The sequence below is a fragment of the Thermovirga sp. genome (assembly GCA_012523215.1).
In the GTDB taxonomy this organism is placed as follows: Bacteria; Synergistota; Synergistia; order Synergistales; family Thermovirgaceae; genus 58-81.
The window spans coordinates 1-57,671 of record JAAYIZ010000170.1; the positions used below are offsets into that span (position 1 = coordinate 1).

55 protein-coding genes and 1 other RNA gene (1 of these 56 running past the window's edge) are annotated in these 57,671 nt (G+C 55.2%); 39 read left to right on the forward strand and 17 right to left on the reverse strand.

The features are described from left to right. The 38 genes from GX108_04535 to GX108_04720 all read left to right on the forward strand — a co-directional run. Positions 1-1,116: V-type ATP synthase subunit I (locus tag GX108_04535; protein ID NLO56305.1), on the forward strand; the 1,116-nt coding region annotated here is incomplete at its 5' end. A 48-nt stretch (positions 1,117-1,164) separates the two neighbouring features. Beyond that, a complete protein-coding gene (locus GX108_04540; protein NLO56306.1) occupies positions 1,165-1,641 on the forward strand; it encodes a V-type ATP synthase subunit K in 477 nt (158 codons plus the stop codon). Between the two features lie 29 nt (positions 1,642-1,670). Next, on the forward strand, positions 1,671-2,255 hold the full coding sequence (locus GX108_04545; GenBank protein NLO56307.1) for a hypothetical protein: 585 nt from the start codon (positions 1,671-1,673) through the stop codon (positions 2,253-2,255). 13 nt (positions 2,256-2,268) lie between these two features. After that, positions 2,269-3,279 (forward strand): V-type ATPase subunit, encoded by a 1,011-nt coding sequence (locus tag GX108_04550; protein NLO56308.1) that lies wholly within the window; start codon positions 2,269-2,271, stop codon positions 3,277-3,279. Beyond that, complete coding sequence (locus tag GX108_04555; protein ID NLO56309.1) at positions 3,272-3,598, forward strand: V-type ATP synthase subunit F; 327 nt, start codon at positions 3,272-3,274, stop codon at positions 3,596-3,598. The genes GX108_04550 and GX108_04555 overlap by 8 nt, the downstream gene beginning before the upstream one ends. 39 nt (positions 3,599-3,637) lie before the next feature. Then, a complete protein-coding gene (locus GX108_04560; GenBank protein ID NLO56310.1) occupies positions 3,638-5,431 on the forward strand; it encodes a V-type ATP synthase subunit A in 1,794 nt (597 codons plus the stop codon). Beyond that, a complete protein-coding gene (locus tag GX108_04565) occupies positions 5,421-6,833 on the forward strand; it encodes a V-type ATP synthase subunit B (GenBank protein NLO56311.1) in 1,413 nt (470 codons plus the stop codon). The genes GX108_04560 and GX108_04565 overlap by 11 nt, the downstream gene beginning before the upstream one ends. Before the next feature lie 33 nt (positions 6,834-6,866). Further along, complete coding sequence (locus GX108_04570) at positions 6,867-7,493, forward strand: V-type ATP synthase subunit D (protein NLO56312.1); 627 nt, start codon at positions 6,867-6,869, stop codon at positions 7,491-7,493. Between the two features lie 157 nt (positions 7,494-7,650). Next, positions 7,651-8,072: RNase P RNA component class A (gene rnpB, locus GX108_04575), an RNA gene on the forward strand. 180 nt (positions 8,073-8,252) lie between these two features. Further along, positions 8,253-8,678, forward strand: coding sequence for a division/cell wall cluster transcriptional repressor MraZ (gene mraZ, locus GX108_04580; protein NLO56313.1), 426 nt, complete (start codon positions 8,253-8,255; stop codon positions 8,676-8,678). Continuing rightward, entirely contained in the window at positions 8,675-9,601 is a 927-nt protein-coding gene (rsmH, locus tag GX108_04585; GenBank protein NLO56314.1) for a 16S rRNA (cytosine(1402)-N(4))-methyltransferase RsmH, read from the forward strand. Before mraZ ends, rsmH begins: the two co-directional genes overlap by 4 nt. After that, positions 9,598-10,026 (forward strand): hypothetical protein, encoded by a 429-nt coding sequence (locus GX108_04590; GenBank protein NLO56315.1) that lies wholly within the window; start codon positions 9,598-9,600, stop codon positions 10,024-10,026. Before rsmH ends, GX108_04590 begins: the two co-directional genes overlap by 4 nt. 35 nt (positions 10,027-10,061) lie before the next feature. After that, entirely contained in the window at positions 10,062-11,705 is a 1,644-nt protein-coding gene (locus tag GX108_04595; protein ID NLO56316.1) for a penicillin-binding protein 2, read from the forward strand. 23 nt (positions 11,706-11,728) lie between these two features. Further along, positions 11,729-13,267, forward strand: coding sequence for a UDP-N-acetylmuramoyl-L-alanyl-D-glutamate--2,6-diaminopimelate ligase (locus tag GX108_04600; GenBank protein NLO56317.1), 1,539 nt, complete (start codon positions 11,729-11,731; stop codon positions 13,265-13,267). Next, positions 13,255-14,673, forward strand: coding sequence for a UDP-N-acetylmuramoyl-tripeptide--D-alanyl-D-alanine ligase (gene murF / locus GX108_04605; protein NLO56318.1), 1,419 nt, complete (start codon positions 13,255-13,257; stop codon positions 14,671-14,673). Before GX108_04600 ends, murF begins: the two co-directional genes overlap by 13 nt. Then, positions 14,673-15,626, forward strand: a complete 954-nt coding sequence (locus tag GX108_04610) for a phospho-N-acetylmuramoyl-pentapeptide-transferase (protein NLO56319.1) — start codon at positions 14,673-14,675, stop codon at positions 15,624-15,626. The genes murF and GX108_04610 overlap by 1 nt, the downstream gene beginning before the upstream one ends. Positions 15,627-15,673: 47 nt before the next feature. Next, positions 15,674-17,035 carry a UDP-N-acetylmuramoyl-L-alanine--D-glutamate ligase gene (murD, locus tag GX108_04615; protein ID NLO56320.1) on the forward strand — a complete coding sequence of 454 codons (1,362 nt, stop codon included), beginning with the start codon at positions 15,674-15,676 and terminating at the stop codon, positions 17,033-17,035. Further along, the gene (locus GX108_04620; GenBank protein NLO56321.1) at positions 17,035-18,183 is read left to right on the forward strand and encodes a cell division protein FtsW; all 1,149 of its coding nucleotides are present in this window, start codon (positions 17,035-17,037) and stop codon (positions 18,181-18,183) included. Before murD ends, GX108_04620 begins: the two co-directional genes overlap by 1 nt. Continuing rightward, on the forward strand, positions 18,180-19,256 hold the full coding sequence (locus GX108_04625) for a UDP-N-acetylglucosamine--N-acetylmuramyl-(pentapeptide) pyrophosphoryl-undecaprenol N-acetylglucosamine transferase (GenBank protein NLO56322.1): 1,077 nt from the start codon (positions 18,180-18,182) through the stop codon (positions 19,254-19,256). Before GX108_04620 ends, GX108_04625 begins: the two co-directional genes overlap by 4 nt. Positions 19,257-19,300: 44 nt before the next feature. Further along, positions 19,301-20,698 carry a UDP-N-acetylmuramate--L-alanine ligase gene (murC, locus tag GX108_04630; protein NLO56323.1) on the forward strand — a complete coding sequence of 466 codons (1,398 nt, stop codon included), beginning with the start codon at positions 19,301-19,303 and terminating at the stop codon, positions 20,696-20,698. Beyond that, the gene (gene murB / locus GX108_04635) at positions 20,676-21,605 is read left to right on the forward strand and encodes a UDP-N-acetylmuramate dehydrogenase (GenBank protein ID NLO56324.1); all 930 of its coding nucleotides are present in this window, start codon (positions 20,676-20,678) and stop codon (positions 21,603-21,605) included. Before murC ends, murB begins: the two co-directional genes overlap by 23 nt. After that, positions 21,586-22,368 (forward strand): hypothetical protein, encoded by a 783-nt coding sequence (locus tag GX108_04640; protein NLO56325.1) that lies wholly within the window; start codon positions 21,586-21,588, stop codon positions 22,366-22,368. Before murB ends, GX108_04640 begins: the two co-directional genes overlap by 20 nt. Positions 22,369-22,393: 25 nt before the next feature. Continuing rightward, positions 22,394-23,746 (forward strand): cell division protein FtsA, encoded by a 1,353-nt coding sequence (gene ftsA / locus GX108_04645; protein ID NLO56326.1) that lies wholly within the window; start codon positions 22,394-22,396, stop codon positions 23,744-23,746. Positions 23,747-23,771: 25 nt separating this feature from the next. Then, on the forward strand, positions 23,772-24,923 hold the full coding sequence (gene ftsZ / locus GX108_04650; protein ID NLO56327.1) for a cell division protein FtsZ: 1,152 nt from the start codon (positions 23,772-23,774) through the stop codon (positions 24,921-24,923). Positions 24,924-24,947: 24 nt separating this feature from the next. After that, a complete protein-coding gene (locus tag GX108_04655) occupies positions 24,948-26,474 on the forward strand; it encodes a radical SAM protein (protein ID NLO56328.1) in 1,527 nt (508 codons plus the stop codon). A gap of 41 nt (positions 26,475-26,515) precedes the next feature. Beyond that, the gene (locus GX108_04660) at positions 26,516-27,121 is read left to right on the forward strand and encodes an SPOR domain-containing protein (protein ID NLO56329.1); all 606 of its coding nucleotides are present in this window, start codon (positions 26,516-26,518) and stop codon (positions 27,119-27,121) included. 51 nt (positions 27,122-27,172) lie between these two features. Then, positions 27,173-28,399, forward strand: coding sequence for a molybdopterin molybdotransferase MoeA (locus GX108_04665; protein ID NLO56330.1), 1,227 nt, complete (start codon positions 27,173-27,175; stop codon positions 28,397-28,399). After that, a complete protein-coding gene (locus GX108_04670; GenBank protein ID NLO56331.1) occupies positions 28,387-30,303 on the forward strand; it encodes a molybdopterin biosynthesis protein MoeA in 1,917 nt (638 codons plus the stop codon). The genes GX108_04665 and GX108_04670 overlap by 13 nt, the downstream gene beginning before the upstream one ends. Then, complete coding sequence (gene moaA, locus GX108_04675) at positions 30,291-31,268, forward strand: GTP 3',8-cyclase MoaA (protein ID NLO56332.1); 978 nt, start codon at positions 30,291-30,293, stop codon at positions 31,266-31,268. The genes GX108_04670 and moaA overlap by 13 nt, the downstream gene beginning before the upstream one ends. A gap of 3 nt (positions 31,269-31,271) precedes the next feature. After that, positions 31,272-31,757: a cyclic pyranopterin monophosphate synthase MoaC gene (gene moaC, locus GX108_04680; GenBank protein NLO56333.1), complete on the forward strand. Its 486-nt coding sequence runs from the start codon at positions 31,272-31,274 to the stop codon at positions 31,755-31,757. After that, entirely contained in the window at positions 31,754-32,566 is an 813-nt protein-coding gene (locus tag GX108_04685) for a MogA/MoaB family molybdenum cofactor biosynthesis protein (protein ID NLO56334.1), read from the forward strand. The genes moaC and GX108_04685 overlap by 4 nt, the downstream gene beginning before the upstream one ends. 22 nt (positions 32,567-32,588) lie before the next feature. Continuing rightward, a complete protein-coding gene (gene rapZ / locus GX108_04690) occupies positions 32,589-33,473 on the forward strand; it encodes an RNase adapter RapZ (protein ID NLO56335.1) in 885 nt (294 codons plus the stop codon). Continuing rightward, positions 33,470-34,609 carry a uridine diphosphate-N-acetylglucosamine-binding protein YvcK gene (gene yvcK / locus GX108_04695; protein ID NLO56336.1) on the forward strand — a complete coding sequence of 380 codons (1,140 nt, stop codon included), beginning with the start codon at positions 33,470-33,472 and terminating at the stop codon, positions 34,607-34,609. The genes rapZ and yvcK overlap by 4 nt, the downstream gene beginning before the upstream one ends. Further along, complete coding sequence (gene whiA / locus GX108_04700) at positions 34,597-35,481, forward strand: DNA-binding protein WhiA (protein NLO56337.1); 885 nt, start codon at positions 34,597-34,599, stop codon at positions 35,479-35,481. The genes yvcK and whiA overlap by 13 nt, the downstream gene beginning before the upstream one ends. Positions 35,482-35,507: 26 nt before the next feature. Beyond that, positions 35,508-37,460, forward strand: a complete 1,953-nt coding sequence (locus tag GX108_04705; GenBank protein NLO56338.1) for an amylo-alpha-1,6-glucosidase — start codon at positions 35,508-35,510, stop codon at positions 37,458-37,460. Positions 37,461-37,541: 81 nt separating this feature from the next. Then, entirely contained in the window at positions 37,542-38,555 is a 1,014-nt protein-coding gene (gene gap / locus GX108_04710) for a type I glyceraldehyde-3-phosphate dehydrogenase (GenBank protein NLO56339.1), read from the forward strand. Between the two features lie 5 nt (positions 38,556-38,560). Next, entirely contained in the window at positions 38,561-39,751 is a 1,191-nt protein-coding gene (locus GX108_04715; protein ID NLO56340.1) for a phosphoglycerate kinase, read from the forward strand. Positions 39,752-39,780: 29 nt separating this feature from the next. Further along, positions 39,781-40,590 carry a triose-phosphate isomerase gene (locus tag GX108_04720; GenBank protein NLO56341.1) on the forward strand — a complete coding sequence of 270 codons (810 nt, stop codon included), beginning with the start codon at positions 39,781-39,783 and terminating at the stop codon, positions 40,588-40,590. Between the two features lie 125 nt (positions 40,591-40,715). Here GX108_04720 and rsfS read toward each other — a convergent pair whose 3' ends face one another. From rsfS to xseB, 13 genes are all read right to left on the reverse strand, one after another. Then, positions 40,716-41,063, reverse strand: a complete 348-nt coding sequence (rsfS, locus tag GX108_04725; GenBank protein NLO56342.1) for a ribosome silencing factor — start codon at positions 41,061-41,063, stop codon at positions 40,716-40,718. Positions 41,064-41,088: 25 nt separating this feature from the next. Further along, complete coding sequence (locus GX108_04730; GenBank protein NLO56343.1) at positions 41,089-42,366, reverse strand: LCP family protein; 1,278 nt, start codon at positions 42,364-42,366, stop codon at positions 41,089-41,091. 6 nt (positions 42,367-42,372) lie between these two features. After that, positions 42,373-43,011 carry a nicotinate-nucleotide adenylyltransferase gene (locus GX108_04735; protein ID NLO56344.1) on the reverse strand — a complete coding sequence of 213 codons (639 nt, stop codon included), beginning with the start codon at positions 43,009-43,011 and terminating at the stop codon, positions 42,373-42,375. Between the two features lie 6 nt (positions 43,012-43,017). Beyond that, a complete protein-coding gene (obgE, locus tag GX108_04740) occupies positions 43,018-44,361 on the reverse strand; it encodes a GTPase ObgE (GenBank protein ID NLO56345.1) in 1,344 nt (447 codons plus the stop codon). 76 nt (positions 44,362-44,437) lie between these two features. Next, positions 44,438-44,719 carry a 50S ribosomal protein L27 gene (rpmA, locus tag GX108_04745; GenBank protein ID NLO56346.1) on the reverse strand — a complete coding sequence of 94 codons (282 nt, stop codon included), beginning with the start codon at positions 44,717-44,719 and terminating at the stop codon, positions 44,438-44,440. Next, positions 44,685-45,044, reverse strand: coding sequence for a ribosomal-processing cysteine protease Prp (locus GX108_04750; GenBank protein NLO56347.1), 360 nt, complete (start codon positions 45,042-45,044; stop codon positions 44,685-44,687). The genes rpmA and GX108_04750 overlap by 35 nt, the downstream gene beginning before the upstream one ends. Before the next feature lie 7 nt (positions 45,045-45,051). After that, the gene (gene rplU / locus GX108_04755; GenBank protein ID NLO56348.1) at positions 45,052-45,366 is read right to left on the reverse strand and encodes a 50S ribosomal protein L21; all 315 of its coding nucleotides are present in this window, start codon (positions 45,364-45,366) and stop codon (positions 45,052-45,054) included. A gap of 164 nt (positions 45,367-45,530) precedes the next feature. Beyond that, complete coding sequence (locus GX108_04760; GenBank protein NLO56349.1) at positions 45,531-47,192, reverse strand: AAA family ATPase; 1,662 nt, start codon at positions 47,190-47,192, stop codon at positions 45,531-45,533. Between the two features lie 4 nt (positions 47,193-47,196). Further along, the gene (locus GX108_04765) at positions 47,197-48,075 is read right to left on the reverse strand and encodes an NAD(+)/NADH kinase (protein ID NLO56350.1); all 879 of its coding nucleotides are present in this window, start codon (positions 48,073-48,075) and stop codon (positions 47,197-47,199) included. Next, complete coding sequence (locus tag GX108_04770) at positions 48,075-48,932, reverse strand: TlyA family RNA methyltransferase (protein ID NLO56351.1); 858 nt, start codon at positions 48,930-48,932, stop codon at positions 48,075-48,077. Before GX108_04770 ends, GX108_04765 begins: the two co-directional genes overlap by 1 nt. Beyond that, positions 48,910-50,769, reverse strand: a complete 1,860-nt coding sequence (locus GX108_04775; protein NLO56352.1) for a 1-deoxy-D-xylulose-5-phosphate synthase — start codon at positions 50,767-50,769, stop codon at positions 48,910-48,912. Before GX108_04775 ends, GX108_04770 begins: the two co-directional genes overlap by 23 nt. 36 nt (positions 50,770-50,805) lie before the next feature. Next, positions 50,806-51,729, reverse strand: a complete 924-nt coding sequence (locus tag GX108_04780; protein ID NLO56353.1) for a polyprenyl synthetase family protein — start codon at positions 51,727-51,729, stop codon at positions 50,806-50,808. Next, on the reverse strand, positions 51,719-51,958 hold the full coding sequence (xseB, locus tag GX108_04785) for an exodeoxyribonuclease VII small subunit (protein ID NLO56354.1): 240 nt from the start codon (positions 51,956-51,958) through the stop codon (positions 51,719-51,721). The genes GX108_04780 and xseB overlap by 11 nt, the downstream gene beginning before the upstream one ends. Before the next feature lie 137 nt (positions 51,959-52,095). Here xseB and GX108_04790 point away from each other — a divergent pair, with 137 nt between their 5' ends. Beyond that, positions 52,096-52,290, forward strand: a complete 195-nt coding sequence (locus tag GX108_04790; GenBank protein NLO56355.1) for a 50S ribosomal protein L28 — start codon at positions 52,096-52,098, stop codon at positions 52,288-52,290. Here GX108_04790 and GX108_04795 read toward each other — a convergent pair. The 4 genes in view from GX108_04795 to mltG are tightly spaced (at most 34 nt apart) and all read right to left on the reverse strand, a layout consistent with a single transcriptional unit that may run on beyond the window. Next, positions 52,287-53,042: a thiamine diphosphokinase gene (locus tag GX108_04795; protein ID NLO56356.1), complete on the reverse strand. Its 756-nt coding sequence runs from the start codon at positions 53,040-53,042 to the stop codon at positions 52,287-52,289. The two genes, GX108_04790 and GX108_04795, sit on opposite strands and share 4 nt — an antisense overlap. A gap of 15 nt (positions 53,043-53,057) precedes the next feature. Next, a complete protein-coding gene (locus tag GX108_04800; protein NLO56357.1) occupies positions 53,058-55,274 on the reverse strand; it encodes a DNA translocase FtsK in 2,217 nt (738 codons plus the stop codon). Position 55,275: 1 nt separating this feature from the next. Beyond that, positions 55,276-56,631 carry a TldD/PmbA family protein gene (locus tag GX108_04805; protein NLO56358.1) on the reverse strand — a complete coding sequence of 452 codons (1,356 nt, stop codon included), beginning with the start codon at positions 56,629-56,631 and terminating at the stop codon, positions 55,276-55,278. Positions 56,632-56,665: 34 nt separating this feature from the next. Then, positions 56,666-57,671 carry the 3' portion of an endolytic transglycosylase MltG gene (gene mltG, locus GX108_04810; GenBank protein ID NLO56359.1) on the reverse strand. Its footprint extends 44 nt past the window's final position, so 1,006 of the gene's 1,050 nt are visible here — the last part of the coding sequence; its start codon lies beyond the right edge, outside the window; its stop codon occupies positions 56,666-56,668.

Below are 57,671 nucleotides of genomic sequence, written 5' to 3' on the forward strand. Positions count from 1 at the left end.
ATGAAGGCCGTAGAAAAAGCCTTGGAGCCCTATAAGGGCCTGGTTGACATTTATTCCGAGGATCCGGCGCCCGAGGACAGTCCCCCTATTATTCTTGACAATCCTCGATGGGCCATTCCCTTCTCGCCGCTGACCAAGCTTTACGGGATGCCCTCCTACTCGGGCATAGACCCGACGGTATTGATGGCTCCCTTTTTCTTCCTTTTCTTCGGCATGTGCCTCGGCGATGGAGGTTACGGCCTTATCCTTGGCGCTTTCCTGCTTTACGCCCTTCTTCGGTACAGGCTTTCGGGAGATACGAGGAACTTTTTCGTCCTGCTTCTTCTTGGCAGCGTCTCTACCGTTCTGGTCGGGGCCTTGACGGGGAGTTGGCTTGGAGACATGATCGACGCTTTCGGCCTTTTCGCGCCCATAAAGCCTATAAAGGACAGTTTGGTACTCATAAAGCCCATGGACGATCCCATCACTTTCCTGGCCATAGCACTTGGCCTGGGCGTAGTCCAAATCCTTTTCGGCATAGTAATCGCCATGTGGGATGCTTTCCGCAAGGGTGACATGATGGGCGCTTTCGCCGACCAGGGTGGGTGGCTCGCATTGCTCGTCGGCTTACTCCTTTGGGGGGGGGCTTTCCTGGGACTAGGCGGAGGGGGGGCTCTTTTCGCGGGGAAGGTGCTCGCTGCGGTGGGAGCATTAACGCTCGTGGCGACCCAGGGCAGGGACAAGCCCGGCGTTATCAGGAAGGCGATATCGGGGGTCCTGAGCCTCTACAACGTTACATCCTTTCTCGGCGATGTCCTGAGTTACAGCCGTCTACTCGCGCTTGGCCTAGCCACTTCGGCCATAGCCATGATCGGCAACACCCTTACAATACTTGTTTCCGGAATACCCTACGTGGGATGGATCCTGGCTTTCCTGATATTCTTCGGAGGTCATCTTTTCAGCGTCGTCGTGAACGTGCTCGGTTCTTTCATTCACTCCCTACGCCTCCAGTACGTGGAATTCTTCAGCAAGTTTTACTCCGCCGGAGGAAGAGCTTTCGATCCTATGAGAGTGGTCACGAAATTCACGAGAATAACCGGAGAGGGAGTCGAAGATCCGGGAATGCAATACAGGTAATAGTGTGGTCAATTCTTAAGCATTCTTTGAAAGGAGTGTGCTTCAATAATGGATCAACTTGGGATCATGCTTGCGGTACTTGGCGCGGCCCTTGCCGCCGGTTTTTCGGGTTCTGGTTCCGCCCTAGGGGTCGGAATTGCAGGGGAATCCGGCGCGGGTATCATGACGGAGGATCCTAGCAAGTTCGGTCTCGTCCTTTTGCTTCAGGCCCTCCCGGGGACCCAGGGCATCTACGGGCTTCTTACGGCCTTTTTCGCGATCCTCAAGGTTGGACTTCTCGGAGGGACGGCTGTTTCCGTCAATGTCTGGCAAGGATTAGGGGTTCTTTTCGCCTGCCTGCCCATTGCCATCGCCGGATACTATTCAGCCATAGCCCAGGGGAAGACCTCCGCGGCGAGTATCCAGATGATAGCCAAGAGACCGGAGGAAACAGGAAAAGCGGTCATCCTTCCTGCCATGGTCGAGACTTATGCCGTTCTCGCTTTGCTGATGAGCATAATACTCCTTAACAGCATTCAGATCTGATCGGCCTTCAAGACAACGGGGTGAGAATGATGTCCTTAGCAGACATTAAGTCAAAGATCGAAGCCGATGCCATGAACGAGGCGGAGGAGATCCTTGGCCAGTTTCGCGCCCAGGCTGACGGGATTCTTTCCGAGGCAAAACAGGAAAGCGAAAAGATTGATCAGAAGCTCCAGGAAAGAATCCATTACGAGGAAAACGAGGTGCGAAAAAGGAAAGCGATAGTGGCCGATCTCGAAGTAAGAAAGCTCATACTGGGAGCCAGGAGAGAACTCATTGATCTCACCTTCTCTAAGGCTCTTGATGTCCTTTCCAGTATGCCGAAAAAAAAGTATGTCGCTTTCATGACAAAATTGTTGGAATCCCCCGAGGTTTCCGGCGATGAAGAAGTCTTCCTGTGCAGGGGGGAAAAACTCCTGGACGGTGAGTGGTTGGACGAGGTCAACGTCCGAAGGAAGTCCAACTTAATTCTTTCCCAGGAAAGGATCCCAGGGACGGGGGGATTCGTCCTCAGAAAGGGCAGGATTGATATCAACTGCACCTGGGATGTCCTCCTCGGATGGGTAAAGAAAGATTTGGAGGCAGAGGTTGTCGAGCGCCTCTTTCCCAACTGCTAGGGAGGTTCCTACAATGACCGACCCTACCGATTATGGTTACGCCGTTTCAAGACTCAGAGCGATGGAGGATCGACTTCTTGACCAGGGAGTCTTCCAACGGCTCCTGGACAGTGAAGACCTGCCTTCCGCGCTCAAGGTTATGACTGAGACGGCCTACGGAAAATGGTTCCTGGAGCAGCAGAGCGACGAAAAATTTGAGCCCGCTATTGAAGCGGAGCTCAAGTATATCTATGCCGAAACGGAGCATTTCGTCCCCGACCCTTGCCTATACCGGATCTGCAGACTTCCCTACGACATTCATAATGTCAAGGTCCTTTTGAAAGGCCTTTTCAATCAGAAGCAGGGCGGGAAGAGGCGGCTGGACCTCTTGACCGGCCTCGGAAACATCTTCGCGGATGACCTGGTGGTGGCCATAGAGAGCGAAGATTATCGCCTCATGCCCTTCGGATTCCACAGGACTGTCCCGGAGTGCGTTTCGACCTGGGATCAGACCCGCGACATCCTCCAGGTTGAGCGTATTCTCGACGAGGCGCTCTTCTCACTCCAACTCAAGATGGCCGACGAAGTCGCTTTTGAAGGAGTGAAACTGTTCGCACGGTCCAGGGTCGACGCGGAGAACCTCCGGAATATCGCCAGGCTTAAAAGGATGGGTTTCGATTCGTCTCAGGCTGCGCCGTTCCTGCATAACGGCGGATTTGTACCCCTGGAGAAAATCCTGTCATTGATCAATGAACCCTTCGAAGGTTGGGAAAGATTTCTCTCCTTTGCCGATGTCTCCAGGACTCTTTCTGGGGCGCAGGAACATGCGGACCTCGATTCTCTCATCGTGGACCTCGAAAAATCCATAGATGATTTTCTGTCCTGGGTCCTCGCGAAGTACAAGTACAGCCCCTTCGCGCCGGAGAATGTCCTCCATTACCTCTGGATGAAGGAAACAGAAGCCAAAAATGTCAGGATCCTCCTCATAGGCATAGGGAACGGGGCAGAACGTACGGTCCTCAGGAGGCTTTTGAGAAATGTCTGATGGGAAAAACTTTTTAATGGCCGCTGTAGGTGATTTTGAAAGCGTCCTGCCTTTTCAGGCCGTCGGGGTGACCCCTTTTTCACCCGAAAACGGGCTCAGAGAGCTTCTCCTGGGCCTGGCCAGGGAGCAGTACGCCGTGGTTTTCCTTGTCGATTCCCTTTACAGGGATAACCGGGAGATGGTGGAGGAATTGAACGAGAACCATACCATGAGCATTATTCCCGTGCCCGGCATCAGAGGTTCGACCGGCATAGGGGTGAGCACGATCCGTGAAAGTGTGGAAAGAGCGGTCGGGATGGATATTTTTTCCGTGAAGTAATTGCACCTGAAGACACGAGTGTACTCGGAGGGGATATTATTGGCCAACAAAGAAAAGATCGTAGGTTCCATCGCCAAGATTTCCGGACCGCTGGTAATAGCCGATGGCATGAGCGGGGCTGGAATGTACGAAGTTGTGAGGGTTGGAGACCTTGGCCTTGTCGGCGAGATCATCGAACTCAAGGGAGCCATGGCCTCCATACAGGTTTACGAGGAGACTTCCGGATTAAAACCGGGAGAGCCTGTCGAGAGTTCCGGTGCTCCCCTGAGCGTTGAGCTGGGTCCGGGGCTCATCGAACAATTTTACGATGGTGTCCAGAGACCGTTGAACCTTATCGAACAGGCAGCCGATAGCCCTTACATTTCCAGGGGGATCAACGTTCCGGCCCTCGACAGGTCAAAAAAGTGGAATTTCGAACCCGTTGTCGAGGAAGGTGCCCAAGTGGCCGAAGGAGACCTCCTTGGAGAGGTCCAGGAGACGGTCCTCGTCAAGCACCGTATCCTGGTTCCTTATGGTGTTAAGGGTAGAGTGAAAAGCATTCGTAAAGGATCCTTCAACGTGGAAGAGATGGTCGCCGTTATAGATGACGGAGAAAAGGAAATCCCCGTGACCATGATGCAAAGATGGCCCGTCAGGACGCCAAGGCCGGTCCGGCAAAGGCTTGCCCCAAACGTTCCACTTCCCACGGGGCAACGCGTCGTGGACACCTTCTTTCCTCTTTCCAGGGGTGGTGCCGCTTGCGTCCCCGGGCCCTTCGGCTCGGGCAAGACCGTCATACAACACCAGCTGGCCAAATGGGCGGATGCCGAGATCGTGGTTTACGTCGGCTGTGGAGAACGCGGAAATGAAATGACGGACGTGCTCCTGGAATTCCCGGAACTGGTTGACCCCAGGTCGGGCGAACCCCTGATGAAAAGGACGGTCCTGATCGCCAACACCTCCAACATGCCTGTGGCTGCCAGGGAAGCGAGTATATACACGGCGATCACGATCGCTGAGTATTACCGTGACATGGGCTATTCCGTAGCTCTCATGGCCGATTCGACGAGCCGGTGGGCCGAGGCGCTCCGGGAAATCTCCGGAAGGCTCGAGGAGATGCCCGGTGAGGAAGGGTACCCCGCTTATCTTGGGACCAGGTTGGCCAGTTTCTACGAAAGAGCCGGAAGGGCCGTTTGCCTTGGATCGGAAGGCAGGGAAGGTGCCATCACCTCTATCGGGGCAGTATCTCCTCCAGGAGGCGACCTCTCCGAACCGGTAAGCCAGAACTCCCTCAGGGTGACCAAGGTTTTCTGGGGTCTTGACGCCAACCTGGCCTACCAGAGGCACTTCCCGGCCATTAACTGGCTTCTCAGTTACTCCCTTTATGCCGAGCAGCTTGGAGAATACTGGGACAATATCTATGACGGCGAATGGAGCGTCCTGAGGACCGAGGCTATGTCAATCCTCGAAGAAGAGGACAGGCTCCGGGAGATAGTCAGGCTCGTGGGCATCGACGCCCTATCGAGACAGGAGAGGATGATCCTGGAAACCGCCAAGTCTCTCAGGGAGGACTTCCTGCACCAGAATGCCTACCATGAGGTCGACACTTATGCCTCTATGGACAAGCAGTTCAAGATGCTGAGGAACATCGTTCATTTCCACCATCTTTGCCAGAACGCCCTGGAGAGGGGCTGCACGATCCAGGAGATTAACGCCCTTCCCGTCAGGGATCAGATAGCAAGGATGAGGTACGAGGATGAAAAGAAACTGAACCGGATCGACGAACTGCTTCCGGTAATGAAAGAAGAAGTCGACAAACTTCTCTCCGAAGGGGGCATGGGAGATGTTGCCTAAGGAATACAGGACCATATCTGACCTTTCCGGTCCTCTTCTGGTCGTCGATAAAACCGAGAATGTCCGTTACGATGAGCTGGTCGAAATAGAGCTGGCCAGCGGAGAACGGAGAAGGGGCAGGGTGTTGGAAATCACGAGAGAAAACGCCCTGGTCCAGGTCTTTGAAGGAACATCCGGCATTGATCTTGAGACGACCAAGGTTGTTTTCATGGGGAAGGTCCTGATGCTGCCTGTCAGCAAGGACATACTGGGCCGTATCTTCAACGGACGGGGAGAACCAATCGACGGCGGCGCGCCCATCATTCCCGACAAGACCTTGGATGTTAACGGTTATCCCATGAACCCCTATTCAAGGGACTACCCATCGGAGTTCATCCAGACCGGGATCTCCACGATCGACGGGATGAACCCGATGGTGAGAGGGCAAAAGCTTCCCATCTTCTCCGGAAGTGGAATGCCCCATAACAGAATAGCCGCCCAGGTAGCAAGGCAGTCGACCGTTCTGGGGGGTCACGAAGATTTTGCCGTTGTTTTTGCGGCTATGGGGATCACCTTCGAGGAGGCCTACTTCTTCATGGAGGACTTTCGGAAGACCGGGGCCATCGAAAGGACCGTCATGTTTGTCAACCTGGCGGACGATCCCGCTATCGAACGGATAACCACCCCCCGCCTTGCACTTACATGCGCTGAATACCTGGCTTTTGAAAGGGACTACCAGGTCCTGGTCATACTCACCGACCTCACGAACTACTGCGAGGCCCTCAGGGAGATTTCCTCGGCCCGAAAGGAAGTACCCGGCAGGAGAGGTTATCCAGGCTACCTCTACACCGACCTGGCGACGATGTATGAAAGGGCCGGCAGGCTGAAGGGAAAGAAGGGGTCGATCACCCAGTTCCCCATTTTGACCATGCCCGAGGATGACAAGACCCATCCCATTCCCGACCTCACGGGTTACATCACCGAGGGTCAGATCATCCTCAGCCGGACACTCCACAGGAAGGGCATCTTTCCTCCCGTTGATGTCATGCCCTCCCTCTCCAGGCTCAAGGACAAGGGTATCGGCGCAGGAAAGACGAGGGAAGATCACGCCGACCTGATGAATCAACTTTTTGCCGCCTACGCCAGGGGAAAAGAGGCAAAAGAACTGGCCACAATCCTGGGGGAGGGAGCCCTTTCAGAAGAGGACAAGGCCTTCGCCCTGTTCTCTGACCATTTCGAGGATCGTTATGTCAGGCAGGGAGAATATGAGAACAGGACCATCGAGGAAACTCTTGAACTTGGCTGGGACCTGCTTACCCTTATCCCGGTCAGGGAGCTGAAACGCGTCAGGGATGCCTACATCGAGAAATACCTCCTGCCAAGATCCGGGACCGAAAAAGAAAAACAGCTCAAGGGCGCATAATGCGAAGCTGGCCGTTGGCAAGGAGAGCCTGATATGGCAAAAAAAATTAATGTCAATCCAAACCGCATGGAGCTGTCCCGCCTTAAGAATAGGCTGAAGGTGGCCATAAGAGGACACAAGCTCCTGAAAGACAAGCAGGATGCCCTGATCAAGGCCTTCCTTGAAAAGGCCAGGGGCCTCAAGGATTTGAGAGAGTCGGTGGAGAAGGAATTGGAGGATTGCTACCGCAGCTTCCTCCTGGCCAGGGCCCAGACCTTTCCCGCCATGCTGGAACAGGCTTTGATGATCACTGGAACGGGCCTCTCCCTGAAGATGTCGAAAAGAAACATCATGAGCGTTATCGTCCCCGTCTTTGAAGTGGGGCAGGGTGAAGCGTCCCTGAATTATGGGCTGGGTACCACCACCGGAAACCTTGATGTGGCCCTGGAGAAATTTTCAAGCCTTCTCCCAAGGCTTGTGAGCCTGGCGGCGGAAGAGAAGGCGCTTAGGCTTATGGCCGTCGAGATAGAAAGAACCCGGAGGAGGGTGAACGCCCTGGAACACGTTCTAATTCCTTCCTTCCAGGAGACCATACGGTACATAACCATGAAGCTCGATGATCAGGAGCGGGCAAACCTCAGCAGGCTCATGAGGATCAAGGAGATCGTCCGTTCCCACTAGGAAGAAAACCGTTTATTATTAGGGCAATGGTCGATTGCAGGAGAGCTCCCGGGTTCCCCTGCCGCTTTCCAGTGACCGGGAGAAATAACAACAGGTTGCGTCGAGGAGCGTAATTCTTCCATTTTTATCGAAAAGATGTTAGTATATACCATTGCGGGAAGGAGCCCAAGCGGTCGCTGGCCCGGACGGGCCAGAGGAAAGTCCGGGCTCCAAAGGGCAGGGCGCTGGAGAAACTCCAGTGGGCGTGAGCCCAAGGAAAGTGCCACAGAAACATACCGCCCGGCACTCATTCAACACTTTGGTGCCCCACTGATAATCCCGGCTTACGTTGGAGGGATCGATGCCAGTTTTGCTCCAAAGTATCGAATGAGTGCCGGGTAAGGGTGAAAAGGTGGGGTAAGAGCCCACCAGCTGCCGGGCGACCGGCAGGCTAGGTAAACCCCGCCCGGAGCAAGGCCGAATAGGAGGGGATGAGGCTGCCCGCTGACCCTCGGGTACGGCCGCTCGAGGTCCGGCGCAAGCCGGCCCCTAGATAAATGACCGCTACGCACAGAACCCGGCTTAAGGGCTGCTTCTCGCAATAGGTACATAGGAGCGCATCGTAAGGATGCGCTCCTTTTTTGTTGCCTTTGAAGAAAGATGATACTTAAGTTTTATTGTAATAACTTCAATAGGGTCGAAAGAACCATCGAGAAACCTAAAAAAATGATAGAGTGGTATAAAGTGGAACAAAGTGGTATGAAATGGGAGGAAAATCCCATGCTTGTGGGAACCTATGATCACAAATTTGATAATAAAGGAAGAATAGTCCTCCCGTCAAAATTTAGAGACGAACTAGGAGAAAGTGCCGTCGCCACCGTGGGCATCGACCAGTGCGTTTCCATTTATTCCGCTGAGCGATGGCAGGAACTTCTGAACAGGTTCCACCAAATGTCCTTTTCCAAGGGAAAGACCAGGGATTTTCTCAGGGTACTTCTCGCAACAGCCAATGAGATCCAGTTCGATGCTTCCGGCAGGGCTCTTATCCCCTCGAATTTGCGGCAGCACGCCAAACTTAACTTGGAGGTCAGCATCATAGGGGTCGGGGACCACGTGGAATTGTGGGATACGGTCTCCTGGAACGCCTACCTCGAGGAGATTCGCAAAGTCCTGCCCGATATCGCGGAAGAGGTCGAGGGGTTATGAACACCCATATCCCGGTGATGCTCCCCGAAGTCTGCAGCATATTGGAAGAAACTCGCGACCTGAGGTTCGTCGTGGACGCAACCCTCGGCCTGGGGGGATATTCGGAGGGTGTGCTCCGGAAATGGAGAAAGGCGGCTGTTCTCGGCATCGACCAAGATCCACAAGCCATCGAGGTCACTAGAAGAAAACTCATGGATTACGGCGATCGTTTTCGGGCTGTACACGGAAACTTTAGGGATCTAACCACGATTTTAAAGAAATCAGGAATGGGCAAACCCGATGCTGTCATTTTTGATCTGGGAATTTCGAGCATTCAAATTGAAACCCCGGAGCGGGGCTTTTCTTTTCAGGAGGACGGCCCGTTAGATATGCGCATGGATAGCTTAAACGAACGTCAAGAAATGGCCGGTGACATCATAAACAAAGCCACCATGAGGGAATTGATCACCCTATTTCGTAAATACGGTGAGGACCCCTATGCCGCGCAGATAGCGAGGGGGATAGTCAGGTTCAGGGAGTCCTCCGGCCCCATAAAGAGCACATCGGAGTTGGTACGTATCATCAGGGAGACCCTCCCGGCGCCTGTCCAGAGGAAGATGGGGAAAAATCCCTCCAGGAAAGTATTCCAGGCGCTAAGGATCGCGGTCAACGATGAGCTGCAAGCCCTGGATGACGCCCTTGACCAGTGCGAGGGCCTGGCTCAGGGTGCGATGACGGTGATCGTGGTGAGTTATCACTCCCTGGAGGACAGGATCGTCAAGAACAGGTTTCGCGAATGGGCTTCCCGGGGAAGAGGGAAACATCCCTTCAAAAGGCCCCTGGTGCCCAGCGAGGAGGAACTGAAAGAAAATTGGAGGTCCAGAAGCGCCAAACTCCGGGCGTTCTCATTCTTGGTGCAGGTAGCGAAGGAGGCCGGCCGATGAACTCTCACACCTTGGAACTGAGCTCCGGCTACAACCAGGAGATCAAAGGGCATGGATCGTTGTGGATCCTGGCCTGCGCCGGCATAGTCGCCCTGCTCATGGGGCTTGTGGGGTTGAGGCTTTATTCCCTCAACCTGGAGTACCAATTGGCGGATATCCAGAGGCAGATAGTCCTCAGGGAGGAAGAGCAGTCGAAGTTGGAAAAGGATTTGGCTGGTTTACTGAATCCCTCTAGAGTGTATAGTTATGCAAGGTCTGAATTGGGGATGAAGGCTTCCTCCAGTATAGGCGTGGTGAGGGTCGCTGCCGTCAATACAGGGCCTCCGGCATACCAGGAGTATGACAGGGCCGATTCGGGTGTCATCAAAAAGGCCCTTGTGTGGCTGGCGGATTCCGTGTCGAGAAAGGCTTCTGCCCGACAGTGATCGTAAATTGACGGACGAAGGACGGTCTGTACCGGATGAAAGACCTGAGGAAGAGCCCCTGGCTTTTGATTGCCGCGTTTATATTGGTGCTGCTCTTCCGACTTTATTCCCGTCATGTCGATCCGGATCCTAGGATCATATCGCAAGCAGGAAGCCAATACTGGGCCAGGCTGAAGGTCGCGGCCCCCAGGGGTTTTATCAGGGACAGGAATGGGATTGCCTTGGCGATCTCCTCGCATTCTCTTAGTTTTTTTATCGACCCCACCCTGTGGGACCCGGGAAATGCCCCGCTTCTCCAGGACTTGATTCCCAAAGCTAGGCTCGAGAAAATTTCCACTAAAATGGAGGGCCGGTACTATCCAATTGTGCGGAAGGTAGACCCCTCCGTTTCCGACCGGATCATAAGTCTGAAACTCCCCGGGCTTTTCTGGGTAAAGGAGACCAAAAGAATTTATCCCCAGGGAAGCACCCTGTGTCACGTGCTGGGTTTTTGTTCAATCGATGACGCGGGCCTGGCTGGAACGGAATTATTTTGGGATCGTGTTCTTTATGCGCCTCCCGAGGGGAGAATCATAGCCAAAGATGCGAAGGGCCATTTCGTCGATGTGGCTCTGCCAGGCCATACTCTGGCCGCCGAAAACAATTCACTGGTTCAGCTTACCATCGATTCCAGGCTCCAGCATGTCCTCGAGCAGAGGCTCAGGGAGGGCGCTGATCAGCACGGGGCAGAATGGGCAGCGGCGGTGCTCCTCGAACCATCGACGGGGATGATCCTGGGAATGGCAAGCCTCCCTGATTTCAATCCAAACGACAGGACTACCTTTGCCGTAAAAGAATCCCTCAGAAATAACGTCCTTTCCAGAGTTTTCGAGCCCGGATCGACCTTCAAACCCATTATCATGTCAAACCTAGTCGATAACGGGGAGGTTTCCCTGGGAACCATCGTGAACTGCCAGGGGAAGATTAAAGTGGCTGATGTTACAATCCATGACGTAAAGGCTCACGGAAGGGTGAACCCTACCAGCATCATCGCTGATTCTTGCAACGTGGGGATGGTCTCCGGCATAAAAAATTCCGATCCTTTCAGGACCTACTCTTTTTTAAAAAGGTGCGGATTTGGGGGCCTTACGGGCGTTGAGATACCGGGGGAAGAGTCCGGTTTGATCATGCCCCCGTCCCAGTGGCGGGGTTCCGTCCCGGCCGCAATAGCTATAGGACAGGGTATCGGGGTCACACCTCTTCAATTGGCACTGGCTACAGCCTCCATCGCGAACGGAGGGAAATTGATGAAACCCTTTATCGTTTACGAGATCAGGAACAAGGAGAGCAAATTGGAATATAAAGGCAAACCTATTGTCCTGGGTGAGGTTATGTCTACCCATACATCGCAATGGATGAGGGAAGCCATGAGACAAGCCGTGGAAAAGGGAACCGGGAGGTCCGCCGATGTTCCAGGAGTCAAAGTGGCAGGTAAAACTGGAACAGCCCAGGTACCGGGTGCCGGAGGGTATCTCAAAGGTGACTACACTCCTTCCTTTGTTGGTTTCTGGCCCTACGACGACCCGAAATACCTGCTTTTGGTCGTGATAGGCAACCCGAGGGAAGGGGATTTCCTCGGCGGAAAAGTGGCGGCTCCGATCTTCAGGAGCATTGTACAGGACATAGAACTGATTTCCTGAATGGGGAGGTTGTTGATCCGACGATGAGGGTCTCGGATGTTATAAACCTTCTGAAGGAGCGCGGAATGCTGCGCGATGATACAGCCGCCGGGGTCAATCCAGCGGCGGGTGGACTCGAAGTAGATCCCAAGATCAGTGGCGTTTTCATGGATTCGCGAAAGGTGGTATCCGGAGGTGTTTTCGTCTGCCTCAAGGGGGCGACTTACGATGGCCACGATCATGCCCTGGAGGCACTGATCAATGGAGCAGTGTGCGTTATCTCGGAGAGAGTCACGCCTGCCCCGGTTATCCATCTCCTGGTCGGGAATCCGAAGATCGCGATGGGACATGTGGCGTCGTCCTTTTTTGCCGACCCTGCGAATTCGCTGAATATGATCGCCGTAACGGGGACCAATGGAAAAACGACCACGGCCTATATGCTGAGGTCAATTTTCAACTCTTCAGGCCATCGATCGGGGATGCTGGGTACCGTAATCTACGATATAGGTGCCGGCACGGAACAAGATGCCCGAAGAACAACCCCGGAATCGCCGGAAATTCAATCCATGCTCCGTGAGATGATGGTTAACGGCTGTGATTATTGTGTCATGGAAACCTCCTCCCATGGTCTGAACCAGGGGAGGCTGACCGGGTGCCGCTTTGACGGAGCCGTTTTCACAAACCTCTCAGCGGAACACCTGGATTTCCATGGAACAATGGAGGAGTATTTCAAGTCAAAGATGGTCCTTTTCAGGGATCATATGAAGGCGCCGGGCTGGATAGGAGCTTCGAATATTTCTGATCCCTACGGCAAGAGGGTCAAAGGTTTTTTCCCTGACAGGATCGTCACCTTCTCACTGAATAGGCAGGATTCCCCCGACTTTTACGGAGCTGTGAAGAAATTGAGCCTTACGGGCCTTGAAATGGCGATTTTTTCCAGGAATGAAGGCCTGCTTTTCGAGGTCTGCCTTCCCCTGACGGGACGCTTCAATGCCTTAAACGCCCTGGGGTCGGCGTCTCTTTCCCTTTCATTGGGTTTTGACCCCCCAAGGGTCAAAAAAGGCTTAGAAGCCATGCCGCAGGTGCCTGGTCGCCTCCAGCGTTACTCTTTTTCGAACGGTGTGACAGCCATTATCGATTACGCCCATACGCCCGATGCGCTTCAAAATGTCCTTGCCTCGCTAAGGGAAGTAAGCGGAGGGAAAATTTGGACCCTGTTCGGCTCAGGGGGAGACCGCTTCAAGGGCAATCGGCCCCTGATGGGAAGGGTGGCAGTTTCATTATCGGACCGGGTCGTCATCACGATGGATAACCCCAGAAGCGAGGACCCCGCCCGCATCGCCGAGGAGATCCTTGCCGGCGTCGATGACGAAAGGGAGGGGAGAAGTTTTCCAGAGGTCATTCTGGACAGGCGCGAGGCAATTCATTCCGTTCTTGACAGGGCCGACGCGGACGATGTGATCCTTATCGCGGGGAAGGGACCCGAGCGGAATATAATCTTTGCGGACAGGGTCATTCCCTACCAGGATTCCGAGACGGTGGAGGAGTGGTCTTCATCAAGGGGGCTAAAATGGGCGAGGTAAAGGATTTCAAAAAAACCACCCCGGTGTGGTCCCTCCACGAAGCGGCGGCAACGATCGGAACCCGGTTCACCGGTGAGGATATCCCGATGCCTCGTCAAATTTTCGTCGACAGCAGGGATGTCCTTCCCGGCAGCCTTTTTGTCGCCCTGAGGGGCGAAAAAGCTGACGGACAGGATTTCATCGAGGACGCGGTTAAGAGGGGAGCGGCAGGGTTGATCTGCCGCCCTCCTGCCCCGGATAGTCATCTTGAGGGGTTACTCAAAAGCGGCATGCCTGCCATTGTGACCGGAGATGCCAAAACCGCCTTGAGGGATCTTTCCCTGGAATGGCTTAATAGAATAGACCCCGCTCTGATCATTGGCATTACCGGAACGGTAGGAAAGACAACCACCAGGGAGATGATCAAAACTGTTCTGGCCAACTCCCTGGAGGTTCATTCGCCCAGGAGGAGTTTCAACACGGATATCGGTTGCGCCGTCACCGTCCTCGAGGCTCCACCCGGAACGGAAATACTGCTTCTTGAACTGGGTACGAATCGCCCCGGTGAGATCAAGGAGTTGGCAAAGGCCTATCGCCCCGGGTTCGGGGTGATAACCGAAGTGGGACCAGGCCACCTGCAGGGTCTGAAGAGCATCAGGGGGGTCCTCGAAGCCAAATTGGAACTCCTGGAAGCCCCTTCGTTAAATGTTTTGTCTTATAATTTAGATAACCAGCTATTGGCCCGTGCCATCAGGGACTCGGGGAGGAGCCCGGAGCTTGTCCCGGTAGGCTACAAAAGTTCAATGTACCGAATCCTCGAGGCCCGGAGCGACGTTCAGGACGGGTGCCTTGTTCTTGTCGTCGTGATCGATACCCCCACGGGGAAACGGAAATACCAGGCGGGGCTTTTTGGTGAGCATCACGCTTACGGTCTGGCTTTTGCCTCGCTCGTGGGTGATAGCCTGGGGATCCCTCCGGTCGAACAGGAGAAGAGGCTTTCCTCCTTCAGGGCTTTGCCTGGAAGGGGCAATTCCTTCACATCAGGAAAGGGTTTCCTGGTCATCGACGAGACTTATAATGCCAACCCGGTTTCGATGTCGGCTGCACTGAAGGCCCTCGCAGCGCTTCCTTTTTCTGCGAAAAAAAGTGCTGTACTTGGAGGTATGGGCGAACTGGGAGAGGAATCTCCACAATGGCATCGGTCCATGGTCTCGTCCTTTCAGGGATTGGACCACGTTCTGCTGGTAGGAGAACCGTGGGAGGCGGTTTTCAGGGATGGACTGCCGGCAAATTGCCATATTGTCGCCTTTGATGACCTCGAGGGGTTTTTCAGGAGCCGGTTTTACCCGGGTGACCTTGTGCTTTTCAAAGGTTCTCGTTCGTTTCATATGGAAAAAGCCGTTAAAATATTGGAGAATCTTCGATAATGTCCAGTGCTGGGCTGCTCCTTGCGGTTTTTCTGTCTGGAATCGCCCTGCAAGAACCCTGGATTAGGTTTCTCAGGAAGAGAAAGGTCATTCAAAACCTCAAGCTCTATGGCCCTCAAAACCATCTCAAGGATAAAAAGAATACCCCCACCATGGGCGGCGCGGTATTCCTGCTAGTGGCTTTGCTTTTTGGGATGGCCCTGGTTTTTTTCGGCAGGTGGTCCTGTTACGAGGCATTTTTGCTCCTCGGCTTTCCCCTTACTGGCGGCGCAATAGGGTTGGCCGACGACCTTATCAAACACTTCCGCGGTTCAAGCGAGGGGTTCCGTAGCCTCCAGAAATTGGCGCTGCAGGTGCTGTCAGCCGCCGCCTGGACCTTCCTCTTTATGCCCGAAGGCATGCTGATCTTGGCTCCGGGCCTCGTTCTCAGGGGATTTCCCGGTTCTGCCGTGCTCCTGTTTTTCCTGGTGGGAACCTTAAACGCGGCCAACATAACCGATGGGCTTGATGGCCTGCTATCGGGTATAGCGGGGATTTCCTTCGCGGCGCTCTTGGTCTTTACCTTCGAAGGAGATCCCGGTCGATTGGCGGCGCTGTTAGGCTTGGGCCTTTCCGCCAGCTTCCTGGTCTTTAATTTTCATCCCGCCAGGGTATTCATGGGAGATTGCGGATCCCACTTTCTTGGTGGACTTCTTGTCTCAATCTGTGCCGCCAGGGGCATGCTTCTGCTTATTCTTCCCCTTGGGTTCATTATGGGGCTGGAGGTCCTTTCTGTAATCATCCAGATTGTGTTTATCAGGGGCTTTGGAAAAAAGATTTTTTTGATGAGCCCCCTTCATCATCATTTCGAAATGTCCGGATGGGGAGAAAGAGCGGTTGTTTTCAGTTTCTGGGTTTTTCACCTTATGGCTATGGGGTTGCTTTTATTTCTTTTGAGAGGTTTCTTTTTTTAACAGGGGGAATTGAATATGAGTGCGTCTTCGGGGCCGGCGGAGAACCCATGAAAGCCAAGGACAGGATCACGGTGATCGGTGCTGGTGTGAGCGGCAGGGCTCTTGCGGTTTTTGCGAGGAAACTGGGTCACGCCGTTTTCGTCTCCGAGGCCAAGGCCGTTGGCGATGAGACCAGCGAACTTTTCCGCCGGTTCGGGGTGGAATATGAGTTTGGTGGCCACACTGAGAGAATACTGGACTGCGATGCCATGGTTCTCGGATCCGGGGTGCCCCCTGGTTCCGAACCAGTTTCCAGGGCCCAGGGAAAGGGCGTAAGGGTGATCGGGGAGGTCGATTTCCTGGCACCCCATCTGGAAGGATCCCTCATAGGTGTCACGGGAAGCAACGGCAAGACCACGACCGCCCTCCTCACGGGCCATATGCTCCAAGAGGCGGGTTTCCGGGCGGGAGTGGCCGGTAATGTCGGAAGTCCTCTCGCGAGCCATGCCGGACTGGATCAGGAGATCCTGGTGATAGAACTCAGCAGCTTCCAGCTCTTTTGGGCCCACGACCTTCGCCTTGATATTGCCGTGGTCACCAACCTGGAACCTGATCACATAGATTGGCATGGTTCGGTCGAGGAGTATTATAGGGCGAAAGCGAAAATCGTCGGTATGTTGAGAAGCACCGGCTTCCTGGTCTGCCAGGAAAGAGACCTTTCATTCCTTATGTCTGATGTTCTGCCTCCGGCCGGGGTATTCCCTCTGAGCTGGGAGAAAGAGCCCGCCGAAAGGAGAAAGGAAAACCTGTTAATGAAGGATGATCGAACCGTCATGGTCTCCGGCGGCGTCGAGCAGGTTCTTTTCAACTTCAATGCTGTACGCCTTCTTGGCAGGCATAACCTGGAAAATGCCGCCATGTCAGCGGCCTCCTTTCTCCTGGCAGGTGGCCAAAGGGATGCCTTAACAGCGGCTTTGGCGAGCTTCAGATCACCCCCCCACCGCTGCGAACTGGTTGAGACCGTGGACGGGGTCTCATTCATCGATGACTCGAAGGGCACCAATGTCGCCGCCACCATCGCGGCCCTGTTCTCTCTCGAAGGGGACAAGGTCATCGTTCTTGGCGGCAGGGGTAAGGGCGAGGATTATGGATCTCTAGCCGATGCCGTCCTATTGAAATCTGTGGCGGTGGTGCTTCTCGGTGAAGAATCCCCCCGGATCAGGCAAGCCCTGGAATCAAGGGGCTTCAAGAGAATCATCGAGGCGGCGAACATGAAAGAGGCCGTTTCGCGAGCTTTTGAGATGTCCTCCCGGGGGGGGATGGTCCTTCTGTCGCCGGCCTGCACCAGTTGGGATATGTACGCGAACTTCGCTGAAAAAGGGGAAGATTTTCAAAGATGGGTTAAAGCTCTGAAGCAGGAGCCGTTCTGATGTCCGGCGGAAAACTCCTTCCGGGCTCCGGTAAAAGCGCAACGTTCCGGAGTTTGTTCCTTCAGGCCACATGGGCTATCCCCCTTCTCCTCTCATGCCTTGGGATCCTGATGATATCCTCCGTTACAGCCCAACTCACAACCTCCCAGGGAAGGACCCCTTTCTTCTATGGACTGAAACAGGTACAGTGGTTGCTCGTCGGCCTCGGGGCCATGATTGCCTGCGCTCTTCCTCCCGTCGCTTTCTGGAAAAAATGGAGTGGAGTTATATGGTCCGGGGCAGTCCTGCTGATGATACTGACTCTTCTGCCGGAACTGGGCCGATCGGGAGGAGGTTCCAGCCGGTGGGTTAGAATCGGGCCTTTGAACCTCCAGGCTTCAGAGGTAATGATCTTTGCCCTGGCCATCCACCTGTCGAAGAAGTTGAGTGAAGAAGGCCTTACGAGAGGCAGGGCGATGGGGCGGACCCTGTTGATCTTTGCCCTTTCTGCCTGGCCATTCCTGTTTCAGCCCGATCTCGGCGGGGTAATGATCCTTTGTGCCCTTTGCATGGCTGTTTTCGTCCAGGTCTTTGGTTGGATCATCCCCCTCGTCGCAGGATCTGCAGCTTCAGCAGTCGTTTTCATTCCCGTTGTTCTTTTGGGGCGGTATCGCATCGAGAGGATCACCAGTTTTTTGGATCCCTGGAGCGACCCCCTCGGGAGCGGGTTTCAGACCCTCCAGGGGTTCATTGCTTTTGCCAATGGGGGGTTTTTAGGGGTGGGCATCGGACACGGTCTTCAGAAACTACAGTATCTTCCTGCGGCGCACACCGATTTCATACTGGCTGCGATCGGCGAGGAGTTGGGAATGGTAGGAACCTTTTCGATAGTCCTCCTCTACGCTTTGTTGTTGTTTATCCAGTACCTGTCCTACCGTTCTGCGGCGGGCCGATTCGAGGCTACCCTGGTCTGGGCCATAACCCTGGCGGTGTACATCCCCTTTTTCGTGAATGCCGCCGGAGTTCTCAGGCTGATCCCCCTGACCGGAGTGCCCCTCCCCTTTGTAAGTTACGGTGGCAGTTCTCTCGTGCTGGGATGGTGCAAGATCGGCATTTTAATGCGCCTTATGAGGCGGAACTTGTTCCCGGCTGAAGGGAGGACGACATGAAGATTTTGATTGCTGCCGGTGGTACCGGGGGTCATATTTGGCCCGCCCTATCCTTTTACGATTGGATTGACCGGAACCAGGCCACGGCAGAGGTCCTTTTTCTATCCGGGAGCCGTGACCTCGAAAAGAGTCTTTATATACATGCCGGTGTTTCTCCGGTGGTCCTTCCCATAGCCGGGTCGCCCCTTTGGGGTTCGCCAGGAACGAGGATTTCGCGCTCCATCGGTCTTGTCCGATCAATGAAAGTCGCCATGAGGGCCATAAAGGACTTTTCACCTGATATCTGCCTTTTGTTCGGCGGTTATGTCTCCGTGGCAGCCATGGCGGCATCGAAATTGCTAGGGCTGCCCCTCCTCTTACACGAGCAAAACGCCAGGGCCGGCAAGGTCACTTCTTTCGCAGCCAAGCTCGGGATCCCCATCTGTACGGGTTGGGAAATATGCGATCCTCTCTCCGCGAAGCGATACCTACCCGTTGGAATCCCCGTCAGGCAATTGAGGCGCCTGGCTCCCGACGAAGCCTGGAGGCTTCTTGGATACAACCTGGATCTGCCGCCCGGACCCCGGGTCCTGGTCCTCGGAGGTTCAATGGGGAGTGATCCCCTGACCGGGCTCTTCAGGAACGTATCCGGTGATGAGTCCTTCGGAGGTTATCATTTCTTCGTGGTCGGCTCCACCGATAAACCCGTCAGGGTCGCTGAAAACCTGCTGCTTCTTCCTCGAGCATGGGAGATCGACCTCCTCTATTCCATTGCCGATGTCGTCATATCGAGAGCAGGGGCATCAACCCTGGCGGAACTGGTTGCAATCGGCCTGCCTTCTGTCATAATTCCCTGGAGGGATGCGGCAGGGGACCATCAAGCGTCCAATGCCAGGATTTTTGCTCAAAAGGGATTCGGAACAATTTGGGAGGACGACAGTACTCTTGAAAAGCTTTTGTTCATGATAGACTATGAACTTAAGAAGGCTGGGCGTGGTCAAGCCTCTCCGTTTTCCGGGATACAGACCAGTGAAGCCAGTGAAAAGATCTGGGAACTTTTACAACAAATCGCCGAAGGGAGAGGTCGCAATTGAACGACTTCGATGCCCGATTCGACAACCTCGAGAGGGTGCACCTCATGGGCATAGGAGGAGCCGGGATGAGCGGCCTGGCCCTTCTTTTACGCCAGATGGGAATGACAATTACCGGGTGCGATGTTTCACATACCTATTATATAAACAAGATATCCCCCAACGGCATTGAATTCGTTCTGGGCCACGACAAGAGCCATCTTGACCGATTCACCCCCGATGCCCTGGTATTCAGCAGTGCCATACCCCTGGAGACGGAAGAATTAACCGAGGCAGCCAGAAGAGGTATCCGGATATTTAAAAGAGCGGAGGTGCTCAGCTGGCTCTTCAACATGAGAAAGGGTATCGGCGTGGCCGGAACTCACGGCAAAACGACGACAGCCTCCATGATTGGCCTGATCCTGGAGAACGCCGGGCTTGACCCCACGGTCGCCATTGGAGGGGAGCTTTGTGACATTGGTGGAAACGCTAAGCTGGGACAGGGCGCACACATGGTCGCCGAGCTCGACGAAAGTGATGGGTCCTTCGAACTGTTTCGCTCCCATGTGGCAATTGTGACCAATGCCGATTGGGATCATGTCGATTATTACCCCAATTTCAATTCCGTTCTTGAGGCCTACGAAAGGTTCCTCGGCAACAGGGAGCCCGAAGGGACCGCCATTGTCTGCGGAGAAGACAGGGGGCTGTCCGCTCTCCTGCAGAACAGAATAAACGGAAAGCATCTCACCTACGGGTGGGGGGGCCGGTGGGACTGGGGTGCCCAGGATGTCAGGCACAACAGGGGCGGAGGGGTTACCTATACCCTTAGCAGGGGTGGCACGCCAGCCCTCGAGATATCACTCCAGATCTCCGGCGAACATAACGTTCTTAATTCGCTTGCGGCCTGTGCCGCCGCCGCCGCGATAGGGGTTCCCCTCGAAGCGGCCTCCCAGGCGCTGAGGACCTTCAAGGGAGCTAAAAGACGCTTGCAGCACATGGGGTCCGTTCCCTCCCTCGATGTAGATATTTTTGATGATTACGGCCATCACCCCAGGGAGATTGCCGCCACCCTGGGTACCCTGAGAAAGATGTTCCCCGAAAGAAGGCTCATGACCGTTTTTCAGCCCCATCGTTTTACGAGGACCGCTGCGATGTACAGAGAATTCGCCGAGGTGCTCTCCTTGTCCGATGGAGTATTTCTCCTGCCCGTTTTTCCCGCCGATGAAATGCCTATCGAAGGCGTCTCTTCTACGCTGATAGGAGATATTCTGAAGCAAAAAGGACACAAGGGTTTTGACTTCTGCAGCGATATGGAAGAAGTTTTGGCCAAGATCTCCGCCAGTGTAATTGAGGGCGATGTTATCGCTACCATCGGCGCGGGCGACGTTTCCATTGTGGGGGAGAAGATTCAGCGGCGCCTTGAAGGGAAAGGCGTTAACCTCGATGCGATGGCGGTCAAGGCTTAACCGGAATATCCTTCCCTTTTGTTCCTTTGATAATCCTCTGAAAGATCTTACGACCCTCGGAGTGGGGGGGCCCGCTGAGTGCCTTGCCAGGCCTGCAACTCGCCATGAGCTGTCGGCGGTCCTCGATTTTAGCGTTGAGGAAGGAATCCCCGTCTGGTTCCTGGGAGGGGGCAGCAACGTACTCATCTCCGATGAAGGCCTTCGGGGCATCACCATTCAGACCGGCGGCCTGAACGGAGTCATGTGGGGAGAAAAGGGTGACTCGATCCTGATTGAGGCGGAAGCGGGCGTTACCCTGGCTGCCCTTCTGGCGCTTTCGATAGAAAGGGGATGGGGAGGGCTGGAATTTATCGCGGGTATACCCGGGAGCGTCGGGGGCGCCCTTCGCGGAAACGCCGGAGTTGAAGGAAGGGCCCTTGGTGATCTTGTTGAATCGGTGCTGCTGATAAATAAAAACGGCCTTACCCAATGGAAAAAGGGTGGAGACCTTCGTTTTTCCTATCGTTTTTCCAACCTCCTGGAGAAAAACAAGGCTATCGTCGCCTGCAGATTGGTCCTCATGAAGGAGAATACTGCCGATGTGGCACAAGCCGCCAGAAAGTACTTTAACAAAAGAGCGGGACAGCCCAGGGGTGTCAAGACGGCAGGGTGCCTCTTTAAAAACCCCGGAACAGAGTTCGCCGGAAAACTCCTGGACGATGCCGGGTGCAAGGGGCTCAGGGAGGGGGATGCGGAGGTATCGGAAAGACACGCCAATTTTATCATAAATAAAGGATCGGCCAGTTCCGAAGATATTATCAGGTTGATCTCCATCTGCAGGGAAAGAGTTTACCAGGAGACGGGAATCCTCCTTGAGTTGGAGCTTTGTATTATGGGTGAGTTCCCCCATGAGGAAGTCGGCGGTTAGGTTTGCCCTGTTTCTTGTTTTCCTTTCAGGGATGCTATACTGTACGGAAGAACGATTCCAGTTCTTCCGTCTCAGGTCGGTCTCCTTCGGTTCCCTTGCCCTTGTTTCAGATGATTATTTCTGGAAGCGCATCGAACCGATGTCACATCGATTCTGGCCCTTATTTTCATTAAAACGGGGAACCATTGAAAAATCAATCATGGCGGAGGCACCCGTCGATATGTATATTACCCAAACAGGTCTTGGTGCCTTCGATGTGGAGGTTACGCCTCTCGAGCCCTGGTTCATGGTCTTCTGGTCCGGGGGAGAGTGGTTCCTCGCCAGAGAGGGCAGGATGTGGTCGATCCATCACTCTATGAACAGTATCATTTCCCAGCAGTCGGCGAGGGAGGGGGCAGTTCTTGTATGGGGTCCGGGCTTGCCAGACCCCATACCGTCCGGTACGGATATTGAAAACTCCGTCAAGGATTCGGTGATACCCTGCAACGAGATCGAGTCCTGGAAAGAGGCGCTGGAAAGGGCAGGTTTTTACAAAAGGATTTCCACTATCACCGTCAACAGGGGCGAGGGTAGAAGAACCGTCGAGATACTCGAAAGAACCGGCGAGGGATGTGTAAGAATTCTCCTTGGTGAATCCCCTGATCTTTGGCCGCCCCTGCTCGAAGCGGTAAATGATATACTTTCGCAAACCGGTTCAAGTGGCAAGAACCTGCTAGTGGATACAACCTATTCCGGAAAGATCCTGGTCAGGGTCATTCCCTGATTTCATTTGGTCTGGAGGTTCGCCCATGAGGAGAGGGAAGGTAGAACCCATCATATGGTCGGGTCTTGATATCGGTAGCAGGAAGATCTCACTGATTGTGACCGAAACGGATCCCCTCTCACAGGAAGCACAGGTTATCGCCATAGGTTCCTCAAGATCAAGAGGGATCTCCCGGGGCGAGATTCGGAACGGCGATCTCGTGGTCGAATCCATCAGGAAAGCCGTAGACGAGGTAGAAAAGGCTTACGATCTAAACGTCAGAGACACGTTCCTTTCGATAGGGCCTTCGTCGGCCTTTTCTTTTGTTATGGGACAGAAGTTATCCTTGAGAGAGGAAGGGGAACCCGAAAGAACCGTCACCGGCAAGGATATAAAGGATATCCTCAAGGAAGTGTTGAAGACTGCCCGAGAGAGTACCCAGGACCTTTTGCTTCACGCGATTCCGCTTACCTTCTCCGTTGACTCTGGTTCTTCCATGAAGGACCCGACAGGGCTTTTAGGATCGGAATTGGCCGTCGAGGTCCTCTTCATCGGTCTTGCCGGGGAAGAAGTCCGGAAATCTGTAAGTTGTGCCGAGAAAGCCGGATTGAACGTACTAGGAGTGGTACATAAATCGATCGCTTCCGCTTTTGGCTCTCTCAGCGAAGAAGAGCTTGAAGACGGAGCCGTGGTTGTCGATATCGGGGCGGGTACCTCCACCGTGACCTACGCCAGGGAGGGACTTGTCAGGGCAATGGCGGTTTTCCCGGTCGGTGGGGATCTGGTTACCCAGGATGTCGCGGAATTGCTCTCGATACCGGCATCAAAGGCCGAATACTTGAAGCGCGAGGTATCCCTTTCCGAAGCCCCTGAGGATTTACATGATGAACTTGAATTTGAAATGGGTGGGGAGCCCTTCGTGGTGACCGTCCGGAATGTTCTCGATATCGTGTCGCCGAGAATCGAGGAGATCTTCTTCAGATTCATCGTCCCCAAAATTGAAGAGTTCGAATGCGAAGGAGCGCTTCGGACCATCGTTTTTTCAGGTGGCGTCGCAGAATCTCCAGGATTCATCGATCTCGCCTCCGAGAGTTTTGAAATACCGGTCCGGCTAGGCGTGCCCGTCAAAGAATCAAGCCTCCCTCTCCATGCAAGGGGATGCGAATTTTCCTCCACGGTGGGGATCGCTAATTACCTCCTGGAAAGGAAGAACTACCCCGAAAACCTTCTTAAACCGGGTTCCTTGGGGTCAGGTATTGCCTGGGGCCTGGAGCGGACTGGGGAAATCATGGTCTCGAACCACAAGAAAGGGGAAGCGGAAATAAAGGGAAGTGACGGTAAGTCTCAAATGGCCAGGTTTTTCGATGCCTTGAAGAACGCCTTCAAGGAACTGTTCTAATCCGTTTATCGTGGAGGTTACTCGGATGGCAGAACTCTTTGAGATCGAAGGTTCACAGTCGCAGTTACGCGAAGTGATCAAGGTTATCGGAGTTGGTGGAGGCGGTGGCAATGCCCTCAACCACATTGTCCGGAGCGGAGTGACCGGCGTGGAATTCATCGCCGCCAATACTGATATCGCTCACCTTAGCCTCTCCGAAGCCGACGTAAAGATCGTGCTGGGAAGGGAATTGACCAAGGGTCTTGGCGCTGGAGCGGACCCCGAGATCGGCATGAGATCTGCTGAAGAGTCCATCGATGAGATCAGGGAGGCGCTGAACGGGGCTGATATGATTTTCCTTACGGCCGGAATGGGTGGTGGGACCGGTACAGGTGCCTCGCCGATAATTGCCCAGGCCGCGAAAGAAAACGGGACCCTTGTCGTGGCCGTGGCGACTAAACCCTTTCTTTTCGAGGGCCATAGGAGGATAACGCAGGCCCTGGAGGGTATTGAGAATCTTCGCGGCAACGTGGACGCCCTCATCGTAATACCGAATGACCGGCTACTGGAGATCACCCAAAAGGAGACGACCCTCCTCGATGCTTTCAGGCTCGCCGATGATGTGCTGAGGCAAGCCGTTCAAGGTGTCACGGATCTTATCCTCCGTCCAGGCCTGGTCAACGTAGATTTCGCCGATGTAAGGACCATCATGATGGATGCTGGAACGGCCATAATGGGAATTGGCGAGGCAAAGGGGGATGACAGGGCTTCAAAGGCGGCACATGCCGCCATAAACAGTCCCCTGATGGATGGCCCTATTACCGGAGCGCGAGGGGTGCTCTTCAACGTCACCGGGGGACCGAACCTGGGCATCCACGAAATCCAGGAGGCTGCCCAGGTGGTAACCGAAGCCGCCGATCCCAAGGCAACCATCCTCTGGGGTCACGTCCTTGACCCCGAATTGGACGAAAAGGTTCAGATAACAGTAATAGCCACGGGTTTTGCCTCGGGACAAAGCCCCAGAAGGTCGCTGTCGCTGCCCAGAAGAAGCGGGGGATCCTTCATTGAGACCGAAGCTCTCGCCAGGAGAGATGTCCTGAAGAAAGTCGATAAAGACTTTGAGTCGTCCCCTGTCGATGTGGAAGACCTGGATACCCCTCCCGAGATCCGAAGGAGGAAGTTCGGTCATCAGTTTTAAAAGAACGGAACGGGACAAGCATCATTGAAACGCCTTTCTGGGAAATACAAAAGGGAGAACTGGAAATACCTTCGGGAGCAGGAAATCGAGTTGGATGACCTTCCCCAGGGAGGTTATCCACTGTGGGCCATGCTTTATCCCGCGCGGTACCAGGTGGGGATGGCAAACCTCGGATTCCAGACGATTATTGCCGAGATGCGGACCCTAGGCGTCGGGGTCGAACGTTTTTTCGCGGGGCGACTTTCCGCCCTTTCGGTGGAGGCAGAAAGGCCTATCTCCAATTTCCCCCTCATTTCCGCTTCCGTTGCCTATGAACCAGATATCTTGACCCTCCTCTCACTCTTTCGTCGGTGGCGCATATCTCCCTGTCCTGAAGAAAGGGAATCCCTGGGTCAGGCCGTTTTTGGGGTCGGTGGTGCCCTGAGCTACATCAACCCCCTGGCCTTCTCGGGGATGGCTGATTATGTCGTTCTCGGTGATGGCGAAAGGGTCGTAGAACACCTGGTGAGAGAAGCCCGTCATTACCTGCGCCATGGGGATCGCTCCAAATTCCGGGAAGCGCTGGCTGAACATCCCTCCATTTATGTGCCTTCCCTGCATGACCGGGTCATCCTGAAGGGCGAGAAAGCCCAAAAGCGCAGGAACATCATTGACGACCTGGACAAGGCGAGGGGGAAAAGCCTCTGGATCGCTCCCTCCTCGGTCTTTGGCAAAACGGTATTGGTTGAACTCCAGAGGGGTTGCAGGAGGAACTGCAGCTTCTGCACCATCCCTTCTTCCTTCGGAAAGCCCAGGATCCGTTCCGTTGGACGAGTCCTGGAGGACATCGCCTCGGTTGGTTCCTTTGGTGGTATTCAGATTGGTCTCATATCACCCGAAACCGGCGATTACCCGTTCCTGGCGGAGTTGCTTTCCGCCGTGGACTCCCTGGGGACAGCCGTATCCTTTGCGTCGCTCAGGGTGGATAATATCAGCGAATCCATGATCAAATCCCTGACTGGAAGTGGAAGGCATGCCCTCACTGTCGCGCCGGAGGCCGGGAACGACAGGCTGAGAAGAGCCTGCGGAAAATACTTTACCGAGGACGATATCATCGAGCGGCTGGCCATGGCCTCAAGTATGGGTATCAGGAAGGTTAAACTTTATTTCATGATGGGTATCCCGGGCGAAAGGGCCTCCGATGTGGACGATATCGCCCGTTTAAGCGGCCGTGTCCGTGCCGAGAATGGACTCCAGGTAACGGCTTCCGTAGGCGTATTCGTTCCAAAACCCATGACTCCCTGGGAAAAAGCCGAGATGATAAGCGACGGGGAAGCCCATACCCGGAAAAAGAGATTGAAAAAACTCTTCCGAGACGGCCCTGCGAAGGGTTGCCGTGTCAACTTCCAGGAGCCGAGGGAAGCCGCCCTTGAGTTCGCCCTCGCCTGGAAGGGCTTATCCATGGCAAAGGGCTTCTGCTCCCATGGAAAGGGAGCCACGAGAGTCTCTGAGCCCGGCCAGGAACAGAGGGTTATTTTGCTGGAGCAACTGGGTCTTCTTGGTTATAATTAAATATTTATCGTTGGAGAACACTCTCAGAGAGGTGATCATCGGTGAGCTTCAGAAGGAACAGGAAGTTCAAGGAAAAGCCGGCTGTATTCGCCTTCGGCCATATAATGCTGCCCCTGGTCGCCATCCTGGCCGTAGGGCTTTTAATCCTCGGGGTCAGGCTTCTTTTCATGCCTCCAGAAAGCCCGGTGAGTTATCCCGAAAACCTCGAGTACCATGAAGGGGAGACCCCGTCCATGTCTCTAACCGCCGAACCCGTCGACAACTCCCAGGTCGTTGCTGTTCCCGCCCCCGGTGGTGACGAACCCGTGACGGAATCTGGAACCGCCCAAGCCGAGCCGGCTGCCGAGGGAGCCGCACCAACATCAACCCGGACCGGGACGGAAACCAAAATTCCTATGCCTGCCCAAGCCTCACGGGGGAGTTGGGTCGTCCAAATCGGGGCCTTTTCCCTGAAGGAATCGGCAGAAACCCTCGTAGGAGAAGTAAGAGATAAAAACTTCAACGCCTATGTGACCAGGGCGGAGGTCGGTGGGAAGACTTATTACAGGGTAAGGGTGCCCGCGGGCGACCAAAAGGTTGAGGCGGATAACCTCGCCAGGGAACTCGCCTCGAAGGGATATCCCACGTTGGTCACAAAACAGGAATAGGAGCCGGAAGAGACCGATGATCCTTCCGCACAAATTAAAATGTCGGGTTTTGTGACCAGGACCCTTCCAAGGGATGAAGCCCTGCACACCCTCGCTCAAGGGATGGGATTCCCCTGGCCCGTGGGTGTGAGGGAGGGAATTCCGATCCACGAGGCCCTGGGTCTCGTTTTGGGAGCCGATATCATCGCTCCCGATGCGAGCCCTCCTTTTGACAGGAGCCTTCGGGATGGTTTCGCCGTGAGGTCGGTGGATTTAATAGGCGTTAGTGATGCTTCCCCCGCCTTTTTGAACCTTCGTGGCGAGGTGCCCATGGGTTCGATCCCCAAGATGCGGGTCGGCCCCGAAGAAGCTGTCCAGGTGCATACCGGAAGTGCTTTACCAGCGGGGGCGGATTCCATCGTAATGCTCGAAGACACCTCCCATGCCGGAATGTTGCTCGAGGTTCGAAAACCTGTCCAGAAGGGGGAAAACCTCCTCCTGAAGGGTGAGGAGTTCAGCAAGGGTCAAAAACTGGCTCGCAAGGGAGATATCCTTGACTTTCGCAATATTTCTGCCCTGGCTTCCTGCGGACAGGTTGCAGCCACGGTCTGCGACCTCGGGGTTGCCATTATAAGTACCGGCGATGAGATCGTCCCGGCGGGCGTTAAACAGATCCAACCCGGGATGATCCGGGACGTCAACTCTTCCATCATCTTGGCCAACCTGGCAAGAGCCGGCATCGGGGGTGAATTCCTCGGCATTGTCCCTGATGACCCAAAGGAACTGAAAAAGGTTTTCGACAAAGCCCTGGAAAAATTTGACGTCCTGATCCTGAGCGGAGGTTCCTCGGTCAGCGCCAGGGATCATTCAGTCCTTCTTCTTCGGGAACTGGGCAAAGGGGAGCTGATCGTCAGGGGTCTCAATATTTCCCCCGGCAAACCAACCATTGTCTCCGGCGATCCTTCCAGGAAAAAATTAGCCGTCTGCCTGCCGGGACATCCTCACTCCTGTGCCATAATAGCCTTGACCTTCCTGGTACCCCTTATCTCATCACTTATAATGGGGAAGCCTCTCGACCTTTTCCGGAAAATCTCCCTCCCCGCGGGGGAGGATATTATCGGAAAGAGCGGTGTGGAGGAATTCATCCCCCTGAAGATCGGCCCCGAGGGAGAAGCTCGGCCCTCCTGGGCGAAGTCAGGGTTTCTTTTGGGCATGGGTGGTTCCGACGGCCTGATCAGACTTCCCGAAAACACGGAGACCCTGAGAAAAGGATCTCTTGTCGAGGTGTGGCTTTGGTGACCTTCGAGGAGAACCTGGATCTTCTGAGCGCATGGTCCATGATCGAAAGGAGAGTGCTCCCTCTCGGCGAACTCGAGGAGGTGGACCTCCTGCTTTTTGAGGGGCACCCGCCAAGGATCCTGGGCAAGGATGTCCTTTCCAAGAGAAATCTTCCCCAATATCCGGCCTCCGCCGTTGACGGGTTTGCCCTGAAGGCTTCTGACACAGCCAACGCTTCCACCCGGACACCGGCCAGGATCCAGGAGGGCCACTACGGTTGGGTGAACACCGGCGGGGGAGTGGATCGCTCCTTCGATTCGGTCGTGATGGTCGAGGACACCTCCCTGGAAGGAAGCACCCTTCTTGTGGCGAAAATGACGACGAAGGGCGAAAATGTGAGACCCGAGGGCGAGGACGTGACAAGGGGTCAGGTTATAGCCAGAAGAGGGGATTCGCTTGACGCCTTCCTGATACCGCTGCTGATCGCCTCGGGCCACTCCAGGGTCAGCGTTTCAAGGTTGCCGCGGACCATCTTCATACCCACTGGGGATGAGATCATCCCCGCCGGCGAGTGGGTCAGCGGAGACGTCAGGGAGTGGGCCAGGGTTCCGGAGACCAACTCCTACATGTTGAGAAAGCTCTTCTACGACTGGGGGTTTCCCCTGGACGTCCACGAACTGGTCCACGACGATATAAGGCTCATCAGTAAAGCCGTCCTAGAATCTTTGGAGGCCTACGACCTCGTCGTCATCGGCGCCGGAACAGCGAAGGGCAAGAGAGACCACAGTGCGGAAGTGATCGGGAAGCTTTCGGACCCTCTTTTCAGGGGCGTCAGGATGAAACCCGGAAGGCCAGTCATAGCAGGAGTTTCGGGTAACAAACCGTTGGTAGCACTTCCAGGGTTTCCCATGTCCGCCCTTGTGACCTGCTGGAGCATTATCAACCCCCTTTTGCGGAGGCTTTACGGCGAAACCTCCGCTCCTTCCCCCGAAGAGGCCGTTAGGGCCTCCGAGACCCTCAAAACGAAGTTCCTCCTGCACCATTCTTCGCCGCAGGGGGTTTTGGAATGGCTTAGAGTCAAATGCGGGGAGATCGACGGCACCGTTTATTCATGGCCCCTCCCTGCCGGTGCCAGTTCGACTTTTTCCATCTCTGACTCGGATGGATTCGCTCTCCTTGGGTCTTCCGTCCTCGAGGTTCCAAAGGGGAGCGATATTGAGATCCTGATCAGGAAAAAGGTGGATTTCAAAAAGAGGGTCGTCTACCAAGGCTCCAACGACCCGGCCATTGAGAGGATAGTCTCCTATGTAAGAGAAAGAGGTGGCGACCTGGCGATCCGTTCCGTCGGAAGCCTTGGCGGCCTGACGGCGTTGGCCCGAGGAGAGGGCCATATCGCATCTTGCCACCTCCTTGACCCTGAGAAGGGGGTATACAACGATAGTTTTATCGAAAGGTTGGATGAAACCCGGAGTTGGCGGAGGATCAAACTGTTCGGGAGGCAACAGGGATTCCTGGTCAGAAAAGGAAACCCCGAAGGGATCCGTTCCGTTAAAGACCTTGTCGTTACCGGTGCCTTTTTCGTCAACAGGCAACCCGGAGCGGGCACCAGGATTCTTTTTGACCACCTCCTGAGGGAAGCCGGGGCCGATCCGGAATCAATCAATGGCTATGACAACATCGCGATTACCCATTTCGAAGCGGCCGCCAGGATATCGGGAGGTTCAGCCGACGCCACCTTGGGCGTCAAGGCGGCGGCGGAGGCTTTCGAGACCGATTTCATACCCGTAATGGAAGAAGATTTCGAACTCGTCATTCCCGAACGCTTCATCGATCATCCGGGAATCCGGATTCTCATGGAGACTCTTTCCGACGAGAAGTGGAGACGTGAAGTTGACTCCCTGGGGGGGTACCGATGGATATTTTGAAAGATCGCTTCGAAAGGCGACTCAACTATGTCAGGATCTCGATCACTGACAGGTGCAATTACCGATGCGTCTACTGCATGCCGGAAGAAGGTCTCGAATGGATCCCCCATGACAGGATAATGACCTACGAGGAAATAATTTTCCTGGCACAGATCCTGGGAGGGTTGGGAGTCGAAAAGATACGTTTTACCGGTGGGGAGCCCCTGGTGAGGAAGGGGTTTTTCCCCTTTCTTGACGCCTTCAGCGCTTCGGTCCCTGGGATCCGTACCGTCCTGACCACCAATGGCAGCCTGATCCCCCAGTTCATCGATGAGATAGGCCGGTCAGGACTTTCCGGTGTGAATGTCAGCCTTGACACCCTGGATGAGGATCTTTTTCGCTTCATAACGAGGAATGGTAGGCTCCGGGACGCCATCGAAGGCATCAGGCTCCTGGCGGAGCGAACGACGATACCCATCAAGATAAACACCGTCCTCATGAAGGGGGTCAACGATGGCGAGGTCGAGGCCCTGCTTGACTTTGCCAGGTCTCATCGGGCCACGCTGCGCCTTATCGAATTCATGCCCCTCGATGATTCCATATGGAAAAAGGGCCTGTTCATCCCGGCTTCCGAAATTATTCAAAGGTTGCCCGATCCGGAAATGTGGGAAAGGCTGGATAACTCCTCCGACCACAGTGCTGGACCCGCGCGTTATTTCAGACACTTGACCACCGGCCAGAGGGTCGGCCTGATTGAGGCGGTCTCCCATCACTTCTGCCACAAATGCAATAGGCTCCGCGTTTCCGCCACCGGGATCATGAGGCCCTGTCTTTTCTCCGAAGATGGGATCTTCCTGAGGCCCGCGCTTATTTCCGGCGACGCCGCCGAGGTGGAAGCCTTGGTCCTCCGGGCAGTGAACATAAAACCCGGATCCTACGACCAGGCCCGAACGGGATCGATGCACATGTCGCGGATAGGGGGATGAAGCATGGACGGATTATCTCATCTTGACCACTCCGGAAGACCTGTTATGGTCGACGTGGGCGAGAAAAAACCCACTAAGAGGGAAGCCTTGGCCGAGGGGTTCGTTAGATTTCCCGAAAAGGTCTTCCATTCCCTGATGGAGGGCAGGAGCACCAAGGGAGATGTCTTGAGAGTCGCCGAAGTTGCGGGGATAATGGGAGCCAAACAGACCTCGGTCCTGGTGCCGTTATGTCACCCCCTGAGGCTGAATCATGTTTCGGTCTCCTGCGACCTGGAACCTAAGGGAAGGGTGGCCAGGATAACCTGCACCGTCAGGGCGACGGATGTAACGGGGGTCGAAATGGAAGCGCTGACGGGGGTATCAGTGGCGGCGCTGACCCTTTATGATATGTGCAAGGCGATTGACAAGGGGATTATCATTGAACGGATTCGGCTTCTTGGGAAGAGCGGGGGCAAATCCGGCGAATACCGGGGGGAAGACGGGGCGTGAAAAACAGGGTTCTTGGTTTTTCCGGCCGATTCAGTGATCGCCCAATGGTGTACCTCCATAGCGACGACTTGGGGAACCCCCTTGTCGATGGCTTGGCCCTTGAGTTGGTCCTTGAAGAAGCGGGAAAGGGCTCGTTTTCCGAAGGGGTCTTCGGGATCAGGGTCCGCGAGGTGCCCCTGGTCGGGCCGGGTGATTTCCTTCATTTTTCCGATGGGGTGATCCTTAGGCGCCAAGAGAGGCCCGATCAAAAGAGATCCTTCCTCGTGGTCGACAAGGGATTCCTGTTGGTTTCGTCTTCTTTTGACCTGTGGCCGTCCCTCACGGTGGGAGTCCTGACCGTGAGCGACAAGGGAAGTCGGGGCGAAAGGATAGATACCGCCGGGCCCGCCCTGGAGAGGTCGTTGCCCATCCTAGGGGGTATCCTGTCTAAGTCAGGGATCGTCCCCGACGAAACCGTCAAGATCAGCGACAAGATCCGGGAATGGATGGCAGCCGGGGTTGACATCGTCCTGGTCACTGGAGGAACGGGCATTTCCGCCAGGGATGTCACTCCTGAAGCGGTAAAGTCCTTGGGATGCAGGGAGATTCCCGGCATCGGCGAGTACATGAGATGGAAGACGTCCTTTGAAAACGTGAGGTCCATCCTCTCCAGGTCCCTCGCCGTGGCTTGTTCCGGTACAATTGTGATCACGCTGCCGGGAAGCGAAAGGGGAGCGGTGCAATGCTTCAGTGCTATTGCCCCGGTTCTCCGCCATGCCGTGGAAGTAGTGACGGGGAGGAGTGGGGATTGCGCCGTGCCTCATCAATGATTATTGAAAGAAGGATCTCGCTTTGAAAGAATCCCTTCCAAACAGGGTCTCCAGATGTGTGATAATCACGGGCATGTCAGGAAGCGGAAAATCCACTGCGCTTCGTATGTTCGAAGACCTTGGCTTTTATGCTATTGAAAACATCCCACCGACATTGCTCCCCCAACTATTGCAGGTACTGGGAAGGCACGAGGAAGCGGTACAGAATGGTGTTGCGGCCGTTGTCGATATCAGGGGGGAAAGCCTCCTCGACGATCTTTTCGCCATCATAGGCAACCTCAGGAGGAGAGAACTCAATATCAAGGTCATCTTTCTCGATGCCTCCGATGTCTGCCTCGTCAAGCGCTTCGAGGAGACCAGGAGAAGACACCCCCTCTCCTCGGAGATAACCATCCTCGAGGCCATCCACAGGGAACGGAGAGAACTATCCCAGATCCACGAGATTGCCGACCTAGTCGTAGAAACGTCGGATTTGACCCTGTCTCAACTTAGGAATGAGATCTTCGGAAAGATGGACATAACTGAAGGACCCCTCAAGGTCATCTTTACCTCCTTTGGGTTCAAACACGGCATCCCTCAGGATAGCGACTTTGTCATAGATGTCCGTTTCCTCCCGAACCCCTTTTACGAATCGCGCCTGAGGCCCTTGAGCGGAAGAGACAGGGAAGTCCAGGATTTCATCCTCTCCCATGAGGGAGTATCCAGTTTTTTTGGCGCCCTTTCGGAACTGATGGAGCAGGTCATGGGGCTATACAGGAACACGGGAAAAAACATCGTCCATATCGCTGTAGGCTGCACGGGAGGCAGACACAGGTCTGTCGCCGTCGTGGAATGGCTCGGGTCAAAGATGCCTGAAAATTCGTCGATCAGGCACAGGGATATTGAAAAGGATACGGTGGTAACGTGAACTGGTGGTCGGCCTTCACCATCGGTCTTCTCACGGGGGGAATCATAGCCCTTCTCGGGGCGAGACTCTTCCAGGAAGAGGTGGAAGAGGGAACCGGTGGATCGCAGGACAAAAGGGACGGAACCATTATGACCAAGGCCTTCCTGCACAAGATCACGCAGGGTCCCGATATTGTCGCTATCGGTGGAGGGACAGGCCTTTCCACATTGCTTTCGGGGTTAAAATACTACACGCGAAATATAACTGCCATAGTGACAGTTACCGACGAGGGCGGAAGTTCTGGCCGCCTGCGAGGAGAATGGGGCGTTCTTCCTCCCGGGGATATCAGGAACTGCATGTTAGCTCTTGCCGAGGACGATAGCTCTCTGAACAGGATCCTGAACTTCAGGTTTGACCGCGGGGAGCTCAAGGGCCACAGCCTGGGCAATCTTATTCTCCTGGCTGCCACGGAGATGACCGGTGACTTCAGGAAGGCCGTCGAGGAACTCAACAAATTGCTGGCCATACGGGGGAAGGTAATTCCTGTTACGAATGAGTCGGTGGTTCTTTGCGCAGCCACGGCTGATGGTGATTCCCTTCGGGGTGAGCTGGACATCGCCAGGAGGGGTTGCCGGATCGAATCGATTTGGATCGAGCCCGCCGATGCCAGGGCTTTTCCCGAAGCCGTTGCGGCCATCGAGAACGCCGAGGCGGTTGTGCTGGGACCGGGAAGCCTGTTCACCAGCATCATCCCCAACCTCATGTTCAGGGAGATTTCAGAGGCCCTCAAGAGGACGGCCGCGCCCAAGATATACATCACGAACCTTATGACTCAGCCCGGCGAAACCGACGGCATGTCCATAATGGATCATATCCGGTGGATAACAAGAGCCTCCGGAACGATCCCCGACTATATCCTCGCCAACGAGGAAGAAGTGCCTCCCTCGCTTCTAAAGTCGTACTTGGCGGCCGGGGCTGCGCCCCTTTTCCTGAACGAGGAGAACGAGAGGTCCCTTGCCTTGATGGGGTCAAAAATCATCCAATCGGGTTTCCTCGATGTCACCGGAGGGAACGTCAGGCACAACAGCCAGAAAGTATCCGAGGCACTGATGCGAATCACCAGGGAAGAAAGGGATTCATCCCCATGGAAAAGTTGAGAGAAGTGACCCGTGACGACTGGTCAACCATTCTCGTTGATGACGGGGTCAAGGCCGCGGTGGAGATAGGCGGGATTCTATCCGGTCTTATAGCGAGCAGCGACAAAGAGGGAACGGTCTTTTCAAGCGGAAGGTTTTTCGTATTCAGGAAGCTGAAAAGACTTTGGGAGATCTCGGATTGGGCCCGATCCGGCCAAGCCCTGAACCTCATGATCCCGGCAGGAAGGAGGGGCAAGGTTTCATTGAGGCTCGACCATGAGACCCTTCTCAAGGGAATTTCCTATTACGGCGATTCCAAGAGGTTCGAAACCCTTTCCTGGCATTGGTTGAGGGGCCTCTTTGGGTCCTGCGGCTCCCTGTTCCTGCCCAGGACGGGTTATTATATGGCTTTCAGGGTGAACGAAGCTTCCCTATGGAACCCTTCGGAAAAACTGGAAAGAGTTCTTTCCTTGAACAGGATCCCCTTCAGTAGAAGAAAAAGGCGTAATTTTTTTGAGACGATACTACGCGACCAATCCTCTATAGTTGGAATGCTTTCAAATATGCAGATGTTCAGGACTTCCCTCCTGCTCGAGGAGAAGGCGCTGCTCAGGTCCATCAAGGAAAGGGCCAACAAGGTCGTGAACTGTGATGCCTCTAACATCAGAAAATCCCTGGAATCCGCCCATCGACAGCTCGAACTGGCGGAAAGGCTCCTGGCCAGCGGCGAGGTCCAGGGGTTGCCGGAGAACTTGCGGGAACTTGTATACATCAGGAAAGAAAATCCATCGGCCACACTCAAAGAGCTTGGGCAGGCCTTTTCAAAGCCCGTGAGTAAAAGCACGGTCAAGTACCGCTGGAAAAGAATTGAATTTCTGACGAGGATGTCTTAAAAAATAAAAAGGGGGGGTTGAGGGCCATGTACCTGGGAAAGGCTGATGTGAACACCTACGAGAAAGGCTCCAGCCGGGAGTTCTTGACGACAAACGGCTGGGGCGGTTTCGGATTTTCGACCGTGATCGGAGCGAACACCCGGCGCGAACACGGCTTGCTGGTGATTAAAAAGGGTGGAGAAGAGGCGTTCCCCGATGTTCTTATCAGCAAGGTGGATGAGACCGTTATCAGCAGGGGAAAGAAATACCATCTTTCCACCAATCGTTATACCGATGTAATTTACCCCGACGGCTATCGTTACCTGCAGGAATATCAAGCCGAACCTCTTCCTGGAATGCTTTTCGTGATCCATAGCGTTTTCCTGAGGAAGACAGTCTTCATGCCCAGGAGCCTCCCCCTGACGGTAATAAAATACGAACTGCTCACTTCCCCGGAAAGCATTAAACTGGAAATACGGCCCCTTGCCGCACACAGGGGTGCTGATCGGTTGTGCCCTGAAAAGGATGGATCACTCTTCGAGTCGTTTTTTACGGAAAGCTCCGTGACGATCCAAGGCAGGGGACTGAAGAGTCACTTTTCCTTCAACCAGGGGGATTGGAACTCCAAGCCACTGTGGTTTGAAAACCTTATCTATGAACATGATGACTGTGAAAAACCGGGAACGGACAGCCTGTGGTCTCCCGGATTTTTGTCAATCGACCTGTCCGAGGGGGAAAGGGCCTACGTCCTCCTGGGATCGGAGAACGTGCACTATGACCATGAATCGGTGGCGGCCATGGAAAAGGAGACCAGGCACTTTTTCTTGGAAAATCTAGCCGAGAGCCCCTTGATAAGGAAGACGCCCATGGTAAAAGATCTCCTTCATTCCGCCTCCCATTGCCTTTCCCAGGTGGATGGGGAGCGCCCCGCTGTATTCTCCGGTTATCCTTCCGTGAGAGAAAGCGCGAGAGAAACCTTTATATCTCTCCCCGGCCTTTTGCTGGTGACTGGGAAGGCCGACTTTGCCGAGAGGGTTCTGAAGGTATGGCTGGATCGGGCTATTGCGAATGATTATATTATGCCCTCTGAAGTGAATCCCCATACGGGATCACTGGTGACCAGGGCCTGTGATGCGGGTTTGTGGTTCTTTTACGCCCTGGACAAGCTCTGTGACCTGACTGGCAAGACGGACCTCGTCAGGGAAAACTGGCCCCACCTCGTGGGGCTCCTTGACAGTTATGTCAAGGGAATTCCCTCGATCGGCATCAAGCTGGACAAGGACGGGCTGCTCGATCTCCAATCGGAGGATCCGGGGAGCAACTGGATGGACGGAGAGATCGACGGCAAGCCTATCGTCCAAAGAAAGGGCAAACTGGTCGAGGTCAACGCTCTTTGGTATAACTCGCTGAAGACGATGGAGCAGTACTCGAAGATCCTCGGTCGGGACAGGGAATGCGCAGAATATGGCTCCCTGGCCGAAAAATCCCGAAGAAATTACCAGAATACTTTCTGGTGCGACAAGGGATTTCTTTACGACTGGGTGGATGGAAAGTCCAGGGAGGAATCGATCCGGTGCAACCAGATCCTGGCTGTATCGCTCCCAGTCTCCGTGATGGACCCCGAAAGAGGCAGAGCGATCGTTGAAACATGCTGGAACGAACTTTATACCACCTTTGGGCTCAGGACCCTCGACCCCCATCATGATAAGTACAAGGGCCGCTGCGAGGGGCGGATAGACCAGAGAGAAAAAGCCCGGTTCATGGGTATGGCCTGGCCTTGGCTTTTGGGACAGTTTATAACGTCTTACCTGAGATACAACCCCGAAAGGAAGGATATCGGATGGTGCTTCCTCCGGCCCTTCCTCTCGCACCTGAGAAAGGGATGCCTGGGAGGAGTGGCGGAGATCTTTGACGGCAGTATGCCCTACAAACCCCACGGCGATGCCCTTTATTCGCCGAGTGTCTCGGAACTGCTGAGAGTCATTGGGGAGGATATGTGACGGTTTTTCCCTTTCCTTCCTGTAACAACGCTTTTTCGTGGATGCGGCAAATATCCAAAAATAAAACGGGAGGCGGTCCAAATGAAAAAACGCGTAGCGATTAACGGATTCGGGCGGATAGGCCGGCTGGCGCTGAGGGCCCTTTTCGAGCACGACAGTGACGATCTTTTCGATATTGTTGCCACCAATAGCCGGACCACGGCGGAGCAAAGGGCTTATCTTTTCAAGTATGACTCCGTCCACCGCCGTTTCCCGGGTGATGTCTCCGTCGAGGGAGATTCACTCCTGATCAATGGGAAGGTCGTCCAGGTCCTGGCGGAACCGGAATTGGAAAATCTTCCCTGGAAGGATCTGGGAATAGACCTCGTTATAGAATCCTCGGGAAAGTACACCGACTCGGCAAAAGCCGCGAAGCACCTGGAAGCCGGCGCCAGGAAAGTCCTCATCACCGCCCCCGCGAAAAACGAGGACGCCACGATCGTTATGGGAGTGAACGAGGAGATCTACGACGCCGCTGAACATCACGTGATCTCAAACGCCTCATGCACGACCAACTGCCTTGCTCCGGTGGTGAAGGTCCTCCATGAGGCTTTCGGGATAGAAAAGGGGCTCATGACCACCACCCACGCCTATACCAACGATCAGAAAACCCTCGATGCCTCTCATAAAAATCTCCATAGAGGCCGGGCAGCTGCCCTTTCGATGATCCCCACCACGACGGGAGCGGCTTCGGCGATAGGCAAGGTTTACCCCCCCGTGGCCGGGAAAATGAACGGCCTGGCCATAAGAGTCCCGACACCCGACGTTTCCCTGGTCGACCTCGTAACGGTTCTATCCAGGGAGGTTACCTCCGGGGAGGTCAACGATGCTGTTCGCGAAGCGGCGGAAGGAGCGATGAGGCGCTATCTTGGCTACGAGGAGGAGGACATAGTCTCCGTCGATGTTACGGGCGATAGCCGTTCCTCCCTGTTCGCCGCGAGGCATACCATGGCCCTGGGCAACCTGGTCAAGACCCTTTCCTGGTACGACAATGAATGGGGTTACGCCTGCCGGGTAATCGATCTCGTCAATTACATGCTTTCAAAGGAATCCTGACGGTCATGAGGTTGAAAACCATCGAGGGCCAATCACTCGGGGGGAAGAACGTCCTTGTCCGGGTGGATTTCAACGTGCCCATGGAAGAGGGCGAAATCACCGACGATACCCGGATAAGGGCCCACCTGGACACTTTAAACCTCCTCAGGCGAGGCGGAGCCAAGATCGCCCTTGCTTCCCATCGGGGAAGGCCGAAGGGGAAGGTCTCGCCCGACCTTTCTCTTTTCCCCGTCTTGAGATTTCTCAGACAACTGGCCTATTCCGAGGCCTCCTTTTGCGAGGACTGCGTGGGAGAAAAGGTCTCGGCAAAAGTCAACTCCATGAATGAAGGCGACATCTGTCTTTTGGAGAACCTCAGGTTCCATCCCGGCGAAGAGGCGAATGACCAGGTTTTTGCCGAAAACCTGGCAAAGCCCTTTGATCTTTTCGTTATGGACGCCTTCAGCGCGGCCCACAGAGCCCATGCTTCCACCGTGGGAGTGACCAGGTTCCTCCCCTCCTTCGCCGGAATCCTGATGGAGAAGGAGGTTTCCGTTCTTTCCGCCGTTATGGAGAGCCCCAAAAGGCCCCTGGTGATAATCCTGGGGGGCTCGAAGGTATCCGACAAGATCGGCTTCATCCGGAGCATGCTCGAAAAGGCCGACGCGATGCTTATAGGGGGAGCCATGGCTTTCCCCTTTCTCAAAGCCTCGGGCAAGGCCATCGGAAACTCTTTTTGCGAGGAAGGCACCGAGGCCGTAGCGGCGGAGATTATTAAAACCGCCAACATGATAGGGGTAAAGATCGTTCTGCCGGTGGATCTTGTCGCCGCCGGAAAAAACTGGGACGACGGCAAAGCTGAAGTGATCAAAGCCGACTCCGTTCCGGAGAATTCGACGGGGCTCGATATAGGGCCGGAGACGGTGGCCCTTTTTGCTGCCGAAATCCAGAGGGCCGGTACGATCCTCTGGAACGGTCCCCTGGGCCTTTTCGAAAGAAAACCCTATGGAGAGGGGACGAAACGGGTAGGAATCTCCGTCGCCAAGAAGTCAGCCGATGGCGCTATCTCCGTTCTTGGAGGAGGGGATACCGCGGCGGCGGCCAACCTGTTGGGATTTGCCCAGGGTATATATCACATTTCCACCGGTGGGGGAGCCACCCTCGAATTTTTTGAGAAGAAGGAGTTGCCGGGCATAACGCCTCTTCTTGTCCCGTAACACGGCCCGGGGAATGGAGTGGAGCGCCCATGAAGAGAGGCAAATTTATCGCCGGGAACTGGAAGATGAACAAGGGAGCGGCCGAGTCCCTGGCCTTCCTCGTAAAATTGATATCACTGCTGGAACAGGTAAAAGAGATCGAGTCAAGGGTTCCAGATCCTGTCAATGTGGCACTTTTCCCTCAGGCGATAAACCTTCTGCCGATGGGAGGTTATCTCCAAAATTCTAAAATAGATATCAAACTCGGCATACAGAATATTCATTGGCAACTATCCGGTGCCTTTACAGGAGAGAATTCTATAAAAAGCGCCGTCGAAGCTGGATCAAGCTTTGCCCTTGTCGGTCACAGCGAAAGGAGGCATCTTTTCCAGGAAGGCAATGATATTATTTCGAAAAAATTCACTTCCTGCCTTGAAAACGGGCTCAAACCGGTCCTTTGCGTCGGCGAAACCGAACATCAGAAGAACCAGGGATCGACGGAAAAGGTCATCGAGGATCAGGTAAGGAGCGTTTTTTCCCCGAAAGCAATGGCTCTTTTGGATGGAGGGAGAGTATATATCGCTTACGAACCCGTCTGGGCCATCGGCACCGGCCTGAACGCCACGGTCCGGGATGCCCAGCAATGTTGTCGTTTTATCCGGTCCCTGTTATCGGAGCTCGGGGGGGCCGACCTGGCGACACGTTCCCTCCTGGCCTATGGCGGAAGCGTAAAAAGCTCCAATTCCGGAGATTACCTTGACCAGGAAGATGTGGACGGCCTCCTCGTCGGTGGCGCATCCCTTGACCCGGAAGAATTTTTCAGGATCGTCCGGTCCGCTTTCCCCGTGGTCCATGTCTAGGACTTAAGCTGAAAGGCAATGCAACATAAGATATATTATAAGACATGAATATCCGCCAAGAAAGGCCCCTTTTGGGGGCCTTTTATTAAACTGGGAGAACCGGCGGGGCTTTGCAATTAACGGTTTCAGTCCCCGACCCGGGTCATCTCAGCGTTGGCCCATATGCTCTCGAGCCTGTAAAAATCCCTTCCCTCCCGGCTGAAGATATTTATTACGACGTTTCCGGCATCGAGGAGGATCCATTTTGGACTGTGTTCTCCTTCGATCCTGTACTCCCTCTTCATCCGGTCCATGGCCTCGGAAACGTTTTCAAGGAGCGTTTTCATGTGAACGTCCGAGTTTCCCGTCGCAAGGATGAAGGCGTCGGCGAAGGATGATTCACTTGAAAGATCGATGATGGTGACCTCCTCGGCGAACTTGTCCTGCAGGGCGTTGATCAACGGTTTGACGGTATTGTCCGGCAGCAAGGGCAACCCCCCTTTTTATTTTTATAAAAAATTAATTTCGATTCAGGGCCAGGTCGATCCTTCTGAAAAAAGCCATGTAGTCGTGACCAATTATCATTGTAACATTTCGGACCGAGGTATCGGCCCGGACAAGGTTATCGGCGATGTCGAAAAGTCCGCCCAGCACCTTGGCGGTTTTTTCAGTTTCTTCGCCGGGGGGATAAAGAATGTTCGTATACTTGTAGTCGTAGTGCTTGGCGTTCCCGATATGGATTACATCTATTCCCAGTGACTGGAGCTTCGTGGCTGATTCCTTGCCGATACCGGCGGTGCCGGATCCGTTCAGGACCGATAGGCTGACCTTTATCGAGGTTAAGCTTTCCTTCAGATCCGGTGACGTAAAACCTTCGGGGCTTCCGACTTGCTCTTCTTCTTCTTCTTCTTCGGCATCCGGCGCTTCCCGGGGTTTTTCTGTCAGAATCTCCGAAAGATCACCGAGTTCACCCAGCCAGTAACTGATCCCCGAAATATAAGCTGCCTTACCGGGCAGGGTCCTAAAAACAACTCGGGAAGAATCCAGGTCCTTGAGGTACGAGGCCAGTTGGATCGACTGGGAGAGGGTCAGGTTTGTCTTGACAAGGCGAATCGCCTGGCGTGTCAACTCGGGGATCTTGGTTATCATCGCGGGGTCCTTGATCTTGTGAAAAACCGTCATCATAAATATTTGCTGGCGCTCCACCCTTCCGATATCGCCCAGGGCGTCATGGCGGAACCTGACAAAACCCAGGGCCGCTTTCCCATCCAGGTGCTGCTCACCCGCCGGTATATCGATGTGAACTCCACCCGCCCTATCGGTATACCTCAACTTCTTGGGAACATTGATCGTCACGCCGCCGATAAGATCGACCAGCTCCGGGAAGTTTTGAAGGTTGACGATGACGTGGTACGGGATGGGCACGCCCAGGTAATTCACCAGCGTTGTCTTCAGCAGATCCACTCCCCCATAGACATAGGCATGATTCAATTTTTGCCAACCCCGGCCAGGGATCTGAACCCTCGTATCCCTGGGAAGAGAGAGCAACCGGACTACCTTATCGTCAATATCGATGGAGACAAAGGCGATGGAATCGGGTCGGTTTACATCTTCGCCGGGCACTTCGTCAAGGCCCAGCAGGAGAAGATTGATCCTCCCCGTCTCCTCGTCGTGTTCTATTTTTTCCCGAATGGTCCCTGGTTCCGGGTTAAAAAAGAAGAAGGCCTTCAGACCGATGCCGGCTGTCAGCGATAGAATTGCGGTCAGGACCAGGATGAGAACATGCCTTTTTGACACTTATTTTCACCATCCGTTCCTGAAATAGAGATTATTCTTGTATATATACTGCTCCACCAGCCAGGGAGCCAGGTACCTTATGCTCTGGCCGTTGGAGACTCTCCTCCTGATCTCGGTACTGGATATCGCCAGGAGGGGTATCTCGAGGTGGATCAGGTTTGCCCTGATCTCTTCAGGCAGATTCTTGAGCCCTCCGGGGTTGAAACCGGGTCGGCTGACCGCGACAATCTTGCACAGCTTGGGCATCTCCAGGGGTTCCTTCCAGGCGGTGATCTCCAAAACCGCGTCCAGGCCCGTTATGAAAAAGAATTCGACGCTGCGCGGAGGATACCAGTGCCTCATCTCCCTCAGGGTATCAACGGTATGGCTTGATGTATCCCGGTCGATCTCGATCCTGGAGATGCGGAAATGAGGGTTGTCAAGGGTTGCGAGCATGGTCATCACGTAACGATGTTCCGCCGATGATATGGATCTTCCTGCCTTGTGGAAGGGGTCTCCCGTCGGCACGAAAACCACCTCGGTCAGGCCCAAGGAGAAATAGGCCTCTTCTCCGGCGATCAGATGGCCGAAGTGGATTGGGTCGAAAGTGCCTCCCATGACACCTATCTTGCGTTTGCGCAATCCTTCCGAGGACCTTAAGGGCATGCCCCGTCACCGTCCCGCCTGATCCCTCGTTCCTCCATCCATCGCAGAGGATCCCTCGGGATAAAATTCAAATTCAACGTCCCCTATCCTAACAGTATCACCCTCACGGGCACCACTCTCATAGAGGAGGTTTTCTACCCGGTAAAATCTAAGGATAGCGGAAAAACGACTCAAGGCTTCTTCCTGTTCGAAATCGAACTTGCCGACGAGCCTCTGAAGTTCTCCGTGACGGACGACGAAATTTTTCTTTCCCTTTAGCCACTCTACCTCTATCTCGGGTTTCGCCGTCCTTTTAGCGGCCTGGCCCTCTTCATCGACAATCTCCACGAAGAGGCTCTCTCGCCGGTGTTTTTCCCGTTCCGGAATTCTCGAGGCTATGTGATCCGACAATTCCCGAATCCCTTCCCCGGAGAGGGCGCTTACGGCGAAGAAGGGTACACTTTCTTCCTCGAGCGGACTCAGAAGTTCCTGGACCTCTTGGGAACTGGAAGGAAGGTCTATCTTGTTGCCCGCTACAACGGAGGGAAAGGTCAGCAGTTCCGGGTTGAAGGCCCGGAATTCGGTTCTCAGGGTCAACCATTGGTCGGTGGGAGAGACCGGTGAATCCCGAGAAAGGTCGACGACATAGACCAGGAGACGGGTCCTTTCGATATGTTTCAGAAAGGCGTGACCCAGGCCCCTGTCCCTGTGGGCCCCTTCGATGAGTCCGGGGACATCTGCCACTACAATCTTCCTGTGGTCGAGGGCCATCATTCCCAGGTTCGGGGTCAGGGTAGTGAAGGGATAATCTGCAATCTGTGGCCTTGAGCCGGAAAGGGCCGCCAGGAGCGTCGATTTTCCGGCGTTCGGAAGGCCTACCAGTCCCACATCGGCGATGATCTTCAGGTCCAGCCTGAGCTCCCTAGCCTCGCCTTCCCCACCCTGTTCGGAGAAACGGGGGGCCCTGCGTTTGGACGAGGTGAACCTGGCGTTGCCCTTGCCTCCTCTGCCGCCCCTGGCCGCCAGGAGTGCATCGCCGGCTACCGTGAGATCGGCGAGGAATTGACCCGTTCCCCTTTCGGTGATGATGGTCCCGCAGGGGACCCTCACTTCCAGATCCTCACCGGCGGGCCCGGTCTGATTTCGGCCCCTGCCGTTGCCCCCGTTACCGGCGAGGAAACGTCTCCGGTATTCGTAGTCGGTAAGGGTCTGCAGGTGATCGTCAGCCACGATCAGGACATGCCCTCCCCGCCCTCCGTCTCCGCCGTCGGGCCCCCCTTTGGGGAGGTACTTTTCCCTACGGAAGCTCAGGGCCCCATTCCCGCCTTTGCCTGCCTTCACGGAGATTTCGGCTGAATCGAGGAACTTCAAAACACTGTCCCCCCAGGTACATGAAAAGGGCCCAAGTTCGACTCAGGCCCTCCAGCGTTCCTAACGTCGAGGAGCATTAGGCGATCACAGGTTCTATGGTTACGTACTTTCTCCCGGCTCTGGTTTGGAAACGCACGGTACCTTCGGAAAGGGCAAAAAGTGTATCGTCCTTTCCCTTTCCCACGTTTACCCCGGGATGGATCCTAGTGCCCCTCTGCCGGACGATGATACTGCCGGCGGAGACAACTTGCCCGTCGCCACGCTTAACGCCAAGCCTCTTGCTGATGCTATCCCTGCCGTTAGTGCTACTCCCCTGTCCCTTTTTATGAGCGAAAATTTGAAGATCCAAAGTCCTCATCCACTTCCACCTCCATGTACTTTACGTAGGAAGGATAATTTCTTTCCACCGATCTCAGCATTTCCACGACCGCGTCCGCCAGGACGCTGATCCTTGGATCGTCGTGACTTTGCCAGGAAAGGCTCATGAAACCCCGTTCCTTGTCAACCCTCGATGAAACTCTTTTCATTCGCAGTACCTCGACAAGTCCCGTCTCCAGGGTCTGCGCCAACGTCGAAAGGGCCGCGCATACAATGTCGCTGCCGCTTTCGGCATAGCCTGTATGGCCCTCCATTTCAATTCCGCAAAGGACCCCTTCCTTCCAGAAGGACCTTATCTCGGTCATTTCAAGCTTATAATATTATGGATTCAATCCTAACCGAGGAAAAAAGCTGCCTGTGACCCATGGTCTTCCGGGAAGGCCTGGATTTGTTCTTATACTTGAAGACCGTTATTTTTTTCGCCCTCCCCTGTTCCAGGATTCTAGCCTTGACGACGGCCCCGGGTACGACCGGTTCGCCTAGTGAAACTCCCCTGTCAGTGGCTACGAGGAGAACCCTCGGGAACTCGACCTCATCGCCCTCGGACGCATCGATTTTCTCGATCCTTATGGTATCTCCCGGAGAAACCCGGTATTGCTTCCCCCCTGTCTCGATAACAGCGTACATTATTCCTACCCCTCCTCACGCCGATGACGCGGGTGGCCCCTAAGGCTCTTGATACCCGTCCCGAGCGAAAATAGAAAAGGGCCCGGGGCATAAGAATCTCGCCCCGCCTTTTCGTCGGTCAGCTTGACCAAATAAGAATTATAACATAAAAAAACTTTAAGGGGTCAATCCAATTGTTGACGATTCGCTTCCAGCAGCGACCTCGCAAGGCCCGCGGCCTCCGGGTCGTCGGGGTCGCCCGCCAGCATTCGTGCGAGCTCCCTTTCCCTCTGTCTCCCGTCGACCTCGAGTACCCTGCTTACATCCCCGTCCCTTTCGACCCGGAAGTGCTGGTCGGCCAAGGAAGCGATCGAGGCTTCATGGGTAATGAGAATCACCTGGCACCGTCTCGACAGGTCCCTGAGGGTTTGCCCCGCGAGAAAAGCCGAGCGGCCGCCCAGGCCCGCCTCGACTTCATCGAATACCAGGGTCTGGGGAAGCATGTCATCTGAAGCTGCCGCTTGGAGGGCCAGCAATATCCTGCTGAGCTCTCCCCCCGAGGCGATCTTGGAAACCGGCCCCTGGAGGAATTTGCCATCGGTAAGGTAAAAAGAGATGCTGTCGGCCCCGCTCTGCCTGACCTTTTCCAGCGGCTGCAGGGAAACACCGAACCGGAGACCTTCCATGGCCAGGCTCTCGAGGGAGGCGTTGACGGCCTCCACGAGCCTCTCGGCAGCATCCTTCCTGGTTTCCCTGAGAGAAAGGGCCAGCGTGGATACCTCTTTTTTCAGGGCGGCGGATTTTTCCTGCAGCTCGGCCAGGATTTCGCGGCTCTCCCTGAGCCATTCCAACTCCGAACGCACCGTTTCGGCGAAATCCGCAAGGTCTTCGGCATTATCCACCTTCGCGAATCTCATCAACTTTTTCATAGTTCCCAGCCTTTTCTCCAGTTTTTCCTGTTCCTGCTGGAGGGATTGCTCCCTTTCGATGGAGACTACCCCTTTCAGGCCGTTCTCTATCTCCTGGATGGAAGACAAAAGCCTCTCAATGCTCTCCTCGCATTCGGGGATATCGTCCAGGCTCTGCCTGGCCTCGTGGCAAAACTGCTCGATCGCCGAAGAAAGCCCCTCGCCGGAACTGCCGCCTGTCATCCTGTCATGGATAAGCCTCAGGCGATTCTGTTTCACCAGGAGTTCTGAAACCCGGTTCATATCGGTTTCCCATTCAGACTCGCACCCCGGCCTGATGTCCATTCGCCTGAATCTATCGAGAAAGGCTTCACCCTCCTGGTACTTTGACTCGATCTCCCTTCTCCGGCGGGTGATCTCCAAGAGGTCCCTTTCATTACTGAGAGCCAGGGAAACCGCCTGGGAAAGGTTGGACCTGATATCCCGGAGTGGATCGCCGCCGCTGTTGTCCAGCAGTTCAGCCTGTTGATCCGGTTCCAGCAGTTCAAGCTGGGCAAACTGGCTCTGGATGGCAATCACCTTTGAGAGAGCTCCGGAAAGGATGTTCAGGGGCACGGGTTTTTCCTGGAGGTAGGTCTTGGCCCTTCCGGCCGATGAAACCACCCGTTTAACAAGGATAAAACCTTCCTGGGGCTGAAGATCATCGGGCAGCGATGCCAGGGGAGCGTCCATCTCCAGGGCGGCCGTGACCTCGGCTTCATCGACGCCGGCCCTGATGATCGAGGCTTGCGCCCTCTTGCCGCTGACAAGTTCAAGAGCTCTGACCAGGCTGCTCTTCCCGGCCCCGCTCTCCCCGGTTATGACGATAAAACTCCCCTTGAAGTGAAGGGAGGCCTCCCTTATACCCCCTACATTGGTCACCATTAGTTCTGATAGCATGGGATCACTCCTCGGGGATGCAGGGTGTTCTATGTCCCCATTGGAATTTTTCCTGCAGAAGGGTAAAGAATTCGTTCTCCGGGAGGGTGATGATCCCGATCTTCCTGTCCTGGTCGAGGGAAATGGAGATGCGATCCCCGGGAAGCAGTTCGTACCCCAATTGACCGTCCTGGGTCAGCATGATTTCCCTGTGCTGCCCTGCCGGGGTAATGGTCACGGTGTCGGATTCGCTGAGCACGATCGGCCTCGAATAGAGCGTGTGGGCGCATATCGGGGTAAGGATCATGCAGGACAGGTGGGGGGGTACAATGGGTCCTCCGGCGGAAAGGGAATAGGCCGTAGATCCCGTGGGGGTCGAGATGATTATTCCGTCGGCGTGCAGGATGCTTAGCGCTCTCCCACTGACCGCTATATCAAGGGCGATCACCCTCGCGAAGGGGCCCTTGGTCACAACGAGATCGTTAAGGGCGTACACTTCGTGCTTGTGCCTTTTTCCCCTGGAGACGACACCGTGCAGAAGGGGCCTGTGGTTTATTGAGTACTCCCCCGCCATGATCTTCTCCAGGTCCTTTTCCGCGTTTTCTATCTTGCCACAGGATAAAAAACCGAGACGGCCGACGTTGATCCCGTAGAGGGGGATCTCGTAACCTATAACGTAACGGGCCGCCCGGAGGAATGTGCCGTCGCCTCCGAGGACGATGGCCGCGTGGACCCTCTCTTTCCATTCTTGGTCCGAGGTTTCCTGTTCTCCGAGGACATGGGACTCGTGGGGAGGGAGGGCAAAAGTTACGTTGCGCCTTCTGCCCCACCGAAGGATGCTCTCGGCCAGGGTAAGGGCCGTGCGCTTCTGGGTATTTACCAAAAGTCCCAGGGTTTCTATCATTATAAATTTCCTCCTCCTGAAACCTTTTTATCCCTGCCTTCTACAAGTTCGCGGTGCGCCTTTTCCACCAGGTCCTCGAGGTAGAAGTTGTCGAGGCTGGTCAGGGGGATCCCCTCTTTCCTGAGGTGGAACAGGAACTCAATATTTCCGCTGGGTCCTAGTATGGGAGAAAAGTCGGCGCCCATCAAGACCATCTCTTCCATGCCGAAGATGTCATTCTTTAAGGATAGCAGGACGTCCCTGTGAATCGCTCTATCCCTTATGACTCCCTTCTTGCCCGCCGCGCCTTTGCCGGCCTCGAACTGGGGCTTGATCAGTACGATGCAATCGCCTTTCGGCGACAGCAATCTTTCCACGGCCGGCAAGATCTTGGTGACGGAGATGAAAGAGACGTCCATGGTAGCTAACTCGGGAACGTCTTCCAGGTCGCCGGGTTTGAGGTACCTGGCGTTGGTCCTTTCCATGACGACCACCCTATCGTCCTTTCGCAGACGCCATGCCAGCTGTCCGTAGCCGACATCGACGCAATACACCCTTTTCGCCCCGCGATCCAGGAGCACATCGGTGAACCCCCCTGATGAGGCCCCGATATCCAGGCATGATTTCCCCTTGGGGTCTATGTGAAAGACGTCCAGGGCCTTTAGGAGCTTGTGAGCCCCCCGGCTGACCCACTTTAATTTTCCGTCTATTTCGATGAGGGAGTCGGGGGATACTTTTGTACCGGGCTTGAGGACCTTCTCCCCGTTCACCCTGACCATCCCTGCCAATAGAAGGGACTGGGCCCGGTTCCTGCTCTCCACGATTCCCCTCCTGACCATCTCCTGGTCCAGCCTTTCATCTTTTCTTGAAGATTTCATGAACTTTTAGCACCTCTTCAGGGACAAGGCCGCAATGATCCCACAGTTCGCGGACCGTCCCATGGGGAATGAAGCGGTCGGGGATCCCCAGGCGTGATACGCTGGAGTTTATCCCCTCCCGGTTCGCCAGGGAAGAGATTTTCTCCCCGATGCCACCTTCGATATTTGCGTCTTCCAGCACAATGGCAAAGGGGTGTGAACCAAGAGCCTCCGTTATGGTGTCAATATCCAGGGGTTTCAAAAAGCGCAGATCATAGACGGAAGGCGGCTCCATGCCCCTTTTCCGGGCTTCCTCGTAGACCGAGACAGCGAGCGGAACCATCGCGCCATAGGAAAAAAGGCACCACCCGGTTCCTTCGAGGATCCTTTCAGCACGGCCCCATTCCTGCCGAGGGGAGCGTTCATCGCGGCCTATAGATGCCGGTGCGGCACCCCTCGATACCCTGATCGCCAGGGGAGAACCGACCTTCAAGGCCTCCCCGTAGATCCATTTCAGGTCCACCCTGTCCCGAGGGGCCATTACGCCCAGGTTTGGGACCGCTCTCGTCCAGGGAAGATCCAGGACTCCGTGGTGAGTCTCGCCATCTTCGCCGACCAGCCCCGCGCGGTCTATGGCCAGGATGACGGGGAGGTTCTGCATGCAGATGTCATGGACCAGTTGATCCATGGCCCTCTGCAGGAAGGTGGAGTATATGGAGACCACGGGCAAAAGCCCTGCCATGGCCATTCCCGCGGCGAAGGTCAGCAGGTGGCCCTCGGCGATCCCCACATCGAAAAAACGATCCGGGTATTTTTCGGAGAAGCGGCTCAGCTTGCTGCCTTCCTTCATGGCCGCTGTGAGGAGGACCACCCTCGGGTCCGAGTCGGCCAGCTCCTCGATGCACGCAGCCGAGGCTTCGCTCCAGCTTTCATGGGAAGCCCGGACCGGAATCCGGTTTGAAAGACCCGGTGATACACCGTGATATTTTTCCGAGTCCTCCTCGGCGGGTTTGAAACCCTTTCCTTTCGTGGATAAAAGGTGCACCAGGAGCGGGTATCCATAACCTTTTGCCATGGTAAAGATCTTTTCCATTTCCTGGATATCGTGGCCGTCAAAGGGTCCCCAGTAGCTTATGCCCAGGTCCTCGAAAATGTTGGGCGGAAGTAGGAATCGCTTGATGGTCTGCTTGAACCTATCAAGCAGGAATTCAAGTTTTTTCCCCTCGGGGACCTTGTGGCAGAAGTACTTGAGGAACCTTTTGAACTGCCTGTACATGGGGTTCACGCTTAAAGCAGCGAGGTGGCTTGCCATCCCCCCAACCCTTTTGCTAATGGACATCTGGTTGTCGTTCAGGATGAAAATGACGGGCGTGTCGAGTTCATGGACGTGGTTGAGGGCCTCGAGGGCGAGTCCGTTGATAAGGGAACCGTCACCGATTACCGCCACCACGTGGTGGTTCTGGTCCAGGAGGTCCCTCGCCTTCGCCTGTCCCAGCGCGGCGGAAAGTGATTTACTGCTGTGTCCCCCATTGAAGTGGTCGAAGGGGCTTTCCTTCGGGTCGGGAAAACCCGATATTCCCTTCCACTTGCGGAGCGTTTCAAACCGCTCCTTCCTGCCGGTGAGAATCTTGTAAGCGTAGGCCTGGTGCCCAACGTCGAATATAATCCTGTCCTTCGAGGGATCGAAGGCCCTGAGAAGAGCGATATTGAGCTCGACGGCCCCCAGCGAGGACGCGAGATGTCCGCCGTTGGTCTCGACCGTTTTTATGATCATCTCCCTGATTTCTTGCGCCAGGTGATCCAGTTCGGGGTAGTCGAGGTCCTTCAAGTCCCTGTAGTCCACCAGTGATTTCAACAATTCCTTCTTCCCTCTTGACCGTCTCAGAAAAAGGTGCTAGCGGTCTCTTTCCGCAAGGATCTCGATAAATCTTCCCAAAGCGGCCACGTCTCTATCGATAGCTGAAAGGGCTTTTTGAGCCTTGGCTATTTCCAGCCTGGCCAGCCTTCTTGCCTCTTCGAGGCCGAAAACGCTCACAAAGGTGACCTTCCCCTGGTCGTCGTCCTTTCCGGGTGTTTTCCCGGTCTTCAAGGCATCGCCCGTGACATCGATAATGTCGTCCACTATTTGGAAAGCCATACCCAGGTGGTTCCCAAAACCGGCGAAGAGAGACCTCTCGTGCTGGCTGGCACCACCGAGGATCACCCCTGTCTGGAGGCAGGCGCTCAGAAGGACGGCCGTCTTGGACCTCGCGACGATCCAGGGGTGGTCCTGCTCTGGACTGGCGCTCAATGGATCCGTATCGAGGACCTGGCCGCCGCATATTCCGAAGGGCCCCGTGGCATCGAGAAGCACGCCCAACGCTTCCAGGATGAAAAGGTGAAGGAAGGCTCCTCCTGCCAGGAGCCCTCCACGGGCGTATTCAAAGGCCCAGACGAAGAGAGCATCCCCTGCCAATAGCGCCAGGGGTTCGCCGAAAACCGCGTGATTTGATGGTTTCCCCCTCCTCAGGGCGGCATTGTCCATCTCGGGGAGATCGTCGTGGATGAGGGAGGCGGTATGGACCATTTCGCAAGCCAACGCCATCGGGAGAAGATCCACCCGGGAGGCTCCGCAGGCTTCTCCGGCCAGGATGCAAAGCAGGGGCCTGATTCTTTTCCCTCCCGCCATAAGCGAGTAGGTCATAGAATCCCACAACCTGCGGGGAATGCCGTCGGGCTTCTCTTCACAAAGGTCGACAAGGGCTTTTTCTATGAACAACCTGCCTTCGGTGATTTTGTCGTCAAGGTTTTCTATTTCGGAAGGCGGTTTAATCGGCATCGGCCGGTTCATCCTCGGAAAGGGGATCCCACTCCCTCCCCTCCCCCTCTTCTTGATCAGCCGCGAGAAGAGTGATCTTCTGTTGGGCCTCTTCCAGGTACTTTCTGCAGGAATTGACGATACGGACTCCTCTTTCGATTAGCTCCAGGGAATCCTCGAGTGGAATTTGACCCGAATCCAGTCTTGCCACGATCTCCTGAAGCTCGGCCATGTCTTTCGTGAAGGACATCGCAAGATCACTCCTTTCGGAAGGGATTCTCCCTGAACGGGACAATGATACAATGAAACATCATTCTTGCGCTCCCCGATCCAACCATGGTACAATGTTCGCCGTTTGCGCGACGTGCTGGGACAGGAGGAATGAAAATGGCCAATTTCTGCGATTGTTGCGGAAGAGGCCGGGGAACCGGCAACAAGGTCAGTCACTCAAATCGTCACTCCAGGAGGACCTGGGGGATCAACCTTCAGACCGTAAAGGTCGACCTCGGCGGTGACGAATCGCGGAGGATGAAGATCTGTACCAAGTGCCTCCGCTCGGGAAGGGTCAGAAGGGCTGTCTAGGTACGGCCCTTCTGCTCGCAACCGGCAAATTTCGGAGTCGCCCAATAGACGCCGAGCCAACCCGAGGTAAGACTCACCAGCACGGCATTCCCGGCGATATTGCTTATCGCGAAGGGTTTCCTCAGGAAAAGGTCCCCCTCCCCGATCTGCCATTTTGTACCTGTCATCCTGATTCCATGGCATTTTTCAGAGAGCGCCAGCGTTGAGAACACGCCCCCTCGTTCCAGTCCGGAAAGGCGAAGCGATTCCCCGCCTTTAAGGATGAAGAAGGCTTCCGATTCGTCGGCCATGCAACGCACCTTCATCCCCCATTCCTCTTCCGCCCAGATAAGGGAATAAATGTTGGCGAAGAGGTGATCGAACCGTCCTCCGAAAGATCCCGTCAGTATGGCTGAACATTTCGTGGTTTCGGAAGGGTCTCTCCATGCTCCTCCCGCCTCCTTCAGAGCCAACTGCAGATCGGTAAGATCCTTTTCGGGCGAGAAAAGGAGGGAAGGAATCCCTTTGAACAGGGACCATTGCCTGGCCTCCTTCGAGACGCTGTCGCCGTCGCCGATGAAAAGGGAGGGCGTTATGCCGGCCTCCATGCAACTGTCGAGCCCGCGGTCCACCGCCCATACATCCCTGTCCTTGCAAAGTTCATTCATCCAGGAGGACTCGGACAACCTGCCTCCTGCAACGATCACCATCGAAGGAGGTGCAAAGGGGGGCTCATAAAGGGCCTCGAGTTGGGGAAGAGAAAAGTATCCCATCCGATCCATGCCCCGTCAAAGGTCCTTGATGCAGGCTTCGAGCATCTGCCTGGCTTCTTCCTCGTCGACGAGTATATCCCTCGGTTTCGATCCTTCCTGGGGACCCACTATGCCCACCTGTTCCAGGGTATCGATCAGCCTGGCCGCCCTGGTAAAGCCTACCCTCAACTGGCGCTGCAGCCTGCTGGCTGAGGCTATCCCGCTCTGCAGTATGAGGTCCATGGCGTCCTGGAGGAGCGGGTCGTCAAGATGCGCCTTTCCTCCGTTTGTATCACCCGCGTTTTCCATATCGATGTCGAAAAAGACGGGGTCGCCGAATAGGGTCGAAAGATAATCCATGAAACGCACCATCACGGGTTCGTCCATCCAGGGAGACTGGATCCTGAGCGGTTTTGGAAGCCTGGGAGTGAGGAAGAGCATGTCGCCGCTGCCAAGGAGCCTTTCGGCGCCAGAAATGTCGATGATGGTCCTCGAGTCCGTCTGGGACGGGAGGGTAAAGGCCACCCTCGCGGGAATGTTGGCCTTGATGAGGCCGGTCACAACATTCACGGAGGGCCTCTGGGTGGCGATTATCAGGTGAATACCGGTAGCCCTCGCCATCTGGGCCAGCCTGCAGATGTAATCCTCCACCTCCCGGGGAGACGTGAACATCAGGTCGGCGAGTTCGTCGATGACGATGATGATGTAGGGGAGCCTGTTCAGGGGAAGCGCCCTCGCGTTGAAGGTCCTGATGTTCCGGACCCTGGCCTGGGCAAATAATTCGTACCGCCTCTCCATCTCCCTGATCGTCCAACCCAGCGCGTGCACCGCCTGCCTGGACTCGACGACGGGCGGGGTTATGTTGTGGGGCAGCCGGTCAAAGATCTTCATCTCGACCCTCTTGGGGTCGATCAGCAAGAAACGGAGCTCCTCGGGCTTCTTGCGACAGGCCAGGGCGGCGATGCAGCATGAGACGAAAACGCTCTTCCCGGAGCCGGTCGTCCCGGCAATCAGCAGGTGGGGCATTTTTTCCAGGCCGATGGTCAGATGGCGGCCGTCTACGCCCACCCCGACTGGTATAGCGAGGTCACAGTCGGCCTCCTGGAAGGATGGATGATCCAGGACGGTCCTGATGTTCACCGGTTTCCTGTCGGGGTTCGGGACCTCGATGCCGATAAAAGTCTTACCAGGTATAGGCGCCTCGATCCTCAGGCTGGGAACGGCCAGGGAAACGGCCAGGTCGTTGGCAAGGCTTGAAACCCTGCTGACCTTGATACCCGGCGCGAGCTGGATCCTATACTGGATGACCGTGGGCCCTACCACCGTCTCGGCCAGTTCGGCCGCGATGCCGAATTCGTCCAGGGTTTCAATGATATTCTCGCCCTGTCCGGCGAGAAGCGACTTGTCGAGGTTGAAGGAAAAATCATCGGACGGGCCAAAGATTTCCAGCGGAACCGGAAAAGAAAGGGCCTCTTCCGAAGGCACTTTCGAAAAGGCGCCGACCTGATCCGCGGGTGCCTCGTCCACGATGGTATCGGGGATATCGATCTTTCCGGGGGGTGCAGTGGTGCGGGCCTCCGGCTTTTTTGATCCGGGTCTTGAGCCGGCTCGGCTTGTGCTCCTCGCCGGCTCCTCCGGTGCAGAGCCGGCCTTCGCGGCTTCATTTCGCTGCGGGGGCAGGAGAATATTACGGAAAGTCCGGAAGAGGCCGGAGAGGAAGGAAACAACCTTCATCATGCTTTTCCTGTTGATGATCCCGTAAAGCGTCAAAGCCGTCGCTATACCGCCGAATCCCCCCAGGACGGTACCGAGAGGGCCAACGCGCCTGAGAAGTACTCCGGCCATAAAAGACCCGACCTCGCCGGGTCGTAGAAGCGCCATTGCCGGTTCAATGCCGCTGAGGGCGGAAAGACCGAGCAGAAGAGCGCAGCACAGGTAAAGAACCAATGAGGCCATGGTCTGCCTCAAGGGGAGAGGTACGGGGTATCCGAAAATCCGGGAGGTCAGAAAATAAGCACCGAAGACGAGCAGGACGATAATTCCTCCGCCAAAAAGCTCCAGGGTCCAGAAATGGATAACCTGGCCAAATTCTCCGGTCCTGAAGAGGAAAAGGGTGGCCAGAAGGTACAAATCGACCAGCAGGAAGGTGAAAACGGCCATGGTCATCCATGGCTGCTTCCTGGTCTCCTTTCCATCCAGGCTTTTCGTATCGGCCTTGTCCCGGGCTTTGGGTTTTCTCCTGGTGACTTTCATGTTAGGTTTCGCTGCCTCCCACTACCAATTTCCTGATACGTAACGTCGGCTGGCCATCGGTGACAGGGACCTGCTGCCCCGACTTCCCGCATACTCCCGATTCAAAATGAAGATCATCTCCTACAGCGTCGATATCCCTTAAAACCTCCGGGCCGTTCCCGGTGAGGATCGCGTTCCTGACGGGGTATGACCTTTTCCCCTTCTCGACAAGATATCCCTCGGTGACGTGAAACACGAAATCTCCCGATGTGGGGTTGACCTCGCCGCCTCCCATTTTCATCACCAGGAGTCCTCTCTCTACATCGGAAAGGATCTCCTCGGGGTTTCCGTCACCCTTCATTATAAAGGTATTGGACATCCTTGGGATTGGGGGGTGCCTGAAGGATGATCTTCTTCCGTTCCCCGTGAGCGGGAAATACCCCTGCCTCGAGGAGAGCAAATCCGTGAGGAAGGAGACAAGGACGCCGTTTTTAATAAGAACCGACCTCCTGGAAGGGGTCCCCTCATCGTCAAAGGGGTAACTCCCGTAAAGCCCGAAAAGGGTCGGATCATCGACAAGGGTGACCAGGGGCGATGCCACCTGCCTTTCCAGGGAACCCTTGAAGGAGGAATAGTCCTTGAGCACAATATCCGCTTCAAGGCTGTGACCACAGGCTTCATGAACCATGGTCCCGCCGGCGGTGCCGGCAAGAACGACGGGCATCACCGCTGCCGGGCAGGGTTTGGCCTCCGAGAGAAGCAGCGCTCTTCTGAAGGCTTCTCGGGCCATTTCTTCCAAATCTATGGTTCGGAGGAATTCGCCCTGGGGGAGGCTGAACGCCTTTGCCTCTCTCCCGGAGAAAAGGGAACCCTTGGACTCGACAACGACATTGACCGAGAATCGGGTGGAAAAGGCCGTTCTTCGGCACAAGGGGTTCGCACTCCCGGCGATGGCCACTTCCCTGGCCCCGCTACCCCACGCGAAAGAGACCTGCCGAACCATGGACGACAATTTTCTCGTCCTCCTGTCCAGTTCGCGAATCCTGTCAAAGGGCACCTTTTCACCGATTTCAGGAAGAGGAAGAAGCGGCCTGTCCCCCTTTGGGAGGGGCTTACCTCCGGAAAGACCGGCGCGCCTTTTTCCATCGGCCAGGGAAGAGGCCACCGAAGACAGGTCGGACCCCGATGCGTGGGTGAAGCAGGTTCTGTCCCCCATCACCAATCGAATCCCCGAACCCTCGGTGAGGGTGGAGGTAATCTCCTCGAATTTCCCGTCGTCCATGAGGCAGAGCCTGGCTATACTCCTCTGGATGAAGGCCTCTCCAAAGGAGGTCCCGGGCAGTGAGAGGGCGTCGGCAATATCAAACAGTCTGTCCATTTCTCCGGGGGGCCTCCTTCTGGCTCTCGACGGTTTACCGACGCGATGACTCGAAAGCTTTTCTGGAACGCCTGATCGCCTCGGAGTGCTCGGAAAAGGTCCTGCTGAAAAGGTGCGATCCGTCGGGCATGGCCACGTAGAAAAGGAAGGGTTCTTCCCCGGGTTCCAGGGAAGCCAGCCAGGACCCCTCGGAGGGAGAGCATATCGGAGCCGGGGGAAGGCCGGCGTGAAGGTACGTATTGTAGGGGGAGTCAATTTCGAGATCCCGGTATAGGACCCTTTTCAGCTCCACGCCTCTCAAGGACCAGGCATAGACGATGGTGGCGTCTATCTGGAGTTTCATGCCGGCCGCGGATCGGTTCCTGATCACTCCCGCGATCAGGAACCCTTCCTGTGGATGCTTCGCTTCCCTTTCTACCAGGGAGGCTACAATAGCCTTTTCCAGGAGGAAAGCGGCCTCGGACCCTGTGTCGGGGATCCGTTTTCCAACCTTTTTCATCCAGAGCGCCGAAGCGGCCATGACCAGTTCCTCCACATTGCCTTCGCCGGGGGTCACGTTGTAGGTTTCGGGCAAGAGGAAGGCGATCCTCGACCGTGGTTCTCCAGGCAGGAAGGGCCGAATTTCCGTCGGGAAAAGTTCGTCTTTGCCGAGGGCGCCTTGGAAGGCCTCCCCTAGCCTGGCGACCAGTGTTTCAAAGGTCTCCCCCGGGTAAAGGGTTATTCCGGAAACCTCCGGTTCCGCCAGGGCCATCTGCCTGGCGATCTCCCAGGGCGAACCCCGACGGATACGGTATAGCCCAGGCCTTAACCTTCGGTCGATGCCGACCTTGGCGAACCATCGGGTCAGTTCGCCCGGCCGGTCCGTGAGGCCGGCGGCGGCGAAGACACGGGAAACCGACCCTGCATCCATCCCGGGGCGGATGAGGATCTCCAGGGGTTCCCCGCTGCCCATCGGGATGTCACTGACCAGCCGTTGTGGCAGGCATTGAACAAGGGCCACGAAAAAGGTCAGCGAGACCACGAGAAGCATGAGGTGAAAG

Bases quoted from the DNA above. Each gene is read 5' to 3' on its own strand.
- GX108_04540 (NLO56306.1), top strand. From the start codon at position 1,165: ATGGATCAACTTGGGATCATGCTTGCGGTACTTGGCGCGGCCCTTGCC.
- GX108_04545 (NLO56307.1), top strand. From the start codon at position 1,671: ATGTCCTTAGCAGACATTAAGTCAAAGATCGAAGCCGATGCCATGAAC.
- GX108_04550 (NLO56308.1), top strand. From the start codon at position 2,269: ATGACCGACCCTACCGATTATGGTTACGCCGTTTCAAGACTCAGAGCG.
- GX108_04555 (NLO56309.1), top strand. From the start codon at position 3,272: ATGTCTGATGGGAAAAACTTTTTAATGGCCGCTGTAGGTGATTTTGAA.
- GX108_04565 (NLO56311.1), top strand. From the start codon at position 5,421: ATGTTGCCTAAGGAATACAGGACCATATCTGACCTTTCCGGTCCTCTT.
- GX108_04570 (NLO56312.1), top strand. From the start codon at position 6,867: ATGGCAAAAAAAATTAATGTCAATCCAAACCGCATGGAGCTGTCCCGC.
- mraZ (NLO56313.1), top strand. From the start codon at position 8,253: ATGCTTGTGGGAACCTATGATCACAAATTTGATAATAAAGGAAGAATA.
- rsmH (NLO56314.1), top strand. From the start codon at position 8,675: ATGAACACCCATATCCCGGTGATGCTCCCCGAAGTCTGCAGCATATTG.
- GX108_04590 (NLO56315.1), top strand. From the start codon at position 9,598: ATGAACTCTCACACCTTGGAACTGAGCTCCGGCTACAACCAGGAGATC.
- GX108_04595 (NLO56316.1), top strand. From the start codon at position 10,062: ATGAAAGACCTGAGGAAGAGCCCCTGGCTTTTGATTGCCGCGTTTATA.
- GX108_04600 (NLO56317.1), top strand. From the start codon at position 11,729: ATGAGGGTCTCGGATGTTATAAACCTTCTGAAGGAGCGCGGAATGCTG.
- murF (NLO56318.1), top strand. From the start codon at position 13,255: ATGGGCGAGGTAAAGGATTTCAAAAAAACCACCCCGGTGTGGTCCCTC.
- GX108_04610 (NLO56319.1), top strand. From the start codon at position 14,673: ATGTCCAGTGCTGGGCTGCTCCTTGCGGTTTTTCTGTCTGGAATCGCC.
- murD (NLO56320.1), top strand. From the start codon at position 15,674: ATGAAAGCCAAGGACAGGATCACGGTGATCGGTGCTGGTGTGAGCGGC.
- GX108_04620 (NLO56321.1), top strand. From the start codon at position 17,035: ATGTCCGGCGGAAAACTCCTTCCGGGCTCCGGTAAAAGCGCAACGTTC.
- GX108_04625 (NLO56322.1), top strand. From the start codon at position 18,180: ATGAAGATTTTGATTGCTGCCGGTGGTACCGGGGGTCATATTTGGCCC.
- murC (NLO56323.1), top strand. From the start codon at position 19,301: ATGGGCATAGGAGGAGCCGGGATGAGCGGCCTGGCCCTTCTTTTACGC.
- murB (NLO56324.1), top strand. From the start codon at position 20,676: ATGCGATGGCGGTCAAGGCTTAACCGGAATATCCTTCCCTTTTGTTCC.
- GX108_04640 (NLO56325.1), top strand. From the start codon at position 21,586: ATGAGGAAGTCGGCGGTTAGGTTTGCCCTGTTTCTTGTTTTCCTTTCA.
- ftsA (NLO56326.1), top strand. From the start codon at position 22,394: ATGAGGAGAGGGAAGGTAGAACCCATCATATGGTCGGGTCTTGATATC.
- ftsZ (NLO56327.1), top strand. From the start codon at position 23,772: ATGGCAGAACTCTTTGAGATCGAAGGTTCACAGTCGCAGTTACGCGAA.
- moaA (NLO56332.1), top strand. From the start codon at position 30,291: ATGGATATTTTGAAAGATCGCTTCGAAAGGCGACTCAACTATGTCAGG.
- moaC (NLO56333.1), top strand. From the start codon at position 31,272: ATGGACGGATTATCTCATCTTGACCACTCCGGAAGACCTGTTATGGTC.
- whiA (NLO56337.1), top strand. From the start codon at position 34,597: ATGGAAAAGTTGAGAGAAGTGACCCGTGACGACTGGTCAACCATTCTC.
- GX108_04705 (NLO56338.1), top strand. From the start codon at position 35,508: ATGTACCTGGGAAAGGCTGATGTGAACACCTACGAGAAAGGCTCCAGC.
- gap (NLO56339.1), top strand. From the start codon at position 37,542: ATGAAAAAACGCGTAGCGATTAACGGATTCGGGCGGATAGGCCGGCTG.
- GX108_04715 (NLO56340.1), top strand. From the start codon at position 38,561: ATGAGGTTGAAAACCATCGAGGGCCAATCACTCGGGGGGAAGAACGTC.
- GX108_04720 (NLO56341.1), top strand. From the start codon at position 39,781: ATGAAGAGAGGCAAATTTATCGCCGGGAACTGGAAGATGAACAAGGGA.
- GX108_04735 (NLO56344.1), bottom strand. From the start codon at position 43,011: ATGCCCTTAAGGTCCTCGGAAGGATTGCGCAAACGCAAGATAGGTGTC.
- rpmA (NLO56346.1), bottom strand. From the start codon at position 44,719: ATGAGGACTTTGGATCTTCAAATTTTCGCTCATAAAAAGGGACAGGGG.
- GX108_04750 (NLO56347.1), bottom strand. From the start codon at position 45,044: ATGACCGAGATAAGGTCCTTCTGGAAGGAAGGGGTCCTTTGCGGAATT.
- rplU (NLO56348.1), bottom strand. From the start codon at position 45,366: ATGTACGCTGTTATCGAGACAGGGGGGAAGCAATACCGGGTTTCTCCG.
- GX108_04760 (NLO56349.1), bottom strand. From the start codon at position 47,192: ATGCTATCAGAACTAATGGTGACCAATGTAGGGGGTATAAGGGAGGCC.
- GX108_04765 (NLO56350.1), bottom strand. From the start codon at position 48,075: ATGATAGAAACCCTGGGACTTTTGGTAAATACCCAGAAGCGCACGGCC.
- GX108_04770 (NLO56351.1), bottom strand. From the start codon at position 48,932: ATGAAATCTTCAAGAAAAGATGAAAGGCTGGACCAGGAGATGGTCAGG.
- GX108_04780 (NLO56353.1), bottom strand. From the start codon at position 51,729: ATGCCGATTAAACCGCCTTCCGAAATAGAAAACCTTGACGACAAAATC.
- xseB (NLO56354.1), bottom strand. From the start codon at position 51,958: ATGTCCTTCACGAAAGACATGGCCGAGCTTCAGGAGATCGTGGCAAGA.
- GX108_04790 (NLO56355.1), top strand. From the start codon at position 52,096: ATGGCCAATTTCTGCGATTGTTGCGGAAGAGGCCGGGGAACCGGCAAC.
- GX108_04795 (NLO56356.1), bottom strand. From the start codon at position 53,042: ATGGGATACTTTTCTCTTCCCCAACTCGAGGCCCTTTATGAGCCCCCC.
- GX108_04800 (NLO56357.1), bottom strand. From the start codon at position 55,274: ATGAAAGTCACCAGGAGAAAACCCAAAGCCCGGGACAAGGCCGATACG.
- GX108_04805 (NLO56358.1), bottom strand. From the start codon at position 56,631: ATGGACAGACTGTTTGATATTGCCGACGCCCTCTCACTGCCCGGGACC.